This is a genomic window from Sphingopyxis sp. (genome assembly GCF_041916015.1).
GTDB lineage: Bacteria > Pseudomonadota > Alphaproteobacteria > Sphingomonadales > Sphingomonadaceae > Sphingopyxis.
This window is the reverse complement of sequence record NZ_JAYSAH010000076.1, coordinates 109,187-166,857: the sequence shown is the minus strand read 5'-3', so window position 1 is coordinate 166,857 and position 57,671 is coordinate 109,187. Positions and strand designations below refer to the sequence as shown.

Here is a 57,671-nt window from a genome sequence, read left to right as displayed (position 1 = left end):
AGTCCACCCGACTTGTTGCCGCGCGAATATGTCGCATAAGCGAGCGCGTCGTCGTTGAACTGCCACGACAGCGTCACGAGACCCGACAGGCTGTTGTCGGTGAAGGCGGTCGAGTAGCTTACGAGCGGATTGAACTGGTTGCGGATCGCGAGCGCCGCCGCGGCGGTCGCAGCCGGCAAGGTCGACAGGTCGATGCCCGCGACATGGAACTGATTGAACGAGCCGTCCTTCTTTTCATGCGTGAAGCGAAGGCCCGCGGTCAGCGTCAGCCGGTCGGCGAAAGTCCAGTCGAGCTGGCCGAACAGCGCATAGCTGCGCGTCCGCGGGTCGGAGGTCGAATTGGCCTCGAACCCGTTGAGCGCCGCATCGCTGACCGCGACCGGCACCGCCGGCAGATTCCACAGGCCCGCCGCGGGACCGTAGGCCGTGGCGCCCTTGCCGCGGATGATCTGCCAGAAATAATAGGCGCCGACGACATAATCGATCGGTCCATCGGTATCCGAGGCAAGCCGGAGTTCCTGACTGAACTGGCGCTGGCGGTTCGCCTGCTGCGCCTTGGTGATAATCGGCAGCGAGGTTGAATCGCCGTCGTTCGCCGGATTCCAGTCCCACCAGCGATAGGCGGTGATCGAGGTCAGCTTCGCGGGGCCGACGTCCCAGTCGATCTGCCCCGACACGCCATAGCCGTCCATGTTCGACTGATAATGGCCATCGGCTTCCCCTCGCCGCGCAAAGGGGTCGATCGTCGGAAATTTATAGCCGGGAAAGCGGGCCGCGCGCTGCGCGAAATTGTTCGGAATGACCGCGCCATTTTCATAAGTCCCGAAATAGCCGGCAAAGACGTTGAGGACGTGGTTCTGTTTCTGGCGCGAGAAGTCGCCGATGATCCGGACCTCGAAATCGGGCGCCGGTGTGATGAGCAGTTGCCCGCGCACGCTCCAGTTCGAATAATCCTGCGCGCGTTCCTTCTGGGTGGTGTTGTAGAGAAAGCCGCGCCGCTCGGTGACCGCGCCGCTGAGACGCACCGCGATCAGGTTGTCGACCAGACCGCCCGATGCCGAACCGCGAAGCTGGTAATAGCCATAGTCGCCCACGCTCGCCTCGCCAGAGAATTCGGGATCGAAGCTCGGCTTGCGCGAGGTGATGTTGATCGCGCCCGCGGTGGTGTTCTTTCCGAACAACGTTCCTTGCGGTCCGCGCAGCACCTCGATCTGCTGGAGGTCGACGAGGTCGAACTGCGTCTGCCCGACACGGCCGTAATAGACATTGTCGATATAGAAGCCGACGCCATTCTCGAGCCCGTCGTTGGTCAGCGCGACATTGCTGCCGAGACCGCGGATGTTGATGTTGGTGTTGCGCGGATTGAAGCTGAACACCTGCAGGCTGGGCACGATCTGCTGGATCTGGGTCAGCGTGTAGTTGCCGGTCTTCTCGAGCGTTTCGGAGCCGACGACCGACAGCGCGATCGGCACGTCCTGCGCGCTTTCGTCGCGGCGGCGCGCCGAGACGATGATGGCGCCGCCATCGTCATAATCGGCCGCCGCTTCGGCAGCCTCGGCGGCGCCGGCATCGACCGCCGCCGCCTCGGCCGCAAAGGCAGGCGCCGCCGGGACTAGCAGCGCCGCGCCGAGCAGATATTTCAGACGATGTTCGGGAGAATATTTTCCGGTTTTCATGTCGTTTCCCCGGGCGGCGATCCCGCCCCCTTTTTTGTGTGATGGATGGTGGCGCCGGGCGCGGCGCCGGATCGGGCGGCCGCCAGCTCCGCCCCCCACAGCGCACGGGCAGCGCTGCGCAGGGACGCAGGGTAGCGGGCCAGATCCGACAGGTCGGATTGGGTCAGCAAAGGCATGGTTCACCTGCCGCCGGCACACACGGACGCCGGACGCAAGGCCGCATCGCGTCCTCGCGAAAGGGAGGCGCGGCCAGGATGAAAGGAGATGCCGACGCGAGGGTGCCCGGGTGCGGTCGGTCCGCTACCCGGTCACGCGATCGTCGGCGTTCGTCTATGAACTGGTGCTACACATACGCATCGCAATACCCCTGATGGGGGGAACGCAATGCCTGGCGCTGTCGCCCGAGCATCACGCGCTTTAGCCGTTGGTAACGCGGAGCAAGCTGCTTCCCGGTCAAAAGCCGCGGGTCGAAGGAGGAGAGCCCGTCATTCGTTCCGACCAATTCCGAATGACAATCTCAACTTAAAAGATAGATATTAAATTCGTCAAGCCGCGCGTGCGGTTTCTGCGACGAAGAAAATCTTTCGGACGGCGAGTTGAGGCTTATCCGCCCGTTCAGCTCAGCCGTCGCCCAACGGCAGCTCGTTCGTCGACTTGATCTCCGACAAGGCGACGGTCGAGTTGATCTCCTGCACCCCCGGCAGCTTGCTCAGCCGGTCGATGCACCACCAGCAGGGCGAAAGCCCGCGACCTGCCCCCCGCGCAGGCGGCGCTAATCGCGGAAAAGCTGCGCCAGGCGATTGTGGTGATCGGCGTCGAACTCGACCACCGCACGTTTTCGCCGTAGGTCAGCGCATCCGCCACTTCGCAGGAATTTGGTCGGCCGGGCACCAGCGGCGCGGGGCTTCGGTATCCTGAATCGTGAGTTGGATGCGTGTGGACGACAGGATCTTCACCTCCATCCCCCATGCGGGGAGAAGGAAATACCCGCGTGATTTCTCAACCTTGCCGAGCGGACCGATGAAATTTTCCTCGGAACTGCCGGGCGCGCCGCCGCCGCGCATCAAGCCGAGCCGCTTGCCGTCGTAAAAGATCGCCTCGAACTCCGGGTTCGAGCAGGCTTCGCTTTCGAGCACATAATAGCCGGCCATGATACCAAGCGGCGCGGCCGGCTTTTGCCCTGCCGCCTGGGTCGCCGCGGTCGAGCCGGCGGACGCGGCGCATTGCTGTTTCAGCGAACGGATGGCGGCGGTCGAGCCCGCCAGCGTCATATAGTCGAGCTGTCGCCATTCGTCGCCGCCACTGTTGCTCGCGATCAGCTCCAGCCCGGTGTCCGCGCCCTCCAGCAGCACCTCGACACCAGGATCGAGCGGACCGCTGAGGTCGGGCTTGCCCGGTTCCTGCACCAGCGTCTGCGTCGCCGCATAGCCGCCATTCTCGCTCCCCGTAAAGTGGAGAAGCAGCGGCTGGCCGGCAGGCGGCAACGGCATGCCGGGCTTCGGGACGAGGGTCATGTAAACGCCTCCGCCCGGCTGGCAGCGCAGCCCCAGCGCCATGAAGTCTGGATGGCCGGTCGTCGCCGCGACCGCGCCAGCGCCCTTGCCGCCGAAACTCCATTTCGCCTCGTGCCGCGGCGGCTCCTGATAGGGGGTCGCGGCCTGCTCCTTCTGGTGGGCCTCATAATCGGCGTCGGTCCAGCGATAGCGTTTGACGACGTCCCATTTTCGTCCGTTCCACGCGAGGGTTTCGATGCACACCTCGGCCCCCGTGCCGCCGCAGGCGGTTCCGTGGACTGACGTTTCCAGCCCCTTTCTTCCGCGCCCGAGGTCGATCACATCCCACGAACGGAGCGTGCCGTTGAAGATCGAGGTCAGCCCCTTTTTCCCCGACCCGAATATCTGCACCGAACAGCCCGCAGTCCCGCAATAGCTGTTGCCGTCTTCGGGGCCCTCGCCCGAATCGCGCACGGCTTGCGGCACCACACAGCCCAGCGACGCGACCTCGACCACCCAGTCGGGCTTGCCGTCGCCGGTGACCTCGACCTCATGGGCGAAATTTTCCCGGTCGGGTACGAATTTCCCGCCGCGTTGGCATTGGCCCTTGAACTGGTCGTAGACCGCCTGCACCTCGCGCGGCCAGGCCTTGGCAGCTTGCGCGTGGACGGCGACCGGCAGCGAGCCGGAAGCGAGCGCCATCAAAGCAATGGTGAAGCGCATATCGTGATCCCCTAAACATGCCCAGCCATGATTGGCGGGCATCTCAAGCCGCCGCGCGGCCGCGCTCGACCTCCACGGCCTTCCGCATCTCCGCCGACACCGCATCCACAATGCCTTTCGCGAGCGCTACATTCTGTCGGTGCTTGTGCAGGAGAAACCCCAGCGGCGCCGCGGCGATAATGACGCCGACGAACCCGGCAACCATGCCGAGAACGACCGCGAGCACAAGAAAGGCTCCGACCGCCGCACAGCCCATCGCCTGACCGATCTGTTTGATGATCCAGCCGGCGCGCTGCGTGAACACCTTGCTCTGGTTGGTGCTGAGATTGGCGAGCGCCATCGGATAGCCGCGCCGTGAGGCCTGATCGCCGGCATAGACGATAAGCACCCTATGCCCCTCGCGTACACCGAAACCCGGCTCGCTGAACTTCGCCTCGAACTCGTCGCCGTCATCCTCGCGCACGAAGAGCCGCAATTGCTCGGTCGTGCTCGACGAGGTGGTCGTGCTCGTCGAGGCCGGCGAGATGAAACCCGACCCCTGATGCATATATCCGCCGCCGCCGCTGGTGGTCGTCGTGGTCGAGATCGACGTCTCGGACCAGTTCTGACTCCCCGCAATCATCCCGACCTTGGTGAACATATAGAGTTCATCGATCGTTTTGATCATTCCGACATCGGCCATCACCGCACCCCTTCGATTTTGACATTTCCGTGGGGAAGCGGACTAATTTCTTTGGTCCCACAAAGTCTTGATGCCATTCTCAAGAATTTCTAAAGTCGTCGAACGGGGGAACGAAAAATGTCGGGAACGCATAATTCACGGCGGCGCAGACGGATCTGGCGCTTTGCCGGAGCCGAGTTCGACGAGGCAAGCTGGACGCTCCGCGTCGCCGGCACGCCCGTTTCGCTCGAAGGAAAACCGCTCGAACTGCTCCATGAATTGCTGCTCCGTGCCGGCGAGGTCGTCACCAAGGACGAGATTCTCGATGCCGTCTGGCCCGGCGTGACCGTGGTCGAAGGATCGCTCGCGACCGCCATCTCGAAATTGCGCAAGGCGCTCGGCGGAGCGGGAGCCGATGTGATCGCCACCGTGCCGCGCGTCGGCTACCGGCTGGTCGCGGCGGTCGAGGTCGAGAGTATCGAGACCCCGCTCGCGCCGCGCTTCGCCTTCGCCGCGGGCGACAGCGTGCCCGGGCGCAAGGCGTGGCAACTCGACCGGCCGCTCGGCGATACGGGCGCCGAGGACGTCTGGCTGGCGCGGCAGGCCAAGACTGGCGAACAGCGCGTCTTCAAATTCGCCGACGCGCCCGATCGCCTTCGCGCGCTGAAGCGCGAGGCCGCGCTGTCGCGGCTCGTCTCGGCGGGGCTCGGCAAGGCGAGCCCGCTCCCCGCGCTGCACGAGTGGAATTTCGACGCCGCGCCCTTCTTCCTCGAATATGCGTGGGGCGGGCAGGATTTGCTTGCCTGGGCAGAGGCCGCGGGCGGACTCCCCGCGATTCCGCTCGCCGACCGGCTCGCAGTCGCGGCGATGGCGGCGCGCGCGGTCGCGGATATCCACGGCGTCGGTGTTCTCCACAAGGACTTGAAGCCCGCCAACATGCTGATAGACGAAGCCGGCGACGAACAAGTGCTCCGTCTGGTCGATTTCGGCAGTGGGCGGCTTATCGACGACGCGTTGCTCGCAAGCTTCCAGATCACCAATCCCGGCTCGCTCGACGCCGACCTCGGCAAGGATGAACCGCGCTCAGGCACCCTCGCCTATCGCGCGCCCGAACTCGTCGGCGACGCGGTGCCGACGGTGAAAAGCGACGTCTATGCGCTCGGGCTGATCCTCTACCAGCTTGTCGTCGGCGATTTCACCGCGGCGCTCGCACCCGGTTGGGAGGCGCAGGTCGCCGATCCGCTGCTGCGCGATGACATCGCGCGCGCCGCGGCGGGCTTGCCCGAAGACCGTCTCGCCAGCGCTGCCGATCTCGCGGAGCGGATCGAACGGCTGGACGACCGCCGCGCCGCCGCCGCCGAAGCCGCCGAGCGTGCCGCCTTCCTTGCCGACCAGAAACGCCGCGACGAGCGCCGCGCGGCGCAGCGCCCGTGGGTGCGCGCCGCCTTTGCCAGCCTGACCGCCGGGCTGCTCGCGACCTCCGCGCTCGCGGCCTATGCGCTGCATCAGCGGAACAGGGCGGTGACCGCGCGCGAGCTTGCCGAGACGAGCTACGCCTTCGTCGCCGAGGATGTGCTGGGCAGCGCCGATCCGGCCAAGTCGAGCGCAGACGAAACCGTCGTCGATGCGATCAAACGCGCCAGCGGGCAGATCGACCAGCGTTTCGCCGGCAAGCCCGGCATCGCCGCACGCCTGCACCTTGCGGTCGCGCGCGCCTTTCACCAGCGGTCGGACCCCGACACGGCGCGCACCGAATATGCACGCACCGACGCGCTTTTCGCCAAGGCTGGAGAGAGTGACAGCGACGATGCGATCACGGGGCGGCTCGACCGCATCAATATGGAGGCGACCTCGGGCCAGCCCGACCGGCTCGAAGAAGCGGGGCGCCTGCTCGAAAAGGAACGCGCCCTCATCGGCAAACGCGGCGACAGCGGCCGCATGGGCTTCGCGCTCGCGCGCGCCGAAGGCTCATGGGCCTATTTCGCCGATATCGAGCAGGCCGAGCGCGCCTTTCGCCGCGCTGTCGCAATCGGCTCGACCGCCGGCGGCGAAGTGCAGCCGGGACAGCTTCTGAAAGCCCGCTCGTCGCTCGTACTGACACTGATGCGGCTGGGCCGCGCTGCCGAGGCCGAACCGATCGCGCGCGCGATTGTCGCCGATTCGGTGCGCATCCGCGGCGCCGATCATCCCGATACGCTCGTGACGCGCCAGCATTGGCTGAACAGCCTTGCGATGACCGGACGTTATGAAGAAGCCCTGAAAGGCAGCGTGCCGCTGCTCGCGGCGATGGAGAAGCGCTTCGGACCCGACCATCGGTTCACCCTCGGGCTCCGCTCGACGCGCTTCGAAGGCTATTCCGCGCTCGGACGCTATGGCGAGGCGGCCGCGGAAGCGAAGCGGGTTTGGGAGGGTGCCGCCGCGCAGGCCGGGCCGCACTCGCATCAGGCACTCGTCGGGCAGATCGATTATGCCTCGGCGCTGTGTCAGACGCCGCAGCGGGAGCAGGCGCTGGGCCTCACGCGCGACGCTCTCGCCGCCAGCCTTGCAGGTTTCGGCGCCGATTTCGCGCTGACCCATTCGATCCGCTATTTCACCGCCGAATGCATGATCGCCAATCAGCGCTTTGCCGAAGCTGGACAGATGCTGCGTAATGTCGATCGCGAGAAGGTCGCGCAGCTCCTCGGCAATCCCGATTTCGATGCGACCGTCGACGTCGCGCTCGCCGAGGTCGCGATCGGCAAACAGGACAAGACCGAAGCCCAGCGGATGCTCGACAAGGCCGCGCCCGCGCTTGCCAGGACCAAGGACGAGATTCTCCGCGCGCGCGCGGAAAAGCTCGGCCAGTCGCTCGCGTCCTGACGCAGGCCCTATCCTCCTAAAAGATCGCATCCCCGCCTGCGCGGGGACGCGAACCATGTCAGTGCCGGCCCAATTCCTCGCGGCCGACGACCATGTAATGAACCTCGTCGGGACCGTCGGCGAAGCGCAGGTGGCGCACGTCGGCGTAGAGGTCGGCTAGCGGCGTCCAGTGCGAGATGCCGGTCGCACCGTGGATCTGGATCGCCTGGTCGATGATCTGGCACACGCGCTCGGGCACCATCGCCTTCGCCATGCTGACCCAGACGCGCGCCTCGCGGTTACCGAGCAGGTCCATCGCCTTCGCGGCCTTGAGCACGATCAGCCGCAGCGCCTCGATCTCGCAGCGCGCGCGCGCGATGACCTCCAGATTCTTGCCGAGCTGCGACAGCGGGCGGCCGAAGGCGGTGCGCGAATTGCCGCGCTTCACCATCAGGTCGAGCGCGACCTCGGCCTTGCCGATCGTCCGCATACAGTGGTGGATGCGGCCCGGCCCGAGGCGCATCTGCGAAATCTCGAACCCGCGGCCCTCGCCGAGCAGGATATTCTCGCGCGGGACGCGAACATTCTCGAAGCGCATGTGCATATGACCCTGGGGCGCATGGTCGGCGCCGAAGACGCGCATCGGCCCCAACACCTCCACGCCCGGCGTGTCCATCGGCACGAGTATTTGCGAATGCTGGCCTTTGCGCGCGGCTTCGGGGTTCGTCTTGACCATGCAGATCAATATCTTGCAGCGCGGATCGCCGGCGCCGCTGATGAAATATTTCTCGCCGTTGATGACCCAGTCATTGCCATCGAGCACCGCGCTGGTTTCGAGGTTGCTCGCATCCGACGACGCGACGCCGGGCTCGGTCATCACATAGGCCGAGCGAATCTCGCCGTTCAGCAGCGGCTTCAGCCAGCGCTCTTTCTGCTCGGGCGTGCCGACCATTTCGAGCACTTCCATATTGCCCGTGTCGGGCGCCGAGCAGTTCAGCGATTCCGAGGCGAGCGGCGACTTGCCGAGCTCGGCGGCGATATAGGCATAGTCGAGGTTGGTGAGCGGCGTTCCCGTGTCGCCGTGCGGCAGGAAGAAGTTCCAGAGGCCCGCGGCCTTCGCCTTGTTCTTCACGCCTTCGAGCAGCTCAAGCTGGCCCGGCGCCCAGCTCCAGCGGTCGGCGCGGTTCTCGCCGAGCCGGAAGAATTCCTCGGTGATCGGATCGACATTTTCGGCGATATGGCGCTTCACCGCGTCGAAGAGCGGCTGCGCTTCCTTCGACATCCGAAGGTCGTTGAGTTCGGCCTGAAGTTCGATCTCGGTCATTATGGTCTCCGCTGTGATTTGCGGCGACGCTAATCGACTTTCTGCATCGATAAAAATGATAGGTTTGAATATTCTATATTCTCAGTGCGAATATCAGCCCGGTTTCCCAAGCTCGTCAGCGATGATTCCGCGCAACCAGCCGAGACCGGGGTCGGCATCCGCCGCCTGATGCCAGTAAAGATAGCTTCCGCCCTGCTCGACCGGCAGCGGCAAGTCGATGAGTTGCATCGGCCACATCGCAGCCAGCACTTCGGCGTGTGATCGCGGCAGCGCAAAGAGCATGTCCGACGAAGCAACAATCTGCCACGCGGTGATCGCATGCTGGCAGCGCACCGCGACGCGGCGCGTGAGCCCCATGCGGTCGAGCGCCATATCCTCGATCCCCGGCCCATGCGGGCGCGCGGTCGCGACGACATGGTCAAGCGCGAGATAGGTATCGAGATCGATCGGGCCCGCGACGCGCGGATGCCCGATGCGCGCCACCACCACCTGAGGCTCGGTGCCCAGATAATGGCGGCGGAGCCGGTCGTCGGCGGGCAACGCGACGTCGAGCGCGAGATCGAGGTCGCCGTTGGCCAGCGCCGCCACCAGATCGCGGCGGCGGAAAGTCACGCTCGCGAGCATCGCGTGCGGCGCCTCGTTCCGCACGCGCAGCGCGAGCGCCGAGAAGCGCGGCATCTCGCCCGACAGGCGCACGCCAATGCGAAACTCGCGCGTCGTTTCTGCCGGGTCGAACGCGGTCGCGGCATCGAGCGCGGCGTCGAGCCCGCGCAGCGCCTCGCGCACCGGCCCCGCGATCGCGCGCGCCGCCGATGTCGGCACGAGCCGGTTGCCCTGCCGCACGAACAGCGGATCGCCGAACGCATCGCGCAGCTTCGCGAGCGCGTGGCTGATCGCCGGCTGCGACAGATTGAGGTGACGGGCGGCCGCCGACACGCCGCCCTTCGCGTGGATCGCGTCGAACACCTGCAACAAATTGAGATCGAAGCGCGCGAGTCTCCGCATCATTTCACCTGCCGTTTCTCGAGCTTCCGCGCGAGCGTCCGCCGGTGCATCCCCAACCGCCGCGCAGCCTCCGAGATGTTGAAATTGGTTTCGACCAAAGTCTGGTGGATATGCTCCCATTCGACGGTCTTGATCGACGACGGACGCGCGTCGAGCGGCGCATCGACGTCGCCCTCCGACCGCTCGAATGCCGCCTCGATATCGTCGGTGTTCGACGGCTTGGCGAGATAATAGGAGGCGCCCAGCTTGATCGCCTCGACCGCGGTCGCGATGCTCGCGAAGCCGGTCAGCACGACGATCCGCATGGCCGGATCGGCGGCGCGCAGCGTCTGGACGCAGGCGAGCCCCGACGCATTGCCGAGTTTCAGATCGACCACGGCGTAACCCGGTTGCCAACCCGCCAACGATGCCTCCGCAGCTTCCGGGCTGCCCGCGACCCGCACGTCATAATTGCGGCGCTCGAACGAGCGTTTCAGCGTCCGCGCGAAGGCGTCGTCATCCTCGACGATCAGCAATTGCCTGCGGTCGCTCATGCCGTCTCCGTTTCCGCCGCGAGGGCCGACACGGGCAGGACGATCCGGACCATCGCACCCCCGGCATCGCGGTTCGCGACGCTGGCACTGCCGCCCAGCTTGCGCAGCACATTGACGAGCAGGAACAGTCCCAGCCCGCCGCCAGCCCGCCCTTTCGTCGAACTATAGGGCTGGCCAAAGCGGCTGATCATCTCTCCGCTGAAGCCCGGGCCGCGATCCGAAATCTCGATCACTGCCATCTCGCCGTCACGCATTGCGGTGACAGCAATCCAGTCGGGCGAAACTTCGGAGGCGTTGTCGAGGACGTTGCCGATCACCTGCCGCAGCGCGGGGTCGGAAATGATCGCCATATCGGGACCGAACAGGTCGTTGAATTCGACCGTCCCCGGCCTCCGCCCCGCCCGCGCTTCCTCGACGAGCGCGGTCAGGAAGGCGCGCATCGTCGTTACCTGCGGCGCCTCGCCGCGCGCCTCGCCCGCCGACATCAGGATGCCGCTGACGATCGCCTTGCAGCGCCGCACCGCCGCATCCATATCGGCCAGATCCTCCTGCAACTCCGCATCGCGTGCGATGGTCGGCGCCTTCTTCCAGTCGCCGATCAGCACCGACAAGGTGGACAGGGGCGTCCCGAGCTCGTGCGCGGCGCCCGAGGCGAGCAGGCCCATCCGGACGATATGATCCTCCTCCGCTGCGCGCTGGCGGCTCGTGGCGAGCGCCGCGTCGCGGTCGCGCAGATTGCGGCTGATCCGCGTCACGAAGGCGACGAGCAGGACCGCGATCAGCAGGAAACAGACGAGGCTGCCTTTCAGATAGAGCCCCATCGGGTCGGCGGCATAGGGCGCCGGCAGAATGAGCGGCGTCGGTTCGAGCGCGAGGACGCCGATCGCAGCGAGCGCCGCGACGACGATCGCCCACGACGAGGCGGGGGTCAGCAGGATCGCGCCGATCACGACCTGGAGCAGGAACAGCGAGGCGAAGGGGTTTGCGAGCCCACCGCTGTGATAAAGCTGCCAGCCGAGCGCCGCGACGTCGAACAGCAGCACCGCGGTCAGTTCGGCATTGGTCACCGCGCGCCCGCGCCGCAGCAAGGCAAGGCTCGCAAAGTTGATCGCGATCAGCACCGCAACCGCCGCGACCAGCGGCGCGAGCGGCAGATGGATATGCAGGAAGCCGGTGACGACCCCGATCGTCGCGAGCTGGCCGCCGACCGCGAGCCAGCGCAGCTGGATCAGCAGCGCCATGTTGCGGCGCCCGGCATTCGCCTCGGCAGGCGCATCGGCGGACAAGATCGTCGAAGCGGTCATCAATCCCGGATACGCCAGAGCCGCCGGGCAAAAAAGAGGCCGAGCGCACAAAGCGCGAACCATGTCAGTGCATAAACCAGATGATTGTCGGGAAAGCGCACCACGGTGAGCCCACCGAGGGGATAGCCGCCCGGATTGGGACGCGCGTCGGCATCGACGAAATAGGGGGCTGTCTTGCCCAGCCCCCTCGCCTTCGCGATCGCCGCGACGTCGCGCGAATACCAGCGATCCGTTGCCGGATCGTTGGAGCGCAGAAAGGCGCCGCCGGGTTCGGTCACGCGCAGCAGGCCGCTCACCGTCGTGTCGCCGGCTATATTCCCGTCGGAGCGCGTTGCGGGATTGCGCCGGTCCTTCGGCACGAAACCGCGATTGATCAGCAAGGTGAAACGCGCCGTCTCGAGCGGCGTCAGCACCCAGTAGCCCGGCCCGCGCTCGGTCACCGCCTGCACCTGCGTCTCGCGGTCGTGGCGGAAATGACCTGTCGCGGTGACGCGGCGATAGGCGTCATCGCTGGCGTTGATCCGTGGCCAACGATCCGGGCCGGGCACCGCGACCGGCGCAGCGTGGATACGCGCCTCGACCGCTGCGACGAGTTCATGCTTCCAGGCGCGGCGTTCGAGCTGCCAGATACCGAGCGCGGCGAAACCCGCCGCCACGACGAGCGCCGCGGCGGCGAATGCCGCGCGGCGGCCGCGCATCACGGCAACTGGCTCGTGTCGTGCATCGGGGGCATCATATTGGTGTTGAGGTGGTGCATCACCCACATTGACCCGGCCAGCATGATCACGACGATGATGATCGTGAACGCCAGCGAGGTGATCGACCAGCCGCCCTCGGCCTTCGGGTTCATATGGAGGAAGAAGACCATATGGACGACGATCTGCACCGCGGCGAAGACCATGATCACCGCTGCGGTCGCACCGTCGGACAGCGGCCGCTCCATCACCAGCCAGAAGGGGATCGCGGTCAGGATCACCGACAGGACGAAGCCGATGACATAGTCGCGCATCGAGGCGTGCGGCAGCTCGATCTCGTCGTGCGCGTGATGCGCGTGCGGGTCCGCGCTCATCGCAGCACTCCCATCAGATAGACAATGGTGAAGACGCCGATCCACACGACGTCGAGGAAATGCCAGAACATCGACAGACACATCACGCGGCGCTTGTTCGCGGCGATCAGCCCGTGCTTGCCGAGCTGGACCATCAGCGTGACGAGCCAGACGATGCCGAAGGTAACGTGAAGTCCGTGCGTGCCGACGAGCGTGAAGAAGCTCGACAGGAAGGCGCTGCGCTGCGGGGTTGCGCCGATCTCGATCAGATGGTGGAATTCGTAGAGCTCGATGCCGAGGAAGGCGAGCCCGAACAAGCCGGTGATCGCGAGCCAGAGCTGCGTTCCCCTGACCTTACCCTGCTGCATCTGCAGCACCGCAAAACCATAGGTGATCGACGAGAAGAGCAGCATCGCGGTGTTCAATGCGACGAGCGGCAGCTCGAACAGATCCTTCGGCGCAGGCCCCGCGGCATAATTGCCGCCGAGCACCGCGAAGCAGGCGAACAGGATCGCGAAGATGAGGCAGTCGCTCATCAGATAGATCCAGAAGCCCAGCATCGTGCTGTGCCCCTCGGGATGCGCATGCTCGTCGAGGTCGTAGAACTGGACGGGCTCGGCGGCGGCGGGAGTGATGGTTTTGGCGCTCATCGCATCAGGCTCCGGCCGCGAGTTGGCTTGTCCGCGCATCCTCGACCGCCGCGACGGTGGCCGCCGGAATGTCGAAGTCGCGCTTGTAGTTGAAGGTGTGGAAGATCGCATAGGCGATCGTCGCCCCAAAACTCGCGATCACCAGCCACCAGATGTGCCAGACCAGCGCGAACCCCATCACCAGGCAGACGCCCGCAAGAATGATCCCTGCGCCGGTGTTGCTCGGCATATGGATGTCGCGAAAACCGCCGACCGGACGCACCGCACCGCGCTTCTTCATGTCGTACCACGCGTCGAGCGCATGAATCTTCGGCGTGAAGGCGAAATTATAGTCGGGCGGCGGCGAGCTGGTCGCCCATTCGAGCGTACGGCCATTCCACGGGTCACCGCTGTCGTCGGCGAGTTCCTTGCGCCGCCAGATGCTCACGCCGAACTGGATGAGCATCGCCGCGATGCCGACCGCGATGACCGCGGCGCCGATCGCGGCGATCGCGAACCAGATTTGCAGGCTCGGATCGTCGAACACGCGCATCCGGCGGGTCACCCCCATCAAGCCGAGGATATAGAGCGGCATGAAGGCGAGCCAGAAACCGACCACCCAGCACCAGAAGCTGATCTTGCCCCAGAAGACGTCGAGCTTGAAGCCGAAGGCCTTGGGCCACCAGTAATTGATCGCCGCGAACAGGCCGAACAGCACGCCGCCGATGATCACATTGTGGAAATGCGCGATCAGGAACAACGAGTTGTGCAGCACGAAGTCGGCGGGCGGCACGGCGAGCAGCACCCCGGTCATCCCGCCGATGACGAAGGTCAGCATGAAGGCGACCGTCCACATCATCGGCAGTTCGAAACGGATGCGGCCGCGATACATGGTGAACAGCCAGTTGAAGAGCTTCGCCCCGGTCGGGATCGAGATCACCATCGTCGTGATGCCGAAGAAGCTGTTGACGCTCGCTCCCGACCCCATGGTGAAGAAGTGATGCAGCCAGACGATGTACGACAGGATGGTGATGCACACCGTCGCATAGACCATCGAGGTATAGCCGAAGAGCTTCTTGCCTGAGAAGGTCGCGGTGACCTCCGAATAGACGCCGAACAGCGGCAGCACGAGAATGTAGACCTCGGGATGGCCCCATATCCAGATCAGGTTCACATACATCATCGGCGAGCCGCCGAGATCGTTGGTGAAGAAGTTGGTGCCCGCATAGCGGTCGAGGCTGAGCAAGACGAGCGTCGCGGTCAGGATCGGGAAGCTCGCCACGATCAGGATGTTCGAGCAGAGGCTGGTCCAGGTGAAGACAGGCATCTTCATCAGGCCCATTCCCGGCGCGCGCAGTTTCAGGATCGTGACGATCAGGTTGATCCCCGACAGGGTCGTGCCGACGCCGGCTATCTGAAGCCCCCAGATATAATAGTCGACGCCGACATTGGGGCTATAAGCGATCCCCGACAGCGGCGGATAGGCAAGCCAGCCCGTCTGGGCATATTCGCCGACGAACAGCGAAATCATCGTCAGAACCGCGCCCGACGTCGTCATCCAGAAGCTGAAATTGTTGAGGAAGGGAAAGCTGACGTCGCGCGCGCCGATCTGCAGCGGGACGATATAGTTCATCAGGCCGGTGATGAACGGCATCGCGACGAAGAAGATCATGATCACGCCGTGCGCGGTGAAGACCTGATCATAATGGTGCGGCGGCAGATAGCCTTCGGACCCGTTGAACGCCATGACCTGCTGCAACCGCATCATGATCGCGTCGGAGAATCCGCGCAGGAACATGATGAGTCCCAGGATCATGTACATGATCCCGATGCGCTTGTGATCGACGGTGGTCAGCCAGTCGCGCCACAGCCAGCCCCAGAGGCGATATCTGGTGATCGCGGCGAGGACCGCGATGCCACCGATCGCGACGGCGATGAAGGTGACGACAAGGATCGGCTCGTGCAGCGGCAGCGCCTCGAGCGACAGCTTGCCGAAAACGGGATCGGTTGCGGGTGCGGGGTGCGGGGTAATCACGGGTCTCGCTGCCTTCAGCTGGTCTGGCGGGGGACGGCGTTCAGCGCGGTGCGCTCGGACGTCTGGTTCGGATGGCGCAGGCCTTCGCCCCGCAGCGGCGCCGGATCGACCGGCGTTGCGTCGGGGCGGTCACCCGGCTGCATCTGCTGGCTGCACAGCGCCGCGACATAGCGCACGCTCCAGTTCGCGGCCTCGCCGGTGCCGCGCGCGGCGAACTTGTCATAGGTGACCGAGCGGACATTCCCGATGCCGGCGATGCCCGCGCCACCCTTGGCATCGATCGCCATCATGTCGTGCATGCACATCTTGCCGGGCTCGACGCACATGTTGACCACCGCGTCGAACAGTTCGGGATCGACCGCGGCGAAATGACGCACCGGCTCCTTCTGGCTCGGCTTCTCGAGTTTGAGATATGCCATGCGGTCGAGGTCGCCCTCGCCCGAGCCCTTCACCCCGGCGACCCACTGGTCGAAGGCGGGTGCGGGCAGGCTTTTCACCTTGAAGCGCATCTGCGAAAAGCCCCAGCCCGAATAATTGGCCGAAAAGCCATCGAAGGTGCCGGTCTTGTCGAACACGCCGTGGAGCTTGGTCTCCATCCCCGGCATCGCATAAATCTGCCCTGCGAGCGCCGGGACGTAGAAGCTGTTCATCACCGTCGAGGAGGAGATGCGGAAACGCACCGGACGGTTCACCGGCACCGCGAGTTCATTGACCGTCGCGATCCCCTGTTCGGGATAGATGAACAGCCATTTCCAGTCGAGCGCGACGACATTGACGTCGATCGGCTTCACATTGGCTGCAATCGCCTGCCCCGGTCCCGTGCGCGCAAGCGGGCGATAAGGGTCGAGCAAATGCGTTGCGACCCAGGTCACCGCACCCAGACAGATGATGATCAGGAGCGGCGCCGACCAGATCACGAGCTCGAGCTGGGTCGAATGGTCCCAGTCAGGCTTGTAGGTCGCCTCCTTGTTGGCCGCGCGATAGCGCCATGCGAAAAACACCGTCAATGCCATCACCGGCACGATGATCAGCAGCATCAGCACGGTCGAGATGACGATCAGATCGCCCTGCTGGCGCGCGACATCGCCCGCCGGATCGAGCACGACCATACCGCAGCCCGACAGCAAGGGCAGCGCGGCGAGCGGCGAAAACCGCAGCATCCGGGCGAGAAAAAGAGGGAGCTTGCTTGGCATGATGCGCGCCTAGGCCTCCTTTGCTGCAGTGCACATAGGACATTTTGTCCAATCCCGCGGCCGCCGCCGATCGCGCAGGGGCAATTTCATACCGGGCATTTTTGCCCTATGATCGACTCGCGCCATTTTGCTGGCGCCAGCAGCAGGACGCAAATTATGTCTGCCGAAACCGCGCCGTCCACCACCCAGGCCGAACGCGATGCGCGTGCGCTCTACGAAGATGACCACCGCATTTCCCCTGCCGAGATCGCGATCGGGGTCATCATAGGGCGAACCTCGGAATTTTTCGACTTTTTCGTTTATGCGATCGCGTCGGTGCTGGTGTTCCCGAAGCTGGTCTTTCCGCAACTCGATCCGCTCACCGGAACGCTCTGGTCGTTCGCGATCTTCGCGCTCGCCTTCCTCGCGCGTCCGGTCGGCACGATGATCTTCTCGTGGATCGACCGCGTCTATGGCCGCGGCGCCAAGCTGACGATCGCGCTCTTCCTGCTCGGCGGCTCGACGGCCGCGATCGCCTTCGTCCCGAGCTATGAGACCGCGGGGATCGGCGCCGCGCTGCTCCTCGCGCTGTTCCGCATGGGTCAGGGTGTCGCGCTCGGCGGTTCGTGGGACGGGCTCGCCTCGCTGCTCGCGGTTAACGCGCCGGAGAACCGGCGCGGCTGGTATGCGATGATCCCGCAGCTCGGCGCCCCGCTCGGCCTGATCGTCGCCAGCCTGCTCTTCATGTTCCTGATCGCCGCTCTGCCGGCGCAGGATTTCCTCGACTGGGGCTGGCGCTATCCCTTCTTCGTCGCCTTTGCGATCAACGTCGTCGCGCTGTTCGCGCGGCTCCGCATCGTCGTGACCCCCGAATATACGACGCTGTTCGAGGATCGCGACCTCGAACCCGCGAAGCTCACCGAAACGCTGCGCTCCGAATGGCGGATCATCGCGATGGGTGCCTTCGCCCCGCTCGCAAGCTTCGCGCTGTTCCACATGGTCACCGTCTTCCCGCTGTCGTGGGTGTTCCTCTTCACCGAAGAAACCCCGGTGCGCTTCCTGATGATCGAGGCGATCGCCGCGATGGTCGGCGTGCTTGCGATCATCGCGTCGGGCTATCTCGCCGACCGCGTCGGGCGGCGCACGCTTCTGGGCGTAACGGCGGCGGCAATCGCCGCCTACAGCGGCTTCGCGCCGCAACTCCTCGGCGCGGGCGAGATCGGCGAGGCGGTGTTCATGATCAGCGGCTTCCTGCTCCTCGGTTTCTCCTTCGGCCAATCGTCGGGGGCACTGTCTTCGAACTTCGACCCGCGCCACCGCTACACCGGATCGGCGCTCACCTCCGACCTTGCCTGGCTGTTCGGCGCAGGCTTCGCGCCGATGGTCGCGCTGTGGCTGTCGAGCCAGTACGGGCTGATCGCCGCGGGCGGCTATCTGCTGTCGGGCGCGATCGGCACGCTCGTCGCGCTGTGGCTCAACCGCGAGCTCGCACGGACGATCGATTGACCTCTGTCCCCGCTATCGCCGGCGTCGTCCTGGCAGGCGGCGCCTCGTCGCGCTTCGGACGCGACAAGGCGGAGGAAATCTGGCGCGGGCGCACGTTGCTCGACTGGTCGATCGCGGCGCTCGATCCGCTGTGTGAGATCGTGTTCGTGTCGGGCCGCGAGCATCCCGACCGCGAGAGCGTCACCGACCGCCCGCGTCCCGGCCTCGGACCGCTCGGCGGGCTGGCGGGTGCACTGTCCGCCGCGCACGAGCGGGGATATGAGCGCCTCCTGTCCCTCCCCTGCGACACGCCGCAGCTTCCCAAGGGGCTGCTCGACCGCCTTGCGGAACAGAAAGCGGCCTTTGCCGCCGACTGCCCGGTAATCGGCATCTGGCCGACCGCCAAAGCCTCGCGGCTGATCGCCTGGCTCGACCGCCATGGCGCCGGGGCGATGCATGCGTGGGCCGCGGGGATCGGCGCACGCGCGATCGAAACGCCCTTCCCGATCGGCAATATCAACTCGATCAAGGATCTCGAGCAACTCGATGCCCGGCGAGATCCTTCGGGTTAACGCTAAATTAGACATAATCGGGCACCGAAAACCGATGCCGATAGCGAAAAGCAGCCTCAAGGAAGAGGCAGCGCAAAAGACGCTGTTCTACATAAGCTTCGGGCCGCTCGCGGTCGCGATGGTCCTTGCTTTCGCGCTCGCGGCGCTCTGTCCCGCCGACACCAACCTCAGCCTCAACATGCTTCATCGGCAGGATCGCTGGCTGTTATTCGGGGGCAGCCTTTTGCTGTTCCTCGGCCTCTGGCATGTGCCGGCGCAGCGCAGCCCCCTGACCGCAAACTGGCGAATTGCGGCCGCAGCCGCGGCTTGCATGGGGCTCGCTGCCTTTGCCGGCCATTACTGGATTCTGTCGGGCTACGATCTCAGCCGCGACGAGCAACTTGCGACCTTCGACGCCGCGATCTTCGCCCGCGGCATGGTCGTCGCGCCCCTGCCCGAGGCATGGCGCCTGCATGCCGACGCGCTCAACACGATATACCTGTATCCGACAAGGGAAACCGCAGCCTGGGTCTCGGCCTATCTTCCGCTCAATGCCGCGCTGCGTGCGCTGTTCGCGCTGGCTGGGAACGCAGCGCTGACCGGGCCGGCGATGATCCTGCTCGGGGCGTTGGCGCTGTGGGGCTGCGCGCGGCGCATCTGGCCGGAGAATGGCGAAGCCCCGGTCGTCGCGCTGCTCCTCTATCTCGGCTCGGGACAAATCCTGTTCAACGGCATGACCGCCTATGCGATGCCGGCGCACCTCGCGCTCAATCTCTGCTGGCTCTGGCTCTTCCTCCGCCGGACGATGGGATCGGACCTCGCCGCGGTGCTGCTCGGCTTCGTCGCGGTCGGACTGCATCAGCCGATCATGCATCCGATGTTCGCCGCGCCGATCCTCGCCTCGCTGGTTCTCGAACGCGACTGGCGCCGCGCCGCTTTCTACGTTGTGGCCTATGCCGCGATCGGTGCCTTCTGGTTTTGGTGGCCCGGCTTCATCTGGACACTGGTGGAGGCCGATCCGCTCGCTCCGCAAGCCGACGGCGTCGATTTCTGGACCCGGTTGCTGCTGGCGATCAAAGATGGCGGCGCATTTCGCTTCCCGAATATGGGCGCCAATATTATCCGCTTCCTGGCCTGGCAGCATCTGCTCCTGCTGCCGCTGCTGCTGCTTGGACTTCGCTTCGCATGGCGCGACCGGCTGGCGCGGGGACTGGCTGCGGGGATATTGCTGACGCTGGCGGTGATGACGGTCATTCTGCCCTATCAGGGACATGGCTTCGGCTATCGCTATCTCCATGGACTGATCGGGAACGCGATCCTGCTGGCGGTTTACGGCTGGGTCGCCCTAAAAGAGCGCCTCGATTCCTGGCGTCCCCTTCTGGTGCGAACGACGCTCGCGAGCATCCTCTTCGTCTTTCCGGTCCAGGCGTGGATCGCCCATGGCTTTTACGCACCCTTTGCCCGGATTTCCGCGCAGATCGATGCGAGCGATGCCGATTTTGTCATCATCGGCAAAAGCGACGCCTCCTATTCGGCGGACCTCGTCACCAACCCGCCCTTTCTCGATAGGCGCCCGATACGACTGCTGCGCGAAAACATCGACGAACCGCTCGCCCGAACGCTCTGCGCAAGGGGTGCGACCGTCGCGCTCGGCGACCAGGCGCTGCTCACACCGATCAACGCCTATTATGGCAAAATCCGCGGCGTGAACGACAAGGCGAACCGGACGCTTGCCACGCGGCTGGAGAAACTGGGGTGCCGCGTCGAAATTATCGGCTGACCGGCGCGATGCCGTCCAGCAACGCCGAAGCCATCCGGGTCCAATTGTAGGTTTCCGCCGCATAGCGCGCCATGGCGGCCCGGTCGGCGCGCGGGGGCGCCGGTCCGTCGAGAGCCGCCGCGCAGGCCGCGGCGGACCGCACGGCATCGTCAAGATCGATATCGATGCCGACGAGCCAGCGGCGGGCCTCCGGGTCGGCATGCGCGCTCTGGACCCCGCAGATAACCGGGAGCCCGCAGGCCATCGCTTCCTGAATGACGAGCGGATAGCCTTCGCCAACGCTGGGAAGCAGGAGCACGTCGGCGGCGCGATAAAGATCGGCGATCGACTGCTGCGGCTGCTGCCCGAGGACATGAACGTTGGGCAGCCCCCATACGCGCGGATCAATGGGGCCCTGCCCTACCAAGGCGAACTGCACCTCGGGACGCTGCTCGGCAACCAGTCGCAGCACGCGCAAGCCCTTTTTCTCGACGAAGCGGCCGACGAAGACAGCCAGCTTTGCATCGCCCGGCAGCGCCCACCGCGCACGCGCTTCCCCACGCGGTGCGCTCGGGCGATCATGAAAGATCGACCGATCGGTTCCGTTGAATACGAGCAGCGACTCCCGCTTCGGATGGCTGCCAAGCAGATCGGCCCGCACCGTCGCGCTGATGAAGGCGAGATGGTCGACCGCGGCCATCATCGGCGCTGTGACCAGCGCGTTGGCGAGCTTCAGCATCGCGTTCAGCAACGGGTTCGCAAAGGGGATGGCGCCGATATGCTGTACCATGACCGTTCGCCTTCGCGCCACCTTCGCAAAGATCATCGCGAGGATCGACGTCACATAGAGCGCGTCGTGAACCACAACCGCATCGGCCTGCCGGACGGCGCGCCACAGCCGCACAACAGAGCGCGGGCCAGGTATCGGCATCGGCAATCCGGTCAGACTTTCCGTCGGATTGACGCAGCGCAGGGCGACGGACTGCGCGGGATTCGCGGGTAGCCCGTCGGCATCGCTGGCCGCCCACGCGACTTCATGCCCGGCTGCCGCGAATTCACGATTCAGATGCCCCGCGACGCGCTCCAGCCCGCCGCCGTGCGTATCGAAGAAATTGCTGACCGAAAGGATTCGCAAGGACTCGCTCCTACCGGAGCATCACGCAGGGTCGAACCGCATCGTGATCTCCAGCCGGTTCGGGAAAGCGAGGCCGGCCAGGCCGGTACGATACCCCGCGGGCCCCGCAATGGCGCCGATCCGGTAACCGCCGGCGTCGGCCAATGCATCCCAGTCAGGGCGCGAAAGATAATTCGCCTTGACCATGCCGCCGAACGGGATGTTGCCCCAGGCATCGAGCGCAGTCAGCCGCAGACGGTCGATCATGCCAACCGCCAGATGATCCTTGATATAGACGGGGCCCGCGACGGCGCGGCGAATTTCGCGCATCAGGTCGGCACGTACTTCGGGCGGGACATGATGCAGCACATTGTTAAGCACTGCGGCATCGAACGCATTGTCCGCACTGGGAATATGCCGGCCGTCATATTGCCGCGTCGGCACCTTCAGCGTCGGACAGAAGCGGTCGACGAGATCGATCGCTTCGACCGATTCGACCGGAAACAGATCGGCCATGGCCTGCGCTATCACGCCGGTGCCGCCGCCGATGTCGAGCAGACGCGCGGGGCGTCCGATCCACAGTTCGAGCAGACTGTCGAGCATCACGGCCTGATAGTGCGGCACCTTCACCGCGAACACCGGCAGATGCTCGGCGAGAATATCCTGCAATCGGCGCCGGTCGATGGTCAGGGGCATGGCAGTCATATCAGGTCACCCGGGTTGGCCGCTGCGGGACGATCGCCCAGCGGCTGAGCAGGAAGTTCACCACGATCATGCAAAGAGTCGCAAGCGGCGAGGCCCAGATCATCGCCAGTCCCGCAAGATCGTGCCACGCCCACAGTGCGACGAGCGCAAGCGGGATGTTGAGCGACATCGCAGCGGCGTATCGAACGAAACGCCGCATTTGCAGCGGCACTCCGAAAGTCAGCAGGCTGTGCAGCAAATATCCTGTCGCTGCGGACAGACTGAAAGAGAGCAGGATCGACGCCGGATAGGGCCAACCGATCCCGTCGCCGCCGATCACGACAATATTGTGCAAGGCGAGGCAAATCGCGGAAACTGCGCCATAGATCAAAGCAGACCGGGCAATCATGGCTTGCACCGTGCGCGGACGAAATAGACGCAGGCGTCGTTCTGGCGAATCGTGGCGGGCGTCAGCTTGTCTTCGATCAATGCACGCAGGTTCATCAGCACTGCCAGCCCGTTCGCGATCGCGCTCCCCAGGAGGGGGATCTTGCGAAGGAAGAAGACGAAGCCGGTCATCCGGATCAGCGTCGTCGTCGCGAGCGGCCCGACGAGAGCGACACTTTCTTCGACCCGGAAACCGTGCGCGTCGAGTTCGGCGACGAGGCCCGGCCCGGTCCAGCGACGATGATCCTCGGGATGAGGATGATAAAGCCAGCTCCCATGGGTCGAGAGGTAAAGAATGCCGTCGCGCCGCAGCAGACGGCGAATTTCGCCGAAATAGATGCCGAGATCGCGGACATGCTCGAGCACCTGGACCGAGAGCACGGCATCGACTGACTGCTCTTCGAGCGGAACGCGACCATTTGCGTCGATCCTCAGGTCGCCGCCATCGTCGATGTCGGCCCCCAGATAATGCACGCTCTGCTGTTCCAGCTCCGCCTTGTAAGGCATGTCGCCGCACCCGAGATCGACCAGCCGGGCAGCGGGGCTATGCGTGCGGACATGGTCGAGAATCAGGCGTGACAGCGGACGCAGGACCAGCCAGTCGGTGTCCCATATGCGCGGCTTGCTTCGGCTTTTCCTCATCGGTCCGCTCGTCCCGATAGCGCGTCCCGCGCTGTATCGCAGCGGGCATGGACGCCCGCGCATTGCAGATAGCGCAGCAGCTTCGCTTCCTTCCGTCCGCGCGTTACCGTGTCGAGGATCAGCCCGCTGAACAGGCTGAGCGAGGCGAGGATCATCGTTCCCGTTGCGAGGATCGCGGTCGGCAGCCGCGGCACCGTGCCGCTGCGAAGATATTCGGTCACCACCGGATAGCCGAGCATCAACGACAGGCAGAACAGCGCGAGCGCTGCGGTTCCGAACAGGAAAAAAGGCCGCTCCTGCTTGAGCAGCGTGACGATCGTCCACAGGATGCGCACGCCGTCGGACACCGTCTGCAGCTTGCTCTCCGATCCCTCGATCCGATCCTTGAAACGCGTCGGCATTTCGCTCGTCGGCATACCGAGCTGCAGCGCATGGATGGTGAGTTCGGTTTCGATCTCAAAGCCTTGAGACATTTGCGGAAAGGATTTGACGAAACGCCGCGAGAAGATGCGATAGCCGCTCAGCATGTCGCTGAAGCCGCCGCCGAACATCGTGCGGACGAGCGAGGTCAGCATCCAGTTGCCGAAGCGATGTGCGGGGCGATAGGCGGTCCCGCTGACGTCGGTGCGCGTACCGACCACCATGTCGAGCCCGCCTTCGACGAGGCGCGCCAGCAGATCGGGCGCCGCCGCGGCGTCATAGGTCTCGTCGGCGTCGCACATGATATAGATGTCGGCCTCGACATCCGCGAACATGCGGCGGACGACGTGCCCCTTGCCCTGTCGGGGCTCGCTGCGGACGATCGCGCCCGCCGCGCGGGCGATCGCGACCGACTCGTCACGGCTGTTGTTGTCGTAGACATAGATGTCGGCATCGGGCAGCGCGGCGCGGAATCGTTCGATGACCGTCCGGATAGCAAGCCCTTCGTTATAGCAGGGCAGAAGGACCGCCATCCTCAGAGGCGTATCCGCGCGCCGAATCCGATCGACCGCCCTGAACGGCTCGGCATGCATGTACATGTCTGGCGATATCCCTCGTAAAGCCCCACCCATTCCTTGCGCAAAGCTAGACGTTATTGGTTAAGAAATTGGTTAAGAACCGCTTGCCGCGGCTTGTTGCGGACGATCGACAGGCACCGCGCCGCTCCTATTTCCGACCTTCGGCCGGGCTGCCCTGTTGTCAAGCGCGCGGCCGCCCGATAGGGCACGCGGCGTGAACAGCAGCATCGAAATCGGAACCGACGACCGGGGCGCCGCCGTTCACGTCAACGTGCAGGAACTGCTCGCGACGCGCCTGCTCGTTCAGGGCAATTCGGGGTCGGGCAAGTCGCATCTTCTGCGCCGCCTGCTCGAGGAGAGCGCCGGTCTCGTCCAGCAGGTCGTGATCGATCCCGAGGGCGATTTCGTCACCCTCGCCGACCGCTACAGCCACGTCGTCGTCAATGCGGGCGACTATAGCGAGCGCGAGATCGCCGCGATGGGCGCGCGCATCCGCGAGCATCGGGCTTCGGTGATCGTCGCGCTCGACACGCTCGACATCGAAGCGCAGATGAGCTGCGCCGCAGTGTTCCTCAACGCGCTGTTCGACGCCCCGCGCGAACATTGGTTTCCCGCGCTGGTGGTGGTCGATGAAGCGCAGATGTTCGCGCCCAGCGCATCTGGCGACGTCTCCGACACCGTCCGCCGCGCCAGCCTGTCGGCGATGACGAACCTGATGTGCCGCGGCCGCAAGCGCGGGCTTGCCGGCGCGATCGCGACGCAGCGGCTCGCCAAGCTTGCCAAGAATGTCGCCGCCGAGGCGAGCAATTTCCTGATGGGGCGCACCTTTCTCGACATCGACATGGCGCGCGCCGCCGACCTGCTCGGCATGGAGCGGCGGCAGGCCGAGGCGATCCGCGACCTCGAGCGCGGCCATTTCCTGGGGCTCGGCCCCGCCATTTCGCGGCGCCCGGTCGCGGTGAAGATCGGATCGACCGAAACAGCGACGCGCGCCGGAACGCACGGCCTGCTGCCGCTGCCGAGCGCCGAGCCGCAGGACATGCGGACGATGCTGTTCGCCGAGCTCGAAACGCAACCGCTCCCGGCACCCGCGCCTCCACCGAAGCCGGTCGCGGCGCAGGAACTGATCCAGCGTTTCGCCGAGCAGGAGACCGATGACGAAGCGCCGACAACGGCACCGACGCTGTTCCCGGAGGCCGACCTGCCCGACCCCGAACCTGCGATCATGGCGGCGCTCGAAGATATGCTCGCCGACCCCGATTGCGCCTTTCATCCCGAATCCTTTCTTTATCAGGATTTCTCGGTGCGCTGCCGGATGCAGAAGCTCGGCCGCGTTCCGCTCGACCTCGCGCAGTTTCGCAAACGGTTCGCGCTGGCAAAGGGCGGCATCTTCGATCCGGCCGACGACAAGTGGCGCGAGCTTCTGGCCGCCGCCGACCGCCTCCCCGACGATATGCTCGCGCCCTTCGTGCAGATCGCGCGCGCGGCGATCGAGGGCGGCCCCTGCCCCGACGACGACGCACTCGGCCGCGCTTATGGCACACGTTCGCCCGGCCGCATCCGCCGGCTCGTCGACTATATGGAAAAGCAGGGCGCGATCGTCGTGCGCTCCGATTTCGGCGGCCGCCGCTCGATCGGCATTCCCGAACTGGGGCTCAGCACCGAGGCGGAATAGCCTCTATGCGGTGACGGGCGCGAGTTCCCGACGCTGCTGCAACAGGACCTTCTGCTCGGCCTGCGAACGATAAAGGAAATCGGCAGGAAGCCCGAGCCGCAGACTCGCCTGACACGGCGCCGATTTGCGGCTTCCGAAACGGTCGGCCAGCTTGCCCGCCGCGCGCAGCATCAGCCGGTCGGCGCGCGTCGGCTCATATTTCGGTCCGAGGTCGAGGCGGTGGCGGATATGATCGGGGAGCAGCGACACCGACGCACGCGCGATCGCACGATGCAAGAAGCGCGGCGTTCCGGGCGCGGCACGGCCGGATTGGATGATATCGAGGAATTCGAAGAGGATCGGATGCGGTTCGAATTTCGGTTCAAGCCTATCCATCATCGCCATGAAATCCGCGACCGAGGCAGGCGCGTGCCGCGCGCCGAACTCGCGCCCGATGGCATCGCCGTCGCGCATGAAGCGGTCCTTGTCGGCATCGCTCAGTGAATGGACGAAACGGTCATAGGCCATCAGAAAGCCGTAGGACGCGGTTGCGGCCACCCAGTCGAGCAAAACCGGATCGAGCGCACGATAGCTTTCGCCCGCGGGAGTCGTTCCCTTCACCGACCCGTGCATCCGGTTGACCTTGCCGATCACCTCTCTGGCGACGCTCGCCGGGCCATAGCAGGCGAGCATCGCGACGAGGCCGGTGCGGCGCGAGCGGCCGATCGGATCGGCCTTGTAGGTCGAATGATCCCACACCCCAGAGCGGATGCGCGGCTCGGCAAATTCCAGCAGCACCGCCGCGATCCCGCCGATGCCGAGCGCGATCGGATTCTTGTAGACGCGCCACTGGACGCTGTCGGGCGCAAGCAGGGCCAGTTCCCCGGCGGGAGATGCGAAGTCGATTATCGTGCCCAGATAATTGTCCTGCATGCCTGCTACGCCCTTCCCGTGATTGTTTGCGGCTTTCGCCGCGAGCGGCACCGGCCCGCTCCCCCTCCCGACCTCCCCGACAATAGTAGCCTATGGGAGGCCGGGAGGGGGAGCGGGCCGGTGCCGAACCCGACTAGAAATCAAACCCGAGCGTCAGCCCATAGGTGCGCGGGGCGTTCGGGAAGCGGACGACGACATTGGCGTTGCTCGCGACCGCCGACCAATAATAGCTGTTGAACAGATTCTTCGCCCACAGCGATACCGACCAGCCGCTTTCGCTCTTCAACCCCAGGCTGGCGTTGACCGTTCCATAGGCCTTGACCTTGTAGAGATCGAGGTCCTCGAAGATCGTGTTCGACTTGCTCTGGTAGCGCGCCGCGACCGCGCCGGTCAGGCTGAGGCTGTCCGACACCGGCGTGTCGTAAGCGAGAGTCAGGCTACCCTGGAATTCGGGGCTGTAGATGAATTCGGCACCATCGAAATTCTGCGGCTGCCCCGCCGCGTTGGTGCCATTGTAATTGTCGATCCGCGTCTTCAGCCACAGGCCGTTCGCCGACAGTGTCACGCCGGTCGCCGGCCGCACCGTCAGCTCGCCCTCGACGCCATAGGCCTTCGACTTCGGCACATTGTCGAGCCGCGACAGCGCGGTGTAGATCGGATCGGCGAAATAGGTGCTGATCTGCTTGTCGGCGTAATCATAATAGAAGGCCGACAGATTGGCCTGCACCGCGCGATCGGCCAGCGTTGCCTTCAATCCGACCTCATAGGCCGTCAGCTTTTCCTGCGTCACCGGCGCATTCTGCCGCGCAAGGTTCGCGGCGTTGATCGGCGTCGTCCCCGACTTGTAGCCGCGCGACACCGACGCATAGACGAGCGTGTCGGTGTTCGGCGACCAGTCGAGCGCCACGCGCCACGCGACATTATTCTCGTCGAGCGTCGAACGCACTTCGCCGAAGGTGCCGGTCACCGGATCGAAGGTGTTGCACTGTCCCCGCGTGATCTGCGGCGCGAGCACGCCGTAGGTCTGAAGATAGAGCGCGCGGTTCACGACGTTGACGTTCGGCAGCATATTCCCGTTGAAGTCGCGCGAACAGCCATTGTAGCGCTGCTTGTCCTCGGTGTAGCGAAGCCCGCCCGAAATCTTGAACTGGTCGCTGAGTTCCCAGTCTGCATTGGCGAAGATGCTCCACGTCTTCGTCCGGATATGGCCGAAATCCTCATAGGTGCGGAACGCCTGGCTGAGTTCGGCAAGCGTATAGCCGTTCGAATTGAAGATCGGGCTCGCAAGCAGCGGCGCGCCCGCGGCGCGGATCAGCCCGACATTGGCATTCTGCCCCAGCATCGTGCGGTTCGAATCGATGATCCGGTCGTTGGCGTAATAGCCGCCGACGAGCCAGGTCACCGGTCCGCTCTCGCCCTCGATATGAACGTCCTGCGCGAAGCTCTTGATCCGCCCGACGGTGTTCTGGAGCAGCACCTCGAACGGCGCGCCGCTCCAGTCCGAGAGCGCGTTACGCCGGAAGTCGTTGTAGCTGGTGAGCGAGACGAGCTTCATCGTATCGCCCAAATCCTGATCCCAGCGCAGCTTCAGCCCGAGGAAGCGGTTATCCTCGGCAAGCGGCCCGTCGAGTCCGAGCCCGGTGCCGATGTCCGCCGCGCGCTGCGCATAGGGCGCCCAGTCGGCCTGGCTCGCCTTGGTCGGGAAATTGTTCGCGAGGTAGGTGGCAAGGCCCCGCGCGTTGAAGAAGCGCGAATTGCTCGTCCCCGTGACCGGATCAGTCGCCGGTGTGAAGCCGATGCCCTGCCCGACCACCGTGTCCGACTTGTTCTGCCACCAGGTCACCGACAGGTCGAAATGGGTACCCGCCGCCGGATCGATCGCGAGCGAGCCGCGAATGCCGAGCTTGTCGACTTTGCCCTGCCGCTCGCCGCGCGAATTGCTGACCTGCCAGCCCTTGTCGCTGTTCTCGCTGCGGAAGGCGATGCGCGCCGCGATGCCTTCGCCCAGCGGGCCCGAAACATGCCCGGCGAGGTTCCACGTCTGGTAATTGCCGATGTCGGCGCTGATCCCGCCCTCGAAGGTATCGGTCGGCTTCGCGGTGATGAAGTTGATCAGGCCGGCGGTCGTGTTGCGGCCATAGAGCGTGCCCTGCGGTCCCTTCAGCACCTCGACGCGCTCGAGGTCCATGACCGGCCCGGTGTTCATGATCGGATAGGCGTAGGCAACCTCGTCGACATAGGTGCCGACGGTCGAGGTCGACGACAGGTTGATCGTATTGAAGCCGATGCCGCGCAGCGTGTAGGTCGGCACGCCCTGATAGCTTTGCGACACGGTAAAGCTTGGCGCAACTGCGGTCAGGTCGCGCACGTCGGTGACGCGCAGCGCCTCCAGCGTATCGCCGTCGACCGCCTGGATCGCCATCCCGACATCGTTGATCGATTCGGCGCGGCGCTGCGCGGTGACGATGATGTCGCCCGTCTCGGCGGCCGGATCGGCGTCGGCCTCGGCGGCGAACGCCGGCATCGGTCCAACCAGAGCCGCCGCCGTTCCTGCCAGCAGAAAAATACGCATTGCCTTCATCACTCGTCCTCCCTCAAACGGCTTGTCGCGGGGCTCGTCTATGTGCGAGCGTCGCGCGAAGCCGGACGGTGACAGAGGACCGAATTGCGGGGCCCCGAACAAGCTGGCATCCGTGGCAGGATGAGGATGGAACAAAGACGGTGACGGAAGCTCAGACGCTTTGCTGGTCGGACATGCCCGCACTGATCGCCGAGGTTCAGACGGCGGGCGACGCGATCGGCCTTCCCTATATCGCCGCGCAGGCCGATCTCGGCGATCCCGATCCGATGGCCGACGCCGACGATCGTCCCTATGCCGAGACGAGCTTTCGCTGGATCGACCCCGATCACGCCTATTGGCGCGACCGCAAGCTCGCACTTCATATTGCGTTCCTGACGGCCGCGCGTCTCGTCGCCGAACCCTTTTATTACAGCGACGGCCGCCTGCGCACCTGGCGCCCCACCGCGCTGCTCGACGCGGTCGATTGCGAGCAGGCGAAGAACACCCCCAATTTCGGCGAGGCGATCATCGCCCCGGTGCATCTGCCGCGCGGGCTCGTCGGCGCCGTATTCTGGTGCTCGCGCGAGCCCATCGGGGTCGAGGCGATCTTCGCCGACCATGCGGGCCGCCTCCACAATCTTGCGGTCAGGCTGGTCGCGACCCACAATGAAGCGCGCGGACGCCCGCGCAACGCGACCGTGCCGCAGACGCTGACCCGGCGCGAGGTCCAGTGCCTGCGCTGGGCGGCGGCGGGCAAGACCGACGGCGAGATCGGGATCATCTTGTCGCTGTCGGTCTCGACGGTGCGCTTCCATCTCCGCAATGCCGCCGCGAAGCTCGGCGCAACCGGGCGAGCGCAGTCGATCCAGATCGCCGCGGGGCTTGGCTTCGTCGGCGCGCGGGCGGCCTGATGCAGGTGCCAGCTTGGCCGGGCGACGCCAGCGCCTGTAAGCCGGGCGCATGGACATGCTGACCGACGCCCTGATCGACCCCGGCCTAGCCGATTTCCGCGCCGAAGTGCGCGCTTTCCTCACCGAGGAACTGCCCGACAACCTCCGCCGCGCCGCGAGCCGCGCGACCAGCGTCTTCATCGATCCCGCCGTCACCCTGCCGTGGCAACGCATCTTGAATGCGCGCGGCTGGGCCGCACCCGACTGGCCGGCGGAGTTCGGCGGTCCCGGCTGGAACGAGATTCAGCGCTACATCTTCGCCGCCGAATGCGCTGCCGCCGGCGCGCCGGGCCTTGCGCCAATGGGGCTCAAGATGGTCGCCCCGGTGATCATGCACTACGGCACCCCCGAACAGCGCGCCCATTATCTGCCGCGTATCCTGTCGGGCGAGGATTATTGGTGCCAGGGCTTTTCCGAACCCGGCGCCGGGTCCGATCTCGCCTCGCTCCAGTTGCGCGCGGTGTCCGACGGCAGCGACTATGTGCTGAACGGGTCGAAGATCTGGACCACCCACGCGCATTTCGCGAACCGCATGTTCGCGCTCGTCCGCACCTCGACCGAGGGCAAGCCGCAGGCCGGGATCAGTTTCCTGCTGCTCGACATGGCGACCCCCGGCATCACAGTCGAACCGATCCGCACGCTGGCGGGCGATCACGAGTTCAATCAGGTCTTCTTCGACGACGTGCGCGTACCGCAGGCGAACCGGCTCGGCGGCGAGAATGAAGGCTGGTCGGTCGCCAAACATCTGCTGACCTTCGAGCGCGGCGGCAAATATGCACCGGGACTGATCGGGCGGCTCGAACGGCTGCGCGCGCGCGCGCAAGAGGGCATCGGCCCCGTGCTGCGTGCCGAAATCGATCGCGAAGCAATCACTCTCTCGGCTTTGCAGGCTCTCGAGATCAAGGCGATGCGCGGCCTTGGCGGAAGCCCTGCTCTCTACGCATCGGTACTCAAGATATTGGGGACCGAAGCCGCGCAGCGAATCGACACGCTCGCCTGCGAGATCGCGGGGCCAGCCGCATGGGCCGATGCCGACGGCCAAACTCCGGCAGAGCTTGCGATCGCGGTGCCGCGCTATCTCAACGACCGCGCCGCAAGCATCTATGCCGGCTCGAACGAAATCCAGCGCGACCTGATCGCCCAGCTGATCCTCGGCTGATCAGGCCGCCGCTTCGGCGTAGCGCGCCAGATGGTCGGCGCGCGAACCGAAGGCCGCTGCGATCGCCAATGCACGCTTGAAATGCGTTCCGAGGCTCAATTCCTCGGTCAACCCCATCGCGCCGTGGATCTGCACTGCACCTTCGCCAACGATACGCGCCGCGTCGCCGACCTCGATGGACGCCGCGCTGACCGCGCTGGCACGGTCGGCAGCATCGCGATCGACCGCAAGCACGGCAATCTCGGTGAGCGCGCCTGCCTTCATCAGCGCAAGCTGCATGTCCGCGGCGCGGTGGCGCAGCGCCTGGAACGATCCAATCGGCGCGCCGAATTGCCGCCGCTGCCTCATATAATCAGCACTGTCGGCGATCATACGCTGCATCAGCCCGACGGCCTCGGCGCAGCGCGCCGCGAGGACCAGGTCGGCGATCCATTCGCCTGCCGCACGCGCCTCGGCATCGTCCGCCACAACTTCAGCCCCGCATGATGCGAAGGCGAGGTCGGCGGTGACACTGCCGTCGTGCATGATCCGGTGCCGCTGCTCGATCTTGTCAGGGTCGGCGGCGAGCAGGAAAATGCCGCCATTACTGGCCACCAGAAAAAAATCCGCCTCGGCGGCCCCCGCGACAAGCCGCGCCGTGCCGCGGACGACACCCGCCTCGGCCTCGGGCATCATGGTGCAGGATGCAGAACAGACGATCGCGGCGCGACAGGCTCCGGCGGCGAACTCGCGAAGCACGGCGTGATCCGGTGCCACCCGCGCGATCAGCATCGCCGCGGCGGCATGCGAGAGCCAGTCGGCGCCCGCCAGCGCCGGACCAAGTTCGGCCATCGCGACCGCAACCTCAATCGCGCCGCCGCCGAAACCGCCTGCGGCTTCGGGCACCGTCAGCCCGGCGAACCCGATCGCATCGGCCAGATCGCGCCAGCCGGGACGTGGATTGTCGGCGATCAGGCGCTGAAGGCTTGCAGCGAGCATCTCGCGCTCGACGCTCGAAGGGAGATCGAGCCCGCTCACGCCGCCTGCTTCCCGTTATCACGCATCCTGCTCTCCTCGCCCCCGCCTATGCGGCGGCGGGCAGGGACATAGCTAGCTGTCGGGCGTGACAGGTGGCAAGCCGGATCAGCCGAACAGACCGGCCGCCTGCGCGAGAACCCACAGACCGATGACGAGGAATAGCGCCGCCGCGACCATCCGCACCTTCTTGAGATCGACGCGCCTGAGCAGTTCATTGCCGAGGAAGATCGCCGGGACATTGGCGATCATCATCCCCAACGTCGTCCCGGTCGTGACCGCAACGACATTATGATATTGTGCACCAAGCGCGATCGTCGCGACCTGAGTCTTGTCGCCCATTTCGACGAGAAAGAAGGCAATCAGCGTCGTCACGAACGCACCGAAGCGCGGCTTCGGCGCCTCGTCATCCTCGAACTTGTCGGGGATCAAAGTCCACGCCGCCATGGCGACGAACGAAAGGCCGATCGCGTAGCGGAAGACCGGGCTGTCGAGAAAGGCGGCCGCCGACGCGCCGAGCAGCGCCGCGAGCGCGTGGTTGGCAATCGTCGCCGCCAATATGCCGAGGATGATCGGAACGGGCCGGTTGAAGCGCGTCGCGAGCAGGATCGCTAGCAACTGCGTCTTGTCGCCGATCTCGGCGAGCGCGACGACGGCGGTCGAGGTGAACAGGGCTTCCATGGATCAGATACTCCGGGGCCGGGCGGCAAGCGAACTCCAACGGACATCGTGCCTTGCCGCCCGGCCCGGACGGAAGGTTCGATGCCATTGGTCTCGCCCGAACGGTGTCCCGTTCCCACCGCACCACGGCCTCTCGACCGAGTATGTTGACGCGGCGGCCCGTCCCGCAGGACGGCTGGCTACTCCCCAGATGACGGACGCGCGTTAGCGGGCCTTGCAGGGGCTGGCAAGGGTTTCGCTTCGGGATCGGTCGCCGCGGCGGCCCTTGCGGCTTCGGCAATGTCGGCGTCCATCGTCTTCGCGCGCGCCTCTATCTCCTTTGCCGCCTTGTCATAGCGCTCGTCGAAGGCGGGCTCCTTATGGCACGCGGCAAGCAGCAACGGCAGCATCAAAGCCAAGCGGCGCATCAATAATCCTTGCGATAGCGGATGCTGACATTGGTCTGGTTCGACCCGCCCGCCTGGCTCAGCAGGGACAGCGCCCGCGTCAGGCTGATCTCGAGCTGCGTCGCCGTATAGCCCTTCGCGTCGGTGATGACCTCCAGATAGATGTCCTTGGTGATATATTGTCCCGCCGCGAGAGCCGCGCCGCGGCCCGTCGTATCATCAGGGCCAAGAACGCGCAGCCGGTCGATTCCCGCCGCCGATTGCAGCGCACCGAGCGGGTTCAGGCCGCCGCCACCGCTGCTCAGCGTATTGAGCGACGCCGCAAGCTGCACCGCCTGCAGCGGCGACAGCGAGGTGATCGAATCGCCGAACAGGATGCGCGAGACGATCTCGTCCTGCGGCAGGCCGGGGATGCTCGAGAAGCTGACCTGCGGATTGCTCGCGCGGCCCGACACGTTCACCGACACCGTCACATTGTCGAACGTGTCGCTCGCCAGCAGTTGCAGCGCCGGATCATAGGCGTCGCCGGTCGGAAAGGTCACGCGCCCTTCCTCGAGTTCGAACGAACGGCCGGCAAAGCCCAGCGTGCCGCGCACCAGTTCGATCTGCCCGGTGACGCGCGGATCGACCGTGGTTCCTTTCAGCTGGATGTCGGCCTGCCATTCGGACTCGAGCCCCATGCCGGAGACATAGATTTCGTCGCCCGCGCGCAAATGGATGTCGAGGCGGATCAGGTCGAACAGGCTGCCGCCGACCGCCGCCAGCCCGTCGCCGCTGACCCGCCGGCGCCCCGTCGGCGGCTTGCGCCGTACCCCGGTCAGGACCGGCACGCTTGCCGCGCCTTCGCGCACGATGCGATAGCGTGTCTCCGGCAAGCGGAGATCGCCCGACAGCAGCGCAGTCTGTCCCGCGACCTTTTCGAGCGTTAGCGTACCCGTCGCGCGCGCGGCAATATTGTCGCTCCGCGCGAGCCGCGCGTTGTCGAGCGTCGCGCTGATGCTCATCGGATAGCCATCGGCCTGCGACAGGCTGATATAGCCCTTCGCATCAATGTTGCCGTCGCCTGCGGTCGCGGTGAGCTTCTCGATCTCGAGCCGGTTGCCGGTGAAGCGCCCGTTTACGACCATATTGGTAAGCTTGGTGCCATAGGCCTGATTTTCATAAGTCATGCCGTTGCCGCGGATCACACCGTTCAGACACGGATCGTCAAGCCGGCAGCTGAAATCCGCGGCCACCGCGACCGGTCCCGAAACCCCCTGTCCCGCCGGCCCCGCGAAGGAATAGAGCGTATCGGCGGGGCCGTTGTAGCGCAGCCCGCCGCTCAGCGGTGCGGCGCGCAGCCGGGTCGTCCAATCGCCTGCGCCGGGACCGAGCGGACGGAGCGACGCCTGTAATCGCCCGATCACGCTGCCGCGCTTGCGGATCACCGCGCGCGCTTCGCCGCCGTCGCTCAGCAGCTTGCCGGCGAAATTGATGTCGACCGGCTGGCTGACCGTCGCCGCGGTGGTGCGGGTGAAGTCACTGATCGTCAGCCGCGCGTCGGCGCGCGGGAAAGCGTCGGCGTTCGCCTGTGCGAAATCCACACTGCCTGTCGCGCGCCCGCCGAGCCCGAGACCCGGATAGACCGCGTTGATGATCGCCATGTTCGCGCGGTCGAGCCGGCTCTGGAGCATGATCCCTTCGCCAAACCGCCCCGCGAGCCGCGCGCTGCTGCCGCGGCCGAGGTCGATCGTCGTCGGGAGCAGCTCATAATCCTCCTTGTGCGGGATGATCCGCGCGGGTGAGACGGTACGGAAATTGACCCCGGTTGCGCGGCCCTGCACCGACGCGCGCCACAGCTCGGGTTGCAGATCGGCATTGGCGGCGATGCGGAACGGCACGCCGCTGGTTCCCTCGACGAGCGCCTGCGCCTGCCCGCGTCCGTCGCGATAGTCGATCTTCACCCGTCCGACCGCGATGTCATAGGCGCGAATCTGGGTGTCGGCGATCTGGATATCTGCAACGACGCGCGGATGATCGTAGAGGACGACGTCGGCATCGACGATCGCCGATCCGACCGCGAGCTTCGCGGGGCCGGGCAGCACGACGTTGTTCGCGCGCACATTGATCGCCGCAGCCTGATATTGCCCTTCGCCACTCAGCCGGACGAGCCCGCCGAGCCCCTGTCCCGACGCATCGAGCCGGCCTTCGAAGGGCCCCGCAGCACTCTTGACGAGCCGCCCGTGGAAACCGATCCCCGACAGGTCGCCGCGCTCGATGTCGATGGTCAGCGGCCCCGCCGCGGTCAACAGCACGACATCGGCGGCGAGCGGGCCGTAATCGGTGTCGCCGGTCGCCGCGAGGCGATAGCCGTTCGGCGCGCCGTTGATCTTCGCGACCAGATTGGCGAGGCCGATACCGAGGCCTGGCCGGTCCGCAGTCACCAAAGCGTGCGGATCGCTGATCGTTCCCGCGACCTGCACGCCGACCGGGCCATAATCGGTCGAATGCGCCCGCGCCGCGAGCCGGATTTGCCCGTTCGGCGCATAGCTTCCCTGCCCGCCGGTGACGCGCAGCCGCGGTGCCGAGAGGCGCAGATTGGCGAAGCGGACGATCCCGTCGGTCCCATAGCGCACGTCGCTGCTTGCAACCGCATTGCCGCCCAGAAAATCGCGCACGCCCGAATTGAACAGTCTGGTCGAGCGCGCGCGCACCTTGCCGACGATCTCGAATCCGCCGCGCGGCGCGGTCTTCAGATCGGCATTGCTGTCGATGTCGAACAGTCCGACGCTTTCGATCCGATAGTCGTTGACCCGCCCGTCAATCGCGCCGGTGTAGAAGCCCTTGTTCAAATCGGCGATCACGATCGCCTTCGCGTCGATTCGCGGCGAGCGCAGACGCAGGTTGTCGCTGAGGATGCGCCCGTCCTTGTACGCAAGATCGCCGTCGAGCCGCACCTGCACCAGCGTCCCGCCTGCGACGGTATCGAGACCGCGAATGCGCGCGGCGCGGCCTGCGACGGGGATATATATCTGATCGGCATCGACCCGCGCCTTGCCGCCGAGGCTCAGCGTCTCGACGATGATGTCGTTGAAGGCAAGCGCGTTGGCGTTCACTTGATATTCGACCGTCGGCAGGTTGAAGGCGCCATCGAGCTTCGCATTCGCGCGCAGGCCGTTACCGCGAAAATTCGGCGCGAGCGCATCGGAACGCAGCAGCACGAAGGCGAGTTGGAGCGCGTCGTAACGGCTCTCGCCAAGATCGACCCCGCCGCTGATGCCGAGCCGGAAGGCGTCCGACGACAGCCGCCCGTCGAGGCCGGCCTTGCGCTTGTCGAGCCGCGCCGTGAGATCGACCGCGGTCTCGCGGCTCAGCAGCGAGGCGGCCGGTCCCTCGCGGAGCAGCCGCGACGCCTGCGTCGTGCCCTTGACAGCGAACGTGCCGTCGCGCGCGGTCAGTGCCAGCCGCGCGAGCGGGTCGGTGCCGAGGTTGGCGGTCAGCGAACCGTCCCATTTCTTCCAGTCGCCGCGCCCGCCGAGTTTCGCGGTCAGCGGCGCGGTGAACCCGCCCATCGCCGCGAGCACGCCGCCCTGCGGGGCGTTGAGATCGAGCGTCGCGGCCAGGCGGTTCTTGTCGGGCACTGCGTCGAGGACGAGCGCGAGCTTGTCGCCCTTCGCCTTCTCTCCGATCGTTTCGGCGTTCGCTGTGACCTGTGCTCGGCGGTCGGCGATCGCGATCTTGCCGCTCAGCGTCGCGAGCTGCCGCTCGCCGGTGATCGCCGGCTCGAAGATCAGCCGGTCGACACGCAGGGTCCGCACGTCGATGTCGATGTCGGGCAGCAACGGCTCGCCGGTATCGGGGACCGGCTTGAAGGTCGGCAGTTTCTCGACCACCAGCGTCTTCGCGGTCGCCGATCGCACATCGACATGGTTCGATAGAAAGGCGAAAGGCCGCCAGTCGATCCGCAGCTCGGGCGAGCGCACGAACACCCCCTTGGGGTCCGACAGGGTGAAGTCGCGCACGACCATTTCGCCGAATAAGGACCCGTCGAGTCGGCCGATGCCGATCTTCATCCCGTTCTCGAACTCGTATTTCTCGACCTGCGTCGCGACGAAACGCCGCCCCGCATCGCTGTTCAGCCCGACGAGGAACAGCGCAAGCAGCGCGATCAGGCCCAGCAACGCGATGCCGATCCATTTCGCGACCCTGAGAGCCAGCGAAGGCCTCGCCTTCGCGCTTTCGGTCACAATCACCGCATCTTCGGCCATCAGAAGGCCTGCCCGATCGAGACATAGACGGTGACGCGCGCCTCTCCGGGCTTCCGGCCGATCGGGGTCGCGATATCGAGGCGCATCGGCCCGAAATTGGTATAGAAGCGCCCGCCGATCCCCGCGCCGAAACGCAGGTTCGAAAAATCGGGGGTCGAGCCGCGGTAGACCTGTCCCGCATCGACGAAACCGACGATGCCGTAATTGCCGAAGCGATAGCGCCCCTCGACCGCCGCCTCGTTGAGGCTGCGGCCGCCGATCGGGTCATTGTTCGGGTCCTTGGGGCCGAGTTGCTGATAGCCGAAGCCGCGCACCGATCCGCCACCACCGGCATAGAAGCGCCGCGACGGCGCGAGCCGTTCGCGCGCCGCGCCAACGATCGACCCGACCCGCACCCGGCCCGCGAGCACAATATTGTCGGTCACCGGGTAATAGCCGCTCGCGTCGATCTGCGTCCGCGCATAGGGCGAGAAACGGCCCGCGAGTGACCCCTCCGGCTCGAGACGCGCGAGCACGCGAAATCCCTTGGTCGGATCGAGCAGGCTGTCGGTCCGGTCGATCCCGACCTGCCCGTTCAACCCGAAAATCGTGTAAAAGTCATAGGTCCGCTTGCCGAGCGTGAAGTCATAGTCATCCTCGCGCGTCGCGATCAGTTCGGCGCCGAAGGCATAGGTCAGCTTCTTCTGCCAGATCGGGGTCGAGTCATAGCTGATCCGCGCGGCGACGCGGCCGGTGATCGCGTTGAACGCATCATAGCGGCTCCGCGTCGCCTCGGTGACCACTTCGAAGGTGCGGTCGCGGCGTCCGGCGTTCGAGCGGCGGAAGGTCGCGCTGACCCCCTGCTCGTTGGTGCCCAGCACCCCCCGGCCGATCAGCGCGCCCTCGGGCGGGAAGAGATTGCGGTGCGTCCAGCTCGCCTCGAGCCGGATGCCCTGCCCCGTACCATAGCCCGCACTCGCTGCGATCGTGCGTGGCGGCCCTGCCTGCTGGGTGACGAGAGTCGTCACATATTCGGTGCCGTCACCCACACTCTCGCCGGTCTGTTGCGGCTCGACCGAAACCGTCGCGAACAGCCCCGTCGCGACGAGCGCCTGGCGGAGATCATCGGTCATGCGGCTGTCGTAAAGATCGCCACGCTTGAAGCGCGCGAGCACCGCGACATGCTCGGCATCGAAGGCGAGCTTGCCCGTCGTCTCGATGCCGCCGAAGCGGCCGCGCGGGCCGATATCGACGGGCAGCGTATAGACGCCCTCGCCCGTGTCGCCATCGAGCAATATGTCGCGCTGCCCGACCTTCGCGAAAGGATAGCCTTCCTGCGGCAGCTTGAGCGCGATCGCGGCTTCGGCGCCCTGCACCCGCTGCGCGACGATCGGCTCGCCGACCGCCAGCGGGAAATTGTCGCTGATCAGCGCCGGCGGGACGGTCGGCTGCGCGTCGATGACGATGTCGGAGAAGGTGTAGCGTTTCCCCGGCTTCACATCGATCACCGCCGTGATCGACCGATTGCGCGCGGCGGCGCGGCTTGCGGCGGCGTCGGCGCCCGCTTCGCCTGCCTCGCCGCGGTCGATGCGTGTCTCGACGACCGCGTCATAATAGCCCTCGGACGCCAAAATCCGCGACATCAGCTCCGAATCGGCGCTGAGGCGCGCGCGCAGCATCGCGAAATTATCGGCCTTGCCGTCGCCGTCGTAGAGCGCCGACAGGTCGCCGAACAGGTCGGCCAGATCGGCGTCGGTACTGTCGTCGGCGGCGGCCAGGCCGTTGACCTTCACTGCATATTGGATCGTCCGCGTCTCGTTCTTGTCCTCGGGCTCGGCGAACTCGACCGGCGTGACGTCGAAACTGTCGAGCGGCGGCAGCGGCGCGGCAAGTTCGGCGTCGTTGACCGGCGCGTCGCCGATCACCTCGACCGCATCGCCGTCGGCGAGCGCAGGCACCGGCGTCCCACCCACCTTCGGCACGGCCGTGGGCGTCCCCCCGGCAGCGGTCGCTGAGGTTCCGTCCTTCGCCTTCGCCGCCTCGGCCTGGCGCCGCTCGAACTCGGCGATCGATTCGAGCGGCTTGTCGAGTTCGGGATCATCCTCGGCACTGATGGGCGGGATCGCGGACTTGAACTCCTCGTCCGAAATGATCGGCTCGACGACAGGAAGCTGCGCTTCGGGCGGCGGCGGGGTCGGAGCCGCGATCTCGGGCTGCTCCACCGCCGGCGCCACGGTCGGCACAACCGCCGGCGGCGCGACCTCGCCCTGCTGCGCGACCGCCGCGCCCGACCAGGCAAGCCCGAACAGCGACGCCGACAGGATCAGCAACCGCCGCCGTCGCATCAGCGACGAACCGTTAAATTCGCAAGGTTTTTCAATATGACGCATCATGTCCCGACCGATGCGCTTTTGTGGCTTGCGAGGCGCGGCTGTGCAACCCGAATCTCCCCTGTTTCACAGCCAACTCTCCGGCGATGGGACAGTTCCCCGCGTTGCGGCGGTCCGAGTCCGCAGCCGCCCGGCGGAAGCCTCAGCTGTCGGCGCCGAACAAGTCGCGGCTGTAGACCTTGTCCGCGACATCGGCGAGCTCGTCGGTCACGCGGTTGGCGATGATGACATCGGCCTCGCGCTTGAAGGCGGAAAGGTCGCGGACGACGCGCGAGTTGAACAGATGTTCCTCCTCGATCAGCGGCTCATAGACGATGACCTCGATGCCCTTCGCCTTGACCCGCTTCATCACCCCCAGAATGCTGCTCGCCCGGAAATTGTCCGATCCCGCCTTCATTGCGAGGCGATGGATGCCGACGACGCGCGGGCGCTGCTTGATGATCTCCGACGCAATGAAATCCTTGCGCGTCGTGTTCGAGGATACGATCGCGGCGATCAGATTCTGCGGTACGTCCTTGTAGTTCGCCAGCATCTGCTTGGTGTCCTTGGGCAGGCAATAGCCGCCATAGCCGAACGACGGATTGTTGTAGAAGCTGCCAATCCGGGGATCGAGACACACGCCCTCGATCACCTGCCGCGAATCCACGCCGTGCGCCGCGGCATAGGTGTCGAGTTCGTTGAAGAAAGCGACGCGCATCGCGAGATAGGTGTTCGCGAAGAGCTTGATCGCCTCCGCCTCGGTGTTTCCGGTCTGCAGGACCGCGGTCTCGGGCTTCAGCGACCCTTCGAGCAGCAGCTGCGCGAAATCGCGTGCGCGCGGATGGGTGTTGCCGACGATGATCCGCGAGGGATGGAGATTGTCGTAAAGCGCGCGGCCCTCGCGGAGGAATTCAGGCGAAAAGACGATAGCGTCCGATCCCGTCTCGGCGCGCATCCGCTCGGTGAAGCCCACCGGGATCGTCGACTTGATCACGATCAGCGCCTGCGGCGCCAGTTTCAGCGCGTCGGCGATCACCGCCTCGACGGTGCCCGTGTTGAAATAATTATTGTCGGGGTCATAGTCGGTCGGGGTCGCGACGATGACGAAATCGGCCCCGGCGTAGGCCGCCTCGCGGTCGGTCGTCGCGGTCAGGTTGAGCGGCCGCGCCGCGAGATACTCCTCGATCTCGGGATCGGCGATCGGCGACTGGCGCGCGTTCAGCATCTCGACCTTGCGCGGGTCGATGTCGAGCGCGACCACCGCATTGCGCTGCGCGAGCAGCACGGCGTTCGATATGCCGACATAGCCCGTGCCGACGACCGTGATCTTCTCAGGCGCCGCCTGCTGCGCTTCTGCTTCGGGCAATGCTTATTCCTCTGCTGAATAGGGGCGACGTCCCTAGCAATTGCCGGACGGCCGCTCAACCCGCGCCGACGCCGTGAGCGGTCTGCCGGATCAGGAACGGACTACTGATTGGCCAGCAAATCGACCGCAAAGGCGCGGACCTCGGCGGCCATGTCGGGCCGTTCGAGCGCGACCGCGAGATTGGCCTGGATATAGCCGGCCTTCGATCCGCAGTCGTAGCGCGCGCCGGCGAAGGTAACGGCGTGGAACGGCTGTTTTCCGATCATCGTCGCCATCGCGTCGGTCAGCTGGATTTCGCCGCCCGCACCCTTCTCCTGACCTTCGAGGACGCGCATCACCTCGGGCTGGAGGATATAACGGCCCGAGATGATCAAGTTCGAAGGCGCCTCTTCGACCTTCGGTTTCTCGACGAGGCCGGTGACCTCGGTCAGCGCGCCATCGGCCTTGCCGGGCGCGATCACGCCATAGCTCGATACCTGTTCGTGCGGCACTTCGAGAACCGAGATCAGGTTGCCGCCGACCTTGTGATAGGCGTCGACCATCTGCTTCATGCAGCCCGGCGAGCCGTGCATGAACTCGTCGGGCAGGAAGATCGCGAAAGGCTCATCGCCGACGATGTCGCGCGCGCACCAGATGGCATGGCCAAGGCCCATCGGCTCCTGCTGGCGGACATAGGCACAATTGCCGGGGCCGAGCCGCGTCGGCCCCAGTACCGAAAGATCCTTGCCACGCTCCGACATCGTTTTCTCGAGTTCGAAAGCGACGTCGAAATGATCCTCGATCGCGCTCTTGCCGCGCCCGGTGACGAAGATCATCTGCTCGATCCCGGCCTCGCGCGCCTCATCGACCGCATATTGGATCAGCGGGCGGTCGACCACCGGCAGCATCTCCTTCGGGATCGCCTTGGTCGCGGGCAGAAAGCGCGTGCCAAGGCCGGCGACGGGAAAAACGGCTTTGCGGATCGGTCTCATGGGGCCGCCCTATCGCTGACCGGTTGAAAAATAAAGAATGCCGTAGCCCACGGCTATTCTTGACGCCTGAATGGGAACGCATGGCGCTTCCCGCGCGGCCGCCCGTTCCGTACCGCCGGTCAGGTGCCGCAAAAGGTCGTATAGGGACCGAATTCGGCCGGCGCCGGCGCCTCGAACAAGGCCAGCCCCTCACGTTGGACATGCGGATGCCGCACGACATCGAGCAGTTCGAGCCAGGCGGTCAGATCGCCCTCCTCCCCCGCGCCGAGTGCCGCCTCGACCAGATGATTGCGCGGGATGTATAGCGGATTCACCGCATTCATCGCGTCGGCGCGTTCGAGCGGCGCATCGGTCTCGCGCGCCAGCCGCGCCCACCAGTCGGCGATCCACGCCACCATCGCGTCTGCGTCGGGCAACAGCGCCTCGAGCTTCGTCCCGTCGCCGCGGAGCATCGCCGCGAGCCCGCGGAAAAAGAGAGTAAAATCGACCTGATGTCGCTCGAGTTCGCCGAACAGCGTATCGAAGAGCGCGCTGTCGCCGTCATGCGACTCATTGAGTCCGAGCTTGCGCCGCAACCTTGCGTGCCAGATCGCCGCGAACCGGCCCGGAACCTCGGCAACCAGCGCCTTCGCGGTCTCGACGTCGGTCGCATCGACCTGATGGATCGCGGGCAGCAGCGCCTCGGCGAAGCGCGCCATGTTCCAGTGCATGATCTGCGGCTGGCGGCCATAGGCATAGCGGCCGTTGGCGTCGATCGAGCTGAAGACGGTGTTGGCGGCGAAGCGGTCCATGAAGGCGCATGGCCCATAATCGATCGTCTCGCCCGAAATCGCGACATTGTCGGTGTTCATCACGCCGTGGATAAAGCCGACGCCGAGCCAGTGCGCGACCAGCTCGCACTGAAGCCCGATGACGCGGTCGAGCAGCGCGAGATGCGGGTTTGCTGCCTCGGCAAGATCGGGAAAGTGCCGACGAATGCTGTAGTCGGACAGCTGCACGACATGATCGACGCCGAAATGGGCGGCGAAGAACTGGAAGGTTCCGACGCGGATATGGCTGCTCGCGACGCGCGTCAGTACCGCGCCGGGATGCGCGCGCTCGCGCTGCACGCGGTCGCCGGTCGCGACCGCGACAAGCGCGCGGGTCGTCGGCACGCCCATCGCGGCCATCGCTTCCGAGACCAGAAACTCGCGCAGCACCGGACCGATCGCTGCCTTACCGTCGCCATTGCGTGAGAAGGGCGTCGGCCCCGATCCCTTCAGTTGCAGATCAAATCTCGCGCCATCCGGCGCAACAATTTCGCCGAGCAACAACGCCCGACCGTCGCCGAGCTGCGGCGAGAAATGACCGAACTGATGCCCGGCATAGGCAAGTGCGAGCGGGTTCGCTCCCTTGGGAGGTTCCTCACCCGAAAAGATGCGCGCAATCTGTTCGTCGCTCGCGCCCGATGCATCGACCCCCAAACGCTCCGCCAGCGCGTGATTGAACGCGAGCAACCGGGGCGCCAAAGGTTTCGCCGCCTCGGCGGGCGCGTAAAAACCTTCCATGCTTCCATGAAAACTATTGTCGAAAGCGAAATCCATCATGGGCTCCCTGTCCCTTATGTCGAGTGGGTCCGCCGCGATTGCAAGCGTCCATGCCGGATTGCACAAATGGCCGCATCCTTCCCTCTCTTTACCCACCTAACGCCGCGTTTTCTCGGCCCCGCGAAGGCCGTGAGCGATCAAACCGGTTGATCTTCGGCCAGCCGCGCGGCACAGGAGCGGGCATGAAGGTCTTCGTCACCGGCGGTGCCGGCTATATCGGCAGCCACACACTCATTGCCCTGCTCGCCGCAGGACATGAGGTCTGCGTCTTCGACAATTACAGCAACGGCTCGCCGGTCGCGCTTGCACGCGTGCGCCAGCTTTCGAACTGCGACATGGAAGTCGTCGAGGGCGATATTTGCGATGAGGAGGCCTTGGCCCGCGCGGTTGCCGATTTCGCTCCGGACGCCGTGATCCATTTCGCTGGTTTGAAAGCCGTCGGCGAATCGAACGACATTCCGCTTCGCTATTACCGGACCAATGTCACAGGATCGATGAACCTGCTCGGCGCAATGGACGCCGCCGGGTGCGGACGCATCGTCTTCTCGTCGTCGGCGACCGTTTACGGCGAAGCGCAATATCTCCCCTTCGACGAGGTCCATCCGGTCGCCCCGACGAATCCCTATGGTCGAACGAAGGCCATGGCCGAACAGGTCATCCGCGACTGGACGCTCACCACGCCCGGGGCGTCGGCCGTACTGCTTCGCTATTTCAACCCCGTCGGCGCGCATGAATCGGGCCGCATCGGCGAAGACCCACAGGGTATCCCCAACAACCTGATGCCCTTCGTCGCACAGGTCGCCGTCGGTCGGCGCGAGAGGCTGTCAATCTTCGGCGACGATTACGACACGCGCGACGGCACCGGCGAACGCGACTATATCCACGTCGTCGACCTCGCCGCCGCGCATCTTGCAGCACTAGAATTTTCGGGCGGAGTGGAAGGCTGCGAGGCAATCAACGTCGGCACCGGTACGTCGATCACGGTGAGGGAGTTGGTCGATGCCTATGCCCGCGCCTGCGGCCGGCCCATTCCCTTCGATATCGTCCCGCGCCGACCGGGAGACGTCGCGAGCAGCTATGCCGCGACCGACAAGGCGGAGCGGCTGCTTGGCTGGAAGCCAAAATTTGACCTCGATGCCATGTGCTTGTCATCTTGGCGCTGGCAGTCTGACAACCCCGACGGTTTCCCCTTGGCAAAATAGGTCGAGCCGCGACGGGCGTCGCGCACGATATTTGGCGGCCTGCTGATTGAATTTATTGCCGCATTTGCTAATGTCGCGCGGGAAAAGACCCATATGCGACAGCAAGATCGCATGGATTTCGCGCTATAAAGGGCTGGAACGATTTGATGAGGCACGAGCAGGGATGGCGGGTCGTGCCCGCGCGGATCGTTAAGCTCGTCCTCAACCAGACGCGCAACGAGCGGCGGCTTATCGCCGCACTCATGGATGGCGCGCTATGCGTCATTGCCGTGTGGATCGCCTATTCGCTCCGCGTCGGTAATTGGAGCTTCTTTTCGGCGCCCGTTTCGAGCTTTGCAGCCGTAGCGCTGCTGTTCTGGTATCCGATCGCACTCATGCTCGGCGTGTATCGCTCGCTGATACGCTTCTCGGGTGCCCGGACAGTTGCAGGCCTCGCGGCGGCCTGCGCGATACTGACGATCCCGCTTCTCGTCGTCTTCGTGATCTTTCGGTGGCCCGTGGTGCCGCGCACCCTTGCGATTCTGCACCCGATCATCTTCCTGATGCTGCTCGCGTCGAGCCGGATCACGATACGCTTTATCTTGCTCGATCTCCTCAACATCGTCTCGAGCAAGGCACGCCGCGTGCTCGTCTATGGCGCCGGGCGCGCAGGCCAGCAACTCGCGCTTTCGCTCCGCCACGAATCGCAGGTATATCTCGTCGGCTTCGTCGATGATGACCTGCGTCTGGATGGACAGCGACTGGACGGGATTCCGGTTTTTGGTTCGCACCGTTTGGAAGGCATTCTAGCCGACACCGACGTCGATGAGGTGCTTCTCGCCATACCCAGCGCCTCGCGGACGCGCCGCCGCGAGATCATCGAACGGCTGCAAAAGACCGATGCCTATGTTCGCTCGCTTCCCAGCCTGACGCATATCATCGAAGGCTCGGTCACCGTGAGTGATCTGCGCGAAATCCAGATCGACGAGTTGCTCGGCCGCGAAGCGGTGGCGCCCAACGAGGTGCTGATGGGCAAAACGATCGTCGGGAAGACGGTGTTGGTATCGGGCGCTGGCGGTTCGATCGGTAGCGAACTCTGCCGGCAGATTCTGCGATGCCACCCCGAAAAGCTGATTCTGCTCGAACAGTCGGAGTTCGCCCTTTATGCGATCGAACAGGAGCTCTCGACCTATATTCGGTCCGCTGGGCACGATGTATCGCTGGCGCTTGAACTCGCCGATGTCGCCGAACGCTCGACGATGATGCGGGTCTACCGGCACCATCGACCCGACACGGTATTCCACGCTGCCGCCTACAAACATGTCCCGCTAGTGGAGGCGAATCCGGTATCGGGCATGCGGAACAATGTTATGGGTACCCTCCATAGTGTCGAAGCCGCCGAGGCATGCGGCGTCGCGAACTTCACCCTGATCAGCACCGACAAGGCGGTGCGGCCGACGAACATCATGGGCGCTTCGAAACGGGTCTGCGAGCTCATCCTCCAGGCACGCGCCAGCGAAGAGCGGGATAGTCCAACCATCTTCAGCATGGTTCGGTTCGGGAACGTGCTCGGATCCAGCGGATCTGTGGTGCCGCTCTTCCGAGCACAGATCGCGGCCGGTGGCCCGATAACAATTACGCATCGCGACATCACCCGGTATTTCATGACGATTCCGGAGGCAGCACAGCTCGTCATCCAAGCAACGGCCATGGCAAAGGGCGGCGAGGTCTTTGTGCTCGACATGGGGCAACCGGTCCAGATCCTCGATCTCGCGCGCAGCATGATCCGGCTGTCGGGCCTCAGCATCCGCGATGCGGACGACCCCGATGGCGATATCGAAATCGTCGAGACCGGCCTTCGTCCCGGCGAAAAGCTTTACGAAGAACTGCTGATCGGGGACAATCCCGAGCCGACAAATCATCCTCGAATTCTCCGCGCGCAAGAAAAACTCTGGCCCTGGTCCGATATGCGACAAACGATAGACGATCTCGACGCCTTCATTCGGATCGGGGATCGCAGTGCCATGATGCAAGTCGTCGCCAAGCTGGTACCCGAATATACGCCCGAAAAGCTGGACCAGCAGCAATTGGCAACGTCATAGGCAAAAAAATCATCCGCGCGTTGCCCGAACATTACCAACCGCTGGCCCAATCAACCTGGTTCCCTTCCCTACCGCCCATCGAATTGGGACGCGATTATCGACCAAATTTAGTCGGTCGAACTCGATTGACGCAAGCTCGTTACCACTATTGGACATTCTATATAGCGCAGCGATTCTGATTTTCGGGTCCGCTTCCATGATATCGAGCCCAAGCTTCAGGTCGACATCCCGCCGCATCAGCCCGAGCGGGCGCCAAACTAGGATCCGCGTGGCATTGGGCACATACATTTTGAGGTCGATTTTCGAGACGCCACCGTAGCGAGCGTAAGTGCCATATTCCGTCTGATGCAAGGCGCCCACTTCTTCCGAAAGTTCGACTTTGCCCGTGGTACGCACAATGCCCGTTATCGTGAAACTGTGTCCGTGCATTTCGGAAAGCACAATTGGGGGACTGCCGCTCTTGATGAATTCGCCATGCGCCTCGTTCTTGTCTCCGCCCATCGAGACACCGTTGGAAAATGTCCCGTTCAGACTACAATATTCGCAGTTGCCGTGAAGATTACCCCCCGACAGGCCGGCAGTTGGGTGGCTTCCAGCTTTGCCGAAAAAATGGCAATCACGATTCATGCCGACTTTGCCATGGACGGGGTCGTCGCCACCGACCGTAAAGCCGTTGAAATGACCATAGCATTCGCCCCGAATGGTCACATCCTGGCTATTGCTGACGACGCAACCATAGGGGTCCGCCCCATCGCTTGCCGTCTGCCACGCGCGCATATGCTCACCGACCAACTGAAAACAGTCGTCGATATGTAGCGCGGCCTGCTTTCCGCCTTCGCATCTGACATTGCTGATGACCGACCGGTCGAGATTTTCAAAGCCCGCTATATAGTCGATGCCGTCATGGCCGAGAACGGTCAGAGAACCGCATCCTTGCGTAAAGCGATCCCCTGCGCGCTTCCATACCTCCGTTCCAGCGGCGGGATAGCTATCGCGGCAGGCCTGCTCGACGCGAATGCCGGTTGAGTCGAGAACTTCGGCAACGCGGAACATCTCGCCCTTGCGATAATAGAAACGGGCACCATTTCCTGCAAAATCCACGGTCCCAGAAAGCTGAAAGGCGTCGCCTGTCCCCAGTCCGTGAGGCCCAATAAATCTAAATATTTGCGTTCCGACGGATAAGCCGCGTTGCAGGTGCGGCAGCTTCATTCGTGCCCTACCCTTTACGAGTAAGCAAACTCCGGCCAGAAAATCCTTTGGATCCGCATCCCGAAAATCAAAGATTACGTTCCCGCCCTCAATGACCCCGGGTGGAATTACGAGCGGCTTCGACACCTTATATGTGCGGCTCGACAAAATGGCTCGCCCGGTCTTGGCCATGTCGGCGAATATCTTGATCAAGGCATCGCTATCATCCTGGCCCCGACTTGGCGTACTCGCATGACAGCGAGTGGCGGCTACCGCCGCGCCTGCGACGAACATGAATGCTTCTCGACGCCTGATCGCCATGCGAATCTCTCAGCTCTACGAAACCAGAGGCTTCCATCGACTATACATGGCGTCAGCCACGGCTCGTTCACGTAAAAAATACACGCTCGCCCCGCGCGCCTACACCAGCTCCGCCGTTGCGACCCGAAGCACGTCAGCAACGACCGCGGCCGTCAGTGCCATTTGGTCTTCGGTCAAGGTCGGATGAACCAGCCACATCAAGCTGGTTTCTCCCAAATCTCGCGCCGCCGGCAAGCGCTGGAGCGGACGCAGACCGGTGCCGTCGAATGCTTTTTCCAGATAGACTTCGGAACAGCTGCCCTGGAAACAGGGAACTCCGCGAGCATCGATCTCGGCGATGATACGGTCCCGGTCCCATCCGTCGGCCAGTCGGTCCGGGCGGATATAGGCATAATGCTTGTATTCGGCATGAATGCTGCCCTCGCCGGCCAGTTGCGGCGCGCGCAGCGGTCCCTCGCCTGTCGAAAAAGGAGCAATGGCAGCGCGAATGATATCGGCATTGCGCGTGCGCGCGGCGGTCCATTCGGCCATGCGCCGAAGCTGTATCCGGCCGATAACTGCTTGCATCTCTATCATCCGCCAGTTGGTCCCGAATCCCTCGTGCAGCCAACGAAACCCCGGCGGATGCGCCCGCTCATAGACTGCCTCCCAGCTCTTTCCATGATCCTTGAAAGACCACATGCGCGACCAGAGGTTGCGGTCACTGGTCGTCACCATGCCGCCTTCGCCGCCGGTGGTCATGACCTTGTCCTGACAGAAGGACCAGGCGCCGACATGGCCGATCGACCCGACGCTGCGCCCCTTGTAGCGAGCCCCATGCGCCTGCGCGCAATCCTCGATCACCTTGAAGCCCCGCGCCTCGGCAAGCTCCATGATCGGATCCATATCGCACGGCCAGCCGCCGAGATGGACGACGATGGCAGCACGCGTTTGCGGCGTGAGAACCGGCGCGATGGTGGCGGCCGAAAGATTGCCGCTGTCGCGATCGACATCCGCGAATACGGGCTTTGCTCCGGCGTTCACGACACAGGAAACCGAAGCCAGGAACGTTCTGGGGGTGACGACGACCTCGTCGCTGGCGTCACCGCCGTTCACCGCGCCGATGCCAAGACCGTGCAATGCAAGGTCGAGCGCGACGGTGCCGTTGGCGAGCGCGATCGCATGGTCGCATTCCGCCCATTCGGCAAACTCGCGCTCGAACGCGCGGCCTTCTTCCCCCGTCCAATAGTTGACGCGGTTCGATCGCAGAACCGCGGCGACCGCGGATATCTCTTCCTCCGAGAAACAGGGCCAAGGCGCGAAAGCGGTATTCAACATGTCATTTCTTTTCCAATGGACGCGCCGGGTTCCCGACGACCGTAACGCCGGGAGGGACGTCTTTGGTGACAACCGCTCCCATTCCTATGGTGGCGCCCGCACCGATCACGAGCGGCCTGTCGAGCGTACCCTGGCGCAAGATAGCACCGGTGCCAATGTAAGCGCGATCCTCTATATGAACGTTGCCGTTGCATTTGACGCCCGGTGCGAAGGTAACATAATCGCCGATAACGCAGTCATGCGCGACATAGCTGTAGATATTCGCATGAAACCCGCGGCCGATACGGATGTCAGATGTCAGCATGGCAAATGGTTGCAGAATGGCGCCTTCGCCTACCACGACATTGTCGCCGACCACGACATTGAGCGCGCGGATGGTACGGCACGCCATGCCGGCATCGACGCAGCGATCCATCAACCGTTCGCGAATGGCCGCGTCCGCAATGGCGACTGCCACGGCCGCGTCATCACCGGCCTGCTCCGTGAAAGCCTGCCATGTCAGGGCCTCATGGCCGCTGATCGTGCTTTCCGAGGCCACGGAATTGTCATCAATGAAGACCAGCCGTGCGTCGTCACGCTCGTGCTGCTCGCGGGCGACAGGCATCACTTCCCGCCCGAAGCCGCTGGCGCCGTATATGCCGATCAGTTTCGTCATAATTCTCTCCGATTCTTGAGGGCGGCCCTTTTTACTGGCGATCCGCGCCTTCGAACTTCGACATGGTCGCCTCTCCCTCCGCGCTGATCCCCTCGCTCTTGAGTACCTTGGCAAATGTCATGACAAGTATTTTAATATCGAGCAGCAGGTTCCGATTATCGACATACCAGACATCAAGGGCGAATCGCGTATCCCAGTCCAGCTCATTGCGACCATTGACCTGCGCCCAGCCGGTCAGTCCGGGGCGAAGCTCGTGGCGCCGCGCCTGTTCGGCGCTATACAGCGGCAAATACTCCATCAATAGCGGACGCGGTCCGACCAGGCTCATATCGCCTTTGAGCACGTTCCACAGTTCGGGCAACTCATCGAGGCTGGTCGCGCGAAGAACGCGGCCGAGCCGCGTCAACCGTTCGGCGTCGGCAAGGGGATTGCCGGCCCGGTCATGCGCGTCGCGCATCGACCGGAACTTCACCATATCGAAGGGCGCGCCGTGGAGGCCGGGACGCATCTGCCTGAACAGCACGGGCCGCCCCATATTGATGCGGATGAGAAGGCCGAGCAGGGCCAGGATCGGCGAAACGATGATCAGGATCGCGAGTGCGGCGACAAAGTCGAATGATCTTTTCATGTCCATGCACGCTATGCGGCGGCCTGTGCCGGCAGCGCAATCTTCAAATAATCCTGCGCCAGATGGTCGTAGGTCCGGTTGCTCAGCAACCAGTCGTGCGCTGCCGCACCGATTGCGGAGCGTTCTTCAACGCTCATTTCGGCATAACGAAAGATTTCCATGCGAAGCGCATCGACGTCGCCCGCAGGCACATAGGAGCCTCCTCCCGATTCATCGACCATTGAGGGGTAGCCCGAATAGGAGGCAAGGATCGGTCTGCCGGCCAGCATATAATCGATGACCTTGTTGAGCGACTGGCCGTATTTCCAGACCCTCGACACATGGACGGAAAAATAGAGAAGGTCGCACCGTTTCAACACGTCCTGGACCATCGCTTTCGGAACCGCCGGCGCGAAACTGACGTTGGGCAGATCGGCGCACATCGCCTGATAATGGGCTTTGAGGTCTCCGTCGCCGACAATCAGGAAATGAACCCGCGGATCGTCGCGCATGACGCGCGCGCAAGCGAACAGCGTGTCGAGCGCATTGGTGATGCCGATCGTCCCCGCATGGCAGACGAGAAACTTGCCGTCGGGAATATGGGCGGCGACATAGTCGGGCGGCAGCGTTTCGCCACCATCGATCCGCGCGCGGTCGATTCCCATCGGCACGCAATGGACCGGTGGCGAGGATCCGACCTGCTCCGCCACATGCTCCTTCAGGTTCGGCATAGTGCCGACGATCGCATCGCTACGCCGGTAGGCCAGCCGTTCGACCATCCCGAGCGCAGCGACAAGCGGGTTGCGGGGAGAGAATCCCCCTTCCTCGATCAAGGTCAGCGGCCAGATATCGCGAACTTCGAAGATCAGCCGGCAGCCATAGCGGTGACGCAGAACGAGGCCGTTGAAGATCGTCAACAGCGACAGGCTGGAAACGATCACCGTGTCGGGTTTGCAAAAGTCCTGCTTGGGCAGCCGCCACAGCCGCCATTCGAAATCGAACCAGCTGAGGATACGCCCCAGAGACTTCGCGCCCTTATATTTGCGTGTCCGAATCCGACAAATTTCCACACCATCGACCTGTTCGGTTCTGTGGGAACCGTCGAAGTCTGGCCGGGCGATCAGATGGTGGGAGTTCGCGGTGAAAAGGACGCAATGATGGCCCTTGCGTACCATCTCGCGCAGCAACATGAACGATCGTTCGCCGACCCGGTCGGCCGGCAACCCCGTATATTTCGATACATACCACAGGCATGCGCTCACCGGCGCGCATCCTGATAAAGGCGAGGCACCGCGTTCACGACGCGGATCGTGTCGGCGAAGTCGAGACCGACCGCATCAAGATACCATTTGATGTTCGCATAGCGCGGCCGGTTTTCATCCTCGATCAACGCGAGCGCCTCTTGCCGGGTCATCTGACCCTCGCGGATCTGGTTGCTGCGGAAGGTATCATGCTCGGTAAAGCCGGCGACGGTGTGATAGACATAGTTATAGAAAGCGGCCGTGCCGTCCCCGATCCGCCAGGTCGTCGCGGTATCGGGCGCCTTTTCCCAATCGTACATCGCCAGGCATTGATCGACGACCGGCTCTTCCCATGTCCAATAATCGAAAACGTGGAAATAGTCGGTCTTCGTGTGGAAGCTCCGGTAATATTCGCCCGACAGCGTATCCCAAAGCGAGCTGTTGAAATAGCCGGGGCTGCGGCTCATCGCCTTGAAGCGCAGATATTGATAGCGAAGCTGTTTCATCGCGCCATTGCTATAGACCTTGTCCTCCTCGAAATCGGGCGGGACGCCGAGGAAGCCGGCCTTGAAGTGCGTGGTCTCGAGCGGATTGACGCCCCACAGGTTGAGCGAAATGCCCGTTTGCTTTTTGACCGTCTCGACGTGGCGAAAAAAGTGCTTGTCCCCCGCCATCAGGATATTAATCATCCCCAGGTCGGGCGCCTTCAGCCACGCCGTCAGATTCTTGCGGATATTGTCGCGCTTTTTCGTGATGTCGGCGGCGACGATGATATTCTCGACGCCCAGCTCCGCACACATCCTGCTGATATTTCGCCGGCCGAGGTCTGTCACCATCCCCCAGTCATAGGTATAGGTGATCGGCTTCATCTGAAGCTCGTTGACGATCAGGTGCAGCGCGTAGCAACTGTCGCGCCCGCCCGAAAAGGGCACCACGCAGTCCGCGCCCGCCTCGCGGCGGAATGGCGCCACCAGATCGAACAGTTCCTGCTTGGGTTTCGGCGCGTTGCGTTGCCGGTAGTTCGTGCAATAATTGCAAACGCCCTCTTCGTCGAAGCGGATATATGGCATCGTTTCCGGCAGGACGCAGCGCGTGCATCGGCGAACGTCGGGCTTCGCATCGACGAGGAGATTTTCCTCTAAAGACGAAAAGACCAGATCGGGTATCAGGTTCGTTCCACGTCCACCCTTGTCGGATACGACATAGGCCGCGTCGGAGGCTGGAATGTCGATGATCCGTCCTTCATCCCGGACCTGCTCGATATCGGAGCAGCCGACCTGCGTAAGCGGCCAGGATTCCGAGGAGAAATAGACCGCCTCGCCCTTCCTGCCGACATAAAGGCTTCCGTTATTGGAAAAGAGGCACAGCTTGCCCAGCCGGGGCAGCGCGAGCGCGCAGGCGACGACCCCCTTGCACAAGCCCAGAACGGCCCCCGCGATGCCCTCGACCGTGCCGCCCTGCCGCAGATGCCGGGCCGCGATCGCCGGGATCACTTCGGTATCGATCTGCTGATAGCGCTGCTCGCCGATCTCTTTCCAGATCGCCTCGTGATTGACCACGATGCCATTGTGCAGGACGCATATGTCTTCGCGCAGCACGGGTTGGTTGTCGTCTAGGCCGTTGGTGATCAGCCGGCTATGCCCCATAACGATCGGCGTGTCATAGGGGCGGGCTTCTTCCAGAAGCCGGGAGATCGGAAAGTTGGCGCGATGCACTTGATAGGCGTCATCGCGCAGGAACAGAAGCCCGCTGGAATCCCGGCCGCGCTGCTGCGCGTAGCGCGTCAGCTCGACCAGATCGCCCTTCGGCCATGGAGCGGACGAGATAATTCCGAAAATGCCGCACATATCAACGTCTCTTCTCTTATAAGAATAACAATCGCCTGTCGCATCAGGATGTCAACGCATCCTCTAGGCAGGCCACGATTGTGTCCGCCGCCCTGCCCTCGCCATAGGGAGCGACAGATTGACCCTGACTGCCGAGCGCGACGTGAAAAGCCTCAATCATGCCGCCGGACGAAACGGGAGGGGCAAGTCGATTCCATCCGGCTTCGATCAGTTCGTTCCACTCGGTTTCGCCGCGCAGCGTGACGCAAGGCACTTTGTGGAAGAAAGCCTCCTTTTGTACACCGCCCGAATCGGTGGCAATCAGCGCAGCGAATTTTTCCAGTTGCACGATATCGAGATAGCCCGCCGGATCGACGATGCAGATCTCCCGCTCCGCCTCAGCCAGCCGACTCGATTCTGAAAGGATAGCACGGGTTCGCGGATGTACCGGCCACACGACCGTGATGTCCTTGGCCAGCGCGATCAGCGCATCGACGATGTTGGCCAGCCGCTGTGGATCATCGGTATTTTCCGCGCGGTGAACTGTCGCCAGCGCATAGCGCCGCGGTTCGAGATTCAGCCGCTCCAGCAAGCGTCCCTTCTCTGTCACCCGGCCACCATGCAGCAACGCCACGTCGAACATCACGTCACCCACATTGAGGATGCGGTCCGGCGCCATGCCTTCGCGGCGCAAATGGGCGCAGGCTTCCTCCGTCGGCGCAAACAACCAGTCGGAAATGCGGTCGGTCAGGACGCGGTTCACCTCTTCCGGCATTTTCCTGTTGAAGCTGCGCAGCCCCGCCTCGACATGCGCGACCGGAATGTGCAGCTTTGCCGCCGCGAGCGCGCCCGCCAAGGTCGAATTGGTGTCGCCATAGACCAGCACGGCGTCGGGACGAAGCTCGACAAGCAAGCCTTCTATTCCCTCCAGCATCCGCCCGGTCATCGCGCCGTGCGGTCCGCCGTGCACATCGAGATTATGGGCCGGGCGGGGTATGCCCAATTCCTCGAAGAACACATCGGACATATTGGCGTCATAATGCTGGCCGGTATGCACGATGACCTCTCGCAGGACGCGCGAGGCCGCAACGGCGGCCGACACCGCGCTCGCCTTGATGAACTGCGGGCGCGCGCCGACGATCGTGACGATGGTCCGTTTTCCGCTCATGACAGAACATCCCTATAAAGTTGCAGCAGCTTTTCCTTTTCTCTGGACCAGTTGAAGACCTCCCGCACCGCCGCGCGGCCGTTGCGCCCCATCCGTTCGGCGCGCGCTCGATCCGACACCAGCATATCGATCGCGGCGGCGATGGCCCTGGGGTCCTCCGGATCGACGCAAAGACCGCAGCCATGCCCGACAATGATCTCCCGCCACAATGGAAAGTCGGAGGCGATCACCGGGATGCCTGCGGACATATATTCGAACATCTTGTTGGGCTGTGCGTCGACATGATTAGGCAGCGGCAGAAAGGTCACCATCCCTGCCACCGAGCGGGCCAGCGTGTCGCGCACGCCGGTCCGGTCGAGAAAACCGACGGGATTCACCTGCTTCCACCCGGCAAGACTCTTGGCTTTTTGCTCAGAAGCGCTGTCCCCGAAAACGCCCACGAGATTGAGCCGGGCATCCGACTCGGCATTTTCGAGGGCCTCGACAAGTTCAAGGATACCTCTGATCGTCGAAATGCCTCCGACATAGGCGACCTCATTCGCCTTGCCGTCCCACGGCAGCGAACTCTCCAACTCCCCGAGTAACGGAAAATTATTGACGTTCACCGCGCGCCTTGCCCCATCGCGGAACTTTTCCGTGATCGCAGGCGTGGCGCCTACAATGGCGTCGAACTTCGGCACGGCCCATGCTTCATAACGCGCGAATATAGACGACAGCAAACGCAGCAACAGGGGGTTCAGATAAGGCTTGCTCAACAATTGCTTCGGCACATCTTCGTGAAAATCGAATATGACGCGCTTGCCGCGACGTTTCAGCGTCAGGCCGACCGGTAGCAGTTCCGGGTCGTGCAGGTGATAGAGGTCGGCATCGAGCGCAAGCGCCGCTTTCTTTATCTTCCGGGTCGCGCCGATCATCCTGCTAAACCGCCCGGTCGTACGGCCGACATCCACGATGCGGACACCGCTTTCAGAACTCTCGTTCCCTTCGCCGTCAGCAACGATCAGCGAAACTGCATAACCCGCCTTGACCAAACTCTCACACATTTTCCTGAAAATGCGTATGTCGAAACGCGAATGTGCGGACGTCAGATGAACAACTTCCATGTTAATCTCCAGCATGTCCCCACGCCCACAGGCACGAGATAGTTGACCGCCAAGGCGTTGCGTGCGCAGCCCTCTCCTGCGCCGCCGCGAAACTGGCCATCCGTCTAGTGCCGCGCGTCATTCGCGCCAGGCGCACACGGACGTCGAGCACACGCGCAGACATCGCCCCTCTCAACCTAACGTGGGAATCGTTGCGTGGACGTGCCGTCGTCATCTGCACGATGAGCGCATCAACCTGACTCATTCAAAAAGGCCTTGCCCCCTTTGAAACACGGGCCGTTTGCCTCGTCGCCGACTGTCGTAGCTGGGGAGGATCGATGATCCCAAGCAACAAGAACGACAGCAGCACACCGTGGCTCAAGAACAAGGTCACGAAGTCGGTAGAAGAAAACATCGTCACCATCTGGATAGCGGTGACGGACGAGATGAAGGCCACGCCTTGCCGCCGCCCGTGGGCATTTAAAAGCGCCAATGTAAGCCCGGCGCCAGCCGAATAAAGCAGCGCGCCGAACAAGCCCGCCTGAGCAAAACCACTACCGATAAATCCGGTGTTCGCACCCGTATCGTCTCCAAAATACACGTTGCCGATCAGGTAGGGAGCAGTCAGATCATAGGGACTTTGCAGAAGTCCAAATGTCAGACGAGAGTCGGCCCAATAGATGAGTGGGTGGTTTGAAAAAAACTCAATATAGTGAAAATCCAGCAACGGCGGAACAAAAAGGGCCCGACGCAACAAAAGACTAGTGTACCATCCCCAGACCGAATCCGGTCCATTCAAGGACATCAACGCGACATCGATAACGCAAACGGCCATAGCCGCTACAAGTAAAATCAAGATCTTGGAATAATCTATTGACCGGCTCAAAGAATAATAAATAATTGCTGCGATCAAGGGGTAAAAAATCATCGACTTGTGGCTAGTAAATCCAAAAAGAAAAAGGGATATAACGGCAAATCCCAGGACAACAAGAGGCTGCCGATAAAGC

The 57,671-nt window shown here is 64.1% G+C and carries 45 protein-coding genes and 1 pseudogene (2 of these 46 running past the window's edge); 9 read left to right on the top strand and 37 right to left on the bottom strand.

Features of this window, described 5'->3' with window-relative positions:
• The 4 genes and pseudogenes from ACE3SL_RS11635 to ACE3SL_RS11620 all read right to left on the bottom strand — a co-directional run.
• A protein-coding gene (locus tag ACE3SL_RS11635) for a TonB-dependent receptor (RefSeq protein WP_374525895.1) crosses the window boundary here: on the bottom strand, positions 1–1,676 show its 5' portion. 733 nt of this gene lie to the left of the window's left edge; the window shows 1,676 of its 2,409 coding nt (coding positions 1–1,676); it begins with the start codon at positions 1,674–1,676; the stop codon falls past the left edge of the window.
• A 620-nt stretch (positions 1,677–2,296) separates the two neighbouring features.
• Positions 2,297–2,395, bottom strand: a pseudogene (locus tag ACE3SL_RS11630) (AsnC family transcriptional regulator); the annotation flags it as partial.
• Positions 2,396–2,524: 129 nt separating this feature from the next.
• Entirely contained in the window at positions 2,525–3,892 is a 1,368-nt protein-coding gene (locus ACE3SL_RS11625; protein ID WP_374525894.1) for a hypothetical protein, read from the bottom strand.
• 43 nt (positions 3,893–3,935) lie between these two features.
• Positions 3,936–4,574 (bottom strand): hypothetical protein, encoded by a 639-nt coding sequence (locus ACE3SL_RS11620; protein ID WP_374525893.1) that lies wholly within the window; start codon positions 4,572–4,574, stop codon positions 3,936–3,938.
• Positions 4,575–4,691: 117 nt separating this feature from the next.
• On the opposite strand from ACE3SL_RS11620, the gene ACE3SL_RS11615 reads away from it, so the two are divergent.
• Entirely contained in the window at positions 4,692–7,412 is a 2,721-nt protein-coding gene (locus ACE3SL_RS11615) for a winged helix-turn-helix domain-containing protein (protein ID WP_374525892.1), read from the top strand.
• A gap of 58 nt (positions 7,413–7,470) precedes the next feature.
• Here ACE3SL_RS11615 and ACE3SL_RS11610 read toward each other — a convergent pair whose 3' ends face one another.
• From ACE3SL_RS11610 to cyoA, 9 genes are all read right to left on the bottom strand, one after another.
• Complete coding sequence (locus tag ACE3SL_RS11610) at positions 7,471–8,715, bottom strand: acyl-CoA dehydrogenase family protein (RefSeq protein WP_374525891.1); 1,245 nt, start codon at positions 8,713–8,715, stop codon at positions 7,471–7,473.
• Positions 8,716–8,808: 93 nt separating this feature from the next.
• Entirely contained in the window at positions 8,809–9,723 is a 915-nt protein-coding gene (locus tag ACE3SL_RS11605) for a LysR family transcriptional regulator (protein WP_374525890.1), read from the bottom strand.
• A complete protein-coding gene (locus ACE3SL_RS11600) occupies positions 9,720–10,253 on the bottom strand; it encodes a response regulator transcription factor (RefSeq protein ID WP_374525889.1) in 534 nt (177 codons plus the stop codon). The genes ACE3SL_RS11605 and ACE3SL_RS11600 overlap by 4 nt, the downstream gene beginning before the upstream one ends.
• A complete protein-coding gene (locus ACE3SL_RS11595) occupies positions 10,250–11,557 on the bottom strand; it encodes an ATP-binding protein (protein ID WP_374525888.1) in 1,308 nt (435 codons plus the stop codon). The genes ACE3SL_RS11600 and ACE3SL_RS11595 overlap by 4 nt, the downstream gene beginning before the upstream one ends.
• Positions 11,557–12,255, bottom strand: coding sequence for an SURF1 family protein (locus ACE3SL_RS11590; RefSeq protein ID WP_374525887.1), 699 nt, complete (start codon positions 12,253–12,255; stop codon positions 11,557–11,559). The genes ACE3SL_RS11595 and ACE3SL_RS11590 overlap by 1 nt, the downstream gene beginning before the upstream one ends.
• Positions 12,255–12,626: a cytochrome o ubiquinol oxidase subunit IV gene (gene cyoD / locus ACE3SL_RS11585; protein ID WP_374525886.1), complete on the bottom strand. Its 372-nt coding sequence runs from the start codon at positions 12,624–12,626 to the stop codon at positions 12,255–12,257. Before cyoD ends, ACE3SL_RS11590 begins: the two co-directional genes overlap by 1 nt.
• Positions 12,623–13,255: a cytochrome o ubiquinol oxidase subunit III gene (cyoC, locus tag ACE3SL_RS11580; protein WP_374525885.1), complete on the bottom strand. Its 633-nt coding sequence runs from the start codon at positions 13,253–13,255 to the stop codon at positions 12,623–12,625. Before cyoC ends, cyoD begins: the two co-directional genes overlap by 4 nt.
• A gap of 4 nt (positions 13,256–13,259) precedes the next feature.
• Positions 13,260–15,266 (bottom strand): cytochrome o ubiquinol oxidase subunit I, encoded by a 2,007-nt coding sequence (gene cyoB / locus ACE3SL_RS11575; RefSeq protein WP_374525913.1) that lies wholly within the window; start codon positions 15,264–15,266, stop codon positions 13,260–13,262.
• 17 nt (positions 15,267–15,283) lie between these two features.
• Positions 15,284–16,462 (bottom strand): ubiquinol oxidase subunit II, encoded by a 1,179-nt coding sequence (gene cyoA / locus ACE3SL_RS11570; RefSeq protein ID WP_374525884.1) that lies wholly within the window; start codon positions 16,460–16,462, stop codon positions 15,284–15,286.
• 156 nt (positions 16,463–16,618) lie between these two features.
• Here cyoA and ACE3SL_RS11565 point away from each other — a divergent pair, with 156 nt between their 5' ends.
• The 3 genes from ACE3SL_RS11565 to ACE3SL_RS11555 are packed head-to-tail and all read left to right on the top strand — an operon-like array spanning position 16,619 to position 20,257.
• Positions 16,619–17,947 (top strand): MFS transporter, encoded by a 1,329-nt coding sequence (locus tag ACE3SL_RS11565; RefSeq protein WP_374525883.1) that lies wholly within the window; start codon positions 16,619–16,621, stop codon positions 17,945–17,947.
• Positions 17,944–18,498 carry a molybdenum cofactor guanylyltransferase gene (locus ACE3SL_RS11560; RefSeq protein WP_374525882.1) on the top strand — a complete coding sequence of 185 codons (555 nt, stop codon included), beginning with the start codon at positions 17,944–17,946 and terminating at the stop codon, positions 18,496–18,498. The genes ACE3SL_RS11565 and ACE3SL_RS11560 overlap by 4 nt, the downstream gene beginning before the upstream one ends.
• 34 nt (positions 18,499–18,532) lie before the next feature.
• On the top strand, positions 18,533–20,257 hold the full coding sequence (locus ACE3SL_RS11555) for a hypothetical protein (protein ID WP_374525881.1): 1,725 nt from the start codon (positions 18,533–18,535) through the stop codon (positions 20,255–20,257).
• Here the strand turns inward: ACE3SL_RS11555 and ACE3SL_RS11550 are convergent.
• Genes ACE3SL_RS11550 through ACE3SL_RS11530 form a run of 5 tightly spaced genes read right to left on the bottom strand, consistent with a single transcriptional unit; the run spans position 20,247 to position 24,076 of the window.
• On the bottom strand, positions 20,247–21,371 hold the full coding sequence (locus tag ACE3SL_RS11550) for a glycosyltransferase family 4 protein (RefSeq protein ID WP_374525880.1): 1,125 nt from the start codon (positions 21,369–21,371) through the stop codon (positions 20,247–20,249). The genes ACE3SL_RS11555 and ACE3SL_RS11550 overlap by 11 nt on opposite strands.
• A gap of 21 nt (positions 21,372–21,392) precedes the next feature.
• Positions 21,393–22,055, bottom strand: coding sequence for a class I SAM-dependent methyltransferase (locus ACE3SL_RS11545; protein WP_374525879.1), 663 nt, complete (start codon positions 22,053–22,055; stop codon positions 21,393–21,395).
• A 1-nt stretch (position 22,056) separates the two neighbouring features.
• Positions 22,057–22,443 (bottom strand): GtrA family protein, encoded by a 387-nt coding sequence (locus tag ACE3SL_RS11540; protein ID WP_374525878.1) that lies wholly within the window; start codon positions 22,441–22,443, stop codon positions 22,057–22,059.
• Positions 22,440–23,123, bottom strand: coding sequence for a class I SAM-dependent methyltransferase (locus ACE3SL_RS11535; RefSeq protein WP_374525877.1), 684 nt, complete (start codon positions 23,121–23,123; stop codon positions 22,440–22,442). The genes ACE3SL_RS11540 and ACE3SL_RS11535 overlap by 4 nt, the downstream gene beginning before the upstream one ends.
• Positions 23,120–24,076 carry a glycosyltransferase family 2 protein gene (locus ACE3SL_RS11530; RefSeq protein ID WP_374525876.1) on the bottom strand — a complete coding sequence of 319 codons (957 nt, stop codon included), beginning with the start codon at positions 24,074–24,076 and terminating at the stop codon, positions 23,120–23,122. Before ACE3SL_RS11530 ends, ACE3SL_RS11535 begins: the two co-directional genes overlap by 4 nt.
• Positions 24,077–24,335: 259 nt before the next feature.
• On the opposite strand from ACE3SL_RS11530, the gene ACE3SL_RS11525 reads away from it, so the two are divergent.
• Positions 24,336–25,796 carry a helicase HerA domain-containing protein gene (locus ACE3SL_RS11525; RefSeq protein WP_374525875.1) on the top strand — a complete coding sequence of 487 codons (1,461 nt, stop codon included), beginning with the start codon at positions 24,336–24,338 and terminating at the stop codon, positions 25,794–25,796.
• Between the two features lie 3 nt (positions 25,797–25,799).
• On the opposite strand, the gene ACE3SL_RS11520 is transcribed toward ACE3SL_RS11525, so the two are convergent.
• A complete protein-coding gene (locus ACE3SL_RS11520; protein ID WP_374525874.1) occupies positions 25,800–26,708 on the bottom strand; it encodes an oxygenase MpaB family protein in 909 nt (302 codons plus the stop codon).
• Positions 26,709–26,841: 133 nt separating this feature from the next.
• On the bottom strand, positions 26,842–29,280 hold the full coding sequence (locus ACE3SL_RS11515; RefSeq protein WP_374525873.1) for a TonB-dependent receptor: 2,439 nt from the start codon (positions 29,278–29,280) through the stop codon (positions 26,842–26,844).
• A 149-nt stretch (positions 29,281–29,429) separates the two neighbouring features.
• On the opposite strand from ACE3SL_RS11515, the gene ACE3SL_RS11510 reads away from it, so the two are divergent.
• Together ACE3SL_RS11510 and ACE3SL_RS11505 are read left to right on the top strand one after the other, a co-directional pair.
• A complete protein-coding gene (locus tag ACE3SL_RS11510; protein WP_374525872.1) occupies positions 29,430–30,179 on the top strand; it encodes a LuxR C-terminal-related transcriptional regulator in 750 nt (249 codons plus the stop codon).
• Between the two features lie 49 nt (positions 30,180–30,228).
• Positions 30,229–31,377, top strand: a complete 1,149-nt coding sequence (locus ACE3SL_RS11505; protein ID WP_374525871.1) for an acyl-CoA dehydrogenase family protein — start codon at positions 30,229–30,231, stop codon at positions 31,375–31,377.
• Here ACE3SL_RS11505 and ACE3SL_RS11500 read toward each other — a convergent pair whose 3' ends face one another.
• From ACE3SL_RS11500 to ACE3SL_RS11465, 8 genes are all read right to left on the bottom strand, one after another.
• Complete coding sequence (locus tag ACE3SL_RS11500; protein WP_374525870.1) at positions 31,378–32,394, bottom strand: acyl-CoA dehydrogenase family protein; 1,017 nt, start codon at positions 32,392–32,394, stop codon at positions 31,378–31,380.
• Positions 32,395–32,499: 105 nt separating this feature from the next.
• Complete coding sequence (locus ACE3SL_RS11495) at positions 32,500–33,072, bottom strand: TMEM165/GDT1 family protein (protein WP_374525869.1); 573 nt, start codon at positions 33,070–33,072, stop codon at positions 32,500–32,502.
• 179 nt (positions 33,073–33,251) lie between these two features.
• Positions 33,252–33,479: a hypothetical protein gene (locus tag ACE3SL_RS11490; protein WP_374525868.1), complete on the bottom strand. Its 228-nt coding sequence runs from the start codon at positions 33,477–33,479 to the stop codon at positions 33,252–33,254.
• The gene (locus ACE3SL_RS11485; protein ID WP_374525867.1) at positions 33,479–37,705 is read right to left on the bottom strand and encodes a translocation/assembly module TamB domain-containing protein; all 4,227 of its coding nucleotides are present in this window, start codon (positions 37,703–37,705) and stop codon (positions 33,479–33,481) included. Before ACE3SL_RS11485 ends, ACE3SL_RS11490 begins: the two co-directional genes overlap by 1 nt.
• Positions 37,705–40,029 carry a BamA/TamA family outer membrane protein gene (locus tag ACE3SL_RS11480; protein WP_374525866.1) on the bottom strand — a complete coding sequence of 775 codons (2,325 nt, stop codon included), beginning with the start codon at positions 40,027–40,029 and terminating at the stop codon, positions 37,705–37,707. The genes ACE3SL_RS11485 and ACE3SL_RS11480 overlap by 1 nt, the downstream gene beginning before the upstream one ends.
• Before the next feature lie 187 nt (positions 40,030–40,216).
• On the bottom strand, positions 40,217–41,419 hold the full coding sequence (locus ACE3SL_RS11475) for a nucleotide sugar dehydrogenase (protein ID WP_374525865.1): 1,203 nt from the start codon (positions 41,417–41,419) through the stop codon (positions 40,217–40,219).
• 101 nt (positions 41,420–41,520) lie between these two features.
• Positions 41,521–42,390: a UTP--glucose-1-phosphate uridylyltransferase GalU gene (gene galU / locus ACE3SL_RS11470; protein WP_374525864.1), complete on the bottom strand. Its 870-nt coding sequence runs from the start codon at positions 42,388–42,390 to the stop codon at positions 41,521–41,523.
• 119 nt (positions 42,391–42,509) lie between these two features.
• Positions 42,510–43,973, bottom strand: a complete 1,464-nt coding sequence (locus ACE3SL_RS11465; protein WP_374525912.1) for a YdiU family protein — start codon at positions 43,971–43,973, stop codon at positions 42,510–42,512.
• A gap of 185 nt (positions 43,974–44,158) precedes the next feature.
• Here ACE3SL_RS11465 and galE point away from each other — a divergent pair, with 185 nt between their 5' ends.
• Complete coding sequence (galE, locus tag ACE3SL_RS11460; RefSeq protein WP_374525863.1) at positions 44,159–45,178, top strand: UDP-glucose 4-epimerase GalE; 1,020 nt, start codon at positions 44,159–44,161, stop codon at positions 45,176–45,178.
• 146 nt (positions 45,179–45,324) lie between these two features.
• Complete coding sequence (locus tag ACE3SL_RS11455) at positions 45,325–47,259, top strand: polysaccharide biosynthesis protein (RefSeq protein WP_374525862.1); 1,935 nt, start codon at positions 45,325–45,327, stop codon at positions 47,257–47,259.
• A gap of 9 nt (positions 47,260–47,268) precedes the next feature.
• Here the strand turns inward: ACE3SL_RS11455 and ACE3SL_RS11450 are convergent, their stop codons facing one another.
• The 9 genes from ACE3SL_RS11450 to ACE3SL_RS11410 all read right to left on the bottom strand — a co-directional run.
• Positions 47,269–48,660: a hypothetical protein gene (locus tag ACE3SL_RS11450; protein ID WP_374525861.1), complete on the bottom strand. Its 1,392-nt coding sequence runs from the start codon at positions 48,658–48,660 to the stop codon at positions 47,269–47,271.
• 207 nt (positions 48,661–48,867) lie between these two features.
• Positions 48,868–50,157, bottom strand: a complete 1,290-nt coding sequence (locus ACE3SL_RS11445) for a DegT/DnrJ/EryC1/StrS family aminotransferase (protein ID WP_374525860.1) — start codon at positions 50,155–50,157, stop codon at positions 48,868–48,870.
• Positions 50,087–50,740, bottom strand: coding sequence for an acetyltransferase (locus ACE3SL_RS11440; RefSeq protein ID WP_374525859.1), 654 nt, complete (start codon positions 50,738–50,740; stop codon positions 50,087–50,089). The genes ACE3SL_RS11445 and ACE3SL_RS11440 overlap by 71 nt, the downstream gene beginning before the upstream one ends.
• 31 nt (positions 50,741–50,771) lie before the next feature.
• Positions 50,772–51,374, bottom strand: a complete 603-nt coding sequence (locus ACE3SL_RS11435) for a sugar transferase (RefSeq protein WP_374525858.1) — start codon at positions 51,372–51,374, stop codon at positions 50,772–50,774.
• Positions 51,375–51,379: 5 nt separating this feature from the next.
• Entirely contained in the window at positions 51,380–52,609 is a 1,230-nt protein-coding gene (locus ACE3SL_RS11430) for a glycosyltransferase family 4 protein (protein ID WP_374525857.1), read from the bottom strand.
• Positions 52,606–54,435: a hypothetical protein gene (locus ACE3SL_RS11425; RefSeq protein WP_374525856.1), complete on the bottom strand. Its 1,830-nt coding sequence runs from the start codon at positions 54,433–54,435 to the stop codon at positions 52,606–52,608. Before ACE3SL_RS11425 ends, ACE3SL_RS11430 begins: the two co-directional genes overlap by 4 nt.
• A gap of 43 nt (positions 54,436–54,478) precedes the next feature.
• Positions 54,479–55,582, bottom strand: coding sequence for a non-hydrolyzing UDP-N-acetylglucosamine 2-epimerase (wecB, locus tag ACE3SL_RS11420; protein ID WP_374525855.1), 1,104 nt, complete (start codon positions 55,580–55,582; stop codon positions 54,479–54,481).
• Entirely contained in the window at positions 55,579–56,700 is a 1,122-nt protein-coding gene (locus tag ACE3SL_RS11415) for a glycosyltransferase family 4 protein (RefSeq protein WP_374525854.1), read from the bottom strand. Before ACE3SL_RS11415 ends, wecB begins: the two co-directional genes overlap by 4 nt.
• Before the next feature lie 229 nt (positions 56,701–56,929).
• Positions 56,930–57,671 carry the 3' portion of a hypothetical protein gene (locus ACE3SL_RS11410; RefSeq protein ID WP_374525853.1) on the bottom strand. The gene runs 404 nt beyond the window's last position, so only the last 742 of its 1,146 coding nucleotides appear in the window; the start codon falls outside the window, past its right edge; its stop codon occupies positions 56,930–56,932.

Bases quoted from the DNA above. Each gene is read 5' to 3' on its own strand.
- ACE3SL_RS11545 (WP_374525879.1), bottom strand. From the start codon at position 22,055: ATGACTGCCATGCCCCTGACCATCGACCGGCGCCGATTGCAGGATATT.
- ACE3SL_RS11605 (WP_374525890.1), bottom strand. From the start codon at position 9,723: ATGATGCGGAGACTCGCGCGCTTCGATCTCAATTTGTTGCAGGTGTTC.
- ACE3SL_RS11625 (WP_374525894.1), bottom strand. From the start codon at position 3,892: ATGCGCTTCACCATTGCTTTGATGGCGCTCGCTTCCGGCTCGCTGCCG.
- ACE3SL_RS11485 (WP_374525867.1), bottom strand. From the start codon at position 37,705: ATGGCCGAAGATGCGGTGATTGTGACCGAAAGCGCGAAGGCGAGGCCT.
- ACE3SL_RS11620 (WP_374525893.1), bottom strand. From the start codon at position 4,574: ATGGCCGATGTCGGAATGATCAAAACGATCGATGAACTCTATATGTTC.
- ACE3SL_RS11520 (WP_374525874.1), bottom strand. From the start codon at position 26,708: ATGCAGGACAATTATCTGGGCACGATAATCGACTTCGCATCTCCCGCC.
- galE (WP_374525863.1), top strand. From the start codon at position 44,159: ATGAAGGTCTTCGTCACCGGCGGTGCCGGCTATATCGGCAGCCACACA.
- ACE3SL_RS11530 (WP_374525876.1), bottom strand. From the start codon at position 24,076: ATGGCGGTCCTTCTGCCCTGCTATAACGAAGGGCTTGCTATCCGGACG.
- galU (WP_374525864.1), bottom strand. From the start codon at position 42,390: ATGAGACCGATCCGCAAAGCCGTTTTTCCCGTCGCCGGCCTTGGCACG.
- ACE3SL_RS11595 (WP_374525888.1), bottom strand. From the start codon at position 11,557: ATGACCGCTTCGACGATCTTGTCCGCCGATGCGCCTGCCGAGGCGAAT.
- cyoA (WP_374525884.1), bottom strand. From the start codon at position 16,462: ATGCCAAGCAAGCTCCCTCTTTTTCTCGCCCGGATGCTGCGGTTTTCG.
- ACE3SL_RS11440 (WP_374525859.1), bottom strand. From the start codon at position 50,740: ATGACGAAACTGATCGGCATATACGGCGCCAGCGGCTTCGGGCGGGAA.
- ACE3SL_RS11495 (WP_374525869.1), bottom strand. From the start codon at position 33,072: ATGGAAGCCCTGTTCACCTCGACCGCCGTCGTCGCGCTCGCCGAGATC.
- ACE3SL_RS11435 (WP_374525858.1), bottom strand. From the start codon at position 51,374: ATGGACATGAAAAGATCATTCGACTTTGTCGCCGCACTCGCGATCCTG.
- cyoD (WP_374525886.1), bottom strand. From the start codon at position 12,626: ATGAGCGCGGACCCGCACGCGCATCACGCGCACGACGAGATCGAGCTG.
- ACE3SL_RS11535 (WP_374525877.1), bottom strand. From the start codon at position 23,123: ATGAGGAAAAGCCGAAGCAAGCCGCGCATATGGGACACCGACTGGCTG.
- wecB (WP_374525855.1), bottom strand. From the start codon at position 55,582: ATGAGCGGAAAACGGACCATCGTCACGATCGTCGGCGCGCGCCCGCAG.
- ACE3SL_RS11600 (WP_374525889.1), bottom strand. From the start codon at position 10,253: ATGAGCGACCGCAGGCAATTGCTGATCGTCGAGGATGACGACGCCTTC.
- ACE3SL_RS11490 (WP_374525868.1), bottom strand. From the start codon at position 33,479: ATGCGCCGCTTGGCTTTGATGCTGCCGTTGCTGCTTGCCGCGTGCCAT.
- ACE3SL_RS11455 (WP_374525862.1), top strand. From the start codon at position 45,325: ATGAGGCACGAGCAGGGATGGCGGGTCGTGCCCGCGCGGATCGTTAAG.
- ACE3SL_RS11615 (WP_374525892.1), top strand. From the start codon at position 4,692: ATGTCGGGAACGCATAATTCACGGCGGCGCAGACGGATCTGGCGCTTT.
- ACE3SL_RS11540 (WP_374525878.1), bottom strand. From the start codon at position 22,443: ATGATTGCCCGGTCTGCTTTGATCTATGGCGCAGTTTCCGCGATTTGC.
- ACE3SL_RS11415 (WP_374525854.1), bottom strand. From the start codon at position 56,700: ATGCTGGAGATTAACATGGAAGTTGTTCATCTGACGTCCGCACATTCG.
- ACE3SL_RS11610 (WP_374525891.1), bottom strand. From the start codon at position 8,715: ATGACCGAGATCGAACTTCAGGCCGAACTCAACGACCTTCGGATGTCG.
- ACE3SL_RS11505 (WP_374525871.1), top strand. From the start codon at position 30,229: ATGGACATGCTGACCGACGCCCTGATCGACCCCGGCCTAGCCGATTTC.
- ACE3SL_RS11465 (WP_374525912.1), bottom strand. From the start codon at position 43,973: ATGGATTTCGCTTTCGACAATAGTTTTCATGGAAGCATGGAAGGTTTT.
- ACE3SL_RS11565 (WP_374525883.1), top strand. From the start codon at position 16,619: ATGTCTGCCGAAACCGCGCCGTCCACCACCCAGGCCGAACGCGATGCG.
- ACE3SL_RS11515 (WP_374525873.1), bottom strand. From the start codon at position 29,280: ATGCGTATTTTTCTGCTGGCAGGAACGGCGGCGGCTCTGGTTGGACCG.
- cyoC (WP_374525885.1), bottom strand. From the start codon at position 13,255: ATGAGCGCCAAAACCATCACTCCCGCCGCCGCCGAGCCCGTCCAGTTC.
- ACE3SL_RS11590 (WP_374525887.1), bottom strand. From the start codon at position 12,255: ATGCGCGGCCGCCGCGCGGCATTCGCCGCCGCGGCGCTCGTCGTGGCG.
- ACE3SL_RS11555 (WP_374525881.1), top strand. From the start codon at position 18,533: ATGCCGATAGCGAAAAGCAGCCTCAAGGAAGAGGCAGCGCAAAAGACG.
- ACE3SL_RS11480 (WP_374525866.1), bottom strand. From the start codon at position 40,029: ATGCGACGGCGGCGGTTGCTGATCCTGTCGGCGTCGCTGTTCGGGCTT.
- ACE3SL_RS11425 (WP_374525856.1), bottom strand. From the start codon at position 54,435: ATGTGCGGCATTTTCGGAATTATCTCGTCCGCTCCATGGCCGAAGGGC.